This window comes from Kitasatospora sp. NPDC001547, from assembly GCF_042894165.1.
Taxonomy (GTDB): Bacteria; Actinomycetota; Actinomycetes; order Streptomycetales; family Streptomycetaceae; genus Kitasatospora.
In genome coordinates, this window is record NZ_JBIAVL010000028.1 from 25,842 (window position 1) to 82,904 (window position 57,063).

Sequence of the window (57,063 nt, forward strand, 5' to 3'; positions counted from 1 at the left end):
GTACCGCCCACCGGGCCCGCCCGCCCCGGGTGCCGGCGGGGGGCGCCCCCCGGCGCCCGCCCGGGGGGGGGGCGCCCCCCGGGGGGGGGGGGGGGGGGGCCCGCACCCCCCCCCCCCCCACCGCTCACGGGCTCCGGGTCAGGCCGGCGGGCGGCCCCCGGTGAGCGCCCAGCGGACGTCGACGAAGCCCGGCTGCTGCAGGGTCATCCGGCCGTTCTTGACCACCTGGTAGGTGACCCAGGTGTTCACCAGCCGCGGCGACCCGCTGCTGGGCAGCATGTTGGTGGTGCCCCAGTTCAGCGGCGGGGTGATCCCGACGTCGATGCCCTCGCCGCTGTCCAGCAGCGAGGAGACCGCCTTCGGGGTGACCGGCTTGCCGGCCTCCGCGAGCTTCTGCACCGCCGTCCGGAACACCTCGTACGCGACCCAGGTGGTCTGCACGCCCGGGTCGGAGACGTCGATCGGGTGCCCGCCGGTGGTGTCGGTGCGCACCACCGCCCGCAGCCCGTCCCAGATCTTCGCCGACTCCGGCGGGTACCAGCTGGTGACGTAGGCGCCGCCGAGCGGGCCGGTGTCGCCGCCGGTGGAGTCCACCACCGACTGCTGGACGCTGCCGATCACCGAGGCGATCCGGGTGTTCTTCGGGTTCAGCCGCCGGTAGGAGTCCAGCAGGTTGCCGGTCGGCTCGGCGGCCAGGGCGCTGGTGACGCAGTTGCCCGGCTCGTCCTTGCCGATCGCCTTGCGGACCACCGGGGTGTAGTCGGAGGACTGCTCGGGCGCCTTGACGTCCGTCAGCCTGATCCCGGCCGGCCGCAGCGCGGTGCCCAGGTAGCCGAGCAGGTTGTCGCCGGCCGGGGTGTCCGGGCGGACCAGGGCGACGGACTTGCAGCCGGCGTCCACCAGCTGGCGGCCGTTGCCCGAGATCAGGGCCGGCATGCCGCCGTCCACCGGGTAGGACAGCGGGCTGGTGAACTCCGGCTGGGAGAGTCCGTAGCCGCCGATCAGCGGGATGCCGGCGCGCTCCAGCACCGGCATGAACGCCTCGCCCCACTGGCTGTAGGAGCCGATCACGGCGACCACCTTGGCGTCCACCGCCTGCTGGGCGCAGGCGCGGGCACCGTCCGCGGTGTTGTGCTCGTTGCAGGTGATCACCCGCAGTCGGTGGCCGTTCAGGCCGCCCTTGGTGTTGACGTCCTGGCCGATGGCGGAGGCGAGCGCGGTCATGCCCGGGCGGTCGGCGGATCCCGTCCCGGCCGGGGCCCAGGTCATCACGGTCAGATCGTTGCCGCTGGTGGAGGCATCGGCCGGTCCGCCGCACGCGGAGGCCGAGAAGAGGGTGGGGAGCAGGGCCGCGGTGGTCACGGCGGCTGCGATCGGGCGTCGGCGGCGGCGTCGCACGATCTGGGGACGGGCCTGGAACGAGTCCCTTCGGCTGGTCATCGTTAATCCCTCTCTGGGCGCACTCCGGCGCACCGGGACCAGCCAAGCCCCGGCGCCACAAGCCGAGAGGGCCGAAATGCGAACGGACGGCAAACGGCCGCCGAAATCCGGGGCGGTACGCGTGTAGATCGCGAGTGGAGCACGAACAGACGGGGAACGTACGATCGTTCACCATGTCCGCCAGCACAGATTCTTCGCACCGGTACGCCCGAAACACTTCTCGTCCGGGCCACCGCTCCAGCACGATGGGCGGCATGCCGCTCAACGACCTGCCCTGGTGGCGCTGGCGAGCCCGACTGCGCTCGGCGCTGCACATGCTGTCCGACCCCGGTTTCCAGCAGGAGACCTGGCTGACCGGGAGAGAGGGGTACGGCGACGTGACCGACGCCGTCTACCGGCTGGTCGAGGACACCTGGCTGGACCGCTGGTCGGCCGAGAAGTACGTCGGGACGATCCTCCGCGACTCCGCCGAGGCCGCGCTGGTGGACGTCGCGGTGCTGCGGGCCGTGCAGATGCTGCACGAGGTCGGTGCGGACGCGCCGGCCTCCGCCTACCTCGGCCACCCCGGCTGGCCGGAGACCGTCCGGGCCGCCCGGGAGGCGCACGTCGCACTGGCCATGGGAGACGGGGACGACCCGGACGCGGCGCCGAAGTCGCTGGACGTGCTGCGCATCCTCACCCGGGTCTGACCCGCCGGGCACCCCCGTCCCGCAGTACGGGCAGCGGGGCGGCGGGTGTCCGGGATGTGACACGCTGGACCATCCACGCACGTCACGACCTCAGAACGGAACACCCCCAGTGGAACAGCAGCCGGCCAGCGCCCAGTACGTCCTCACGCTGTCCTGCCCCGACAAGCAGGGCATCGTCCACGCTGTCTCCAGCTACCTCTTCATGACCGGCTGCAACATCATCGACAGCCAGCAGTTCGGGGACGCCGACAGCGGGCTCTTCTTCATGCGGGTGCACTTCTCCGCCCCCGAGCCGGTCACCGCCGACAAGCTGCGGGCCAGCTTCGCGGCGATCGGCGCCTCCTTCGGGATGGACTGGCAGATCCACCCGACCGAGGAGCGGATGCGGATCGTCCTCATGGTCAGCAGGTTCGGGCACTGCCTGAACGACCTGCTCTACCGCACCCGGATCGGCGCCCTGCCGGTGGAGATCGCCGCGGTGGTCTCCAACCACACCGACCTGCGGGACCTGACCGAGAGCTACGGCGTCCCCTTCCACCACATCCCGGTCACCAAGGACACCAAGGCCGAGGCCGAGCGGCAGCTGCTCGACCTGGTCGCCAAGGAGAACGTCGAACTGGTCGTGCTGGCCCGCTACATGCAGGTGCTCTCCGACCAGCTGTGCACCGAGCTGTCCGGCCGCGTGATCAACATCCACCACTCCTTCCTGCCGAGCTTCAAGGGCGCCAAGCCGTACCACCAGGCGCACGCGCGCGGCGTGAAGCTGATCGGCGCCACCGCGCACTACGTCACCGCCGACCTGGACGAGGGCCCGATCATCGAGCAGGAGGTGGCCCGGGTCACCCACGACGTCAGCCCCGACCAGCTGGTCGCGCTCGGCCGGGACGTCGAGTGCCAGGCTCTGGCCCGCGCGGTGAAGTGGCACAGCGAGCACCGGGTGCTGCTGGACGGGACCCGTACGGTCGTCTTCGCCTAGTAGGCGCCGGCTACGGCCGGGAGAGCAGCGGGAGCGCGTGCAGCACCTCGCGGACCGCGGCGCGGTCGCCGTGCTCGCCGACCGGCAGCCGGTCCGGGTCGCGGTGGGCGGCGGCCAGCTGGCACAGCTCCAGGCCGTCCAGCACCATCGAGGCCACCGGCTCGCCGCCGCCGTTCCCTCCGGGTGAGCCGTCGGCGGCGCCGGGACGGTCGTCGCCGTCCAGGCTGACCAGCCATTCGCCGCCCGCCGGGCCGTCGACCATCAGTCGCACCCGCCGGGCCGTCCGGGTCCCGCCCTCCGGTGCGCCCGGCGCCCGGGCGTGCTCGGGCCGGGCGGCGCGCAGCCCGGCCAGCGCCCGGGGCAGCAGCCGGACCACCAGCTCCACCATCTGCCGCAGGTGCTGCGGCGCCGGCGGATCGTACGGGTAGGCGACCGCCCGGGCCACGTCCTCGCCGTGCACGAAGCACTCGAAGGCGCGGTCCACGAAGGCGTCGCGCAGCGGCAGCACCGCGAAGCCGTAGTCGACCGGGGTGTTGCCCTGCGGCGCGAGCGCGGCGCTGCGCACCAGGTCGTGGGCCTGCCGCCGCCAGCGGGAGCGCACCGACTGCGGGGCCAGGCCGTCCTGGTCGGCGATCAGCCGGGCGGTGCGCGCGCTGATCGCGGTGTACGGGCCGCCCTGCGGCGGGACCCGCGGCACGGCCGGTCCGGCCGCCGGCTCCTGCGGCGGCACCCGCCGCCCGGCCGGTGCGGCGGGCGGGCCGGGGGCGGCCGGCACCGGGTCGGGCAGGCCGAGCGCCATCGCCAGGAAGCCGTCCACCGCGGTCAGATGGCCCAGCACCTCGGCCGGGCGCAGCCGCTCGGTGCCGCCGTGCCACGGCAGTTCGGCCACCTCCTGCCACTCCTCCGGGCCGAGGTCGCGCAGCAGCGCGTCGAGCTTGGCGGTCTCCGCCGTGTACGGCACGCCCCAGGCGGGGACGGGCAGTTCGGCCGGGCGGCGGGCCAGGCACCAGTCGAGCACCTGCTGGCGCAGCGGGCCGGGCTGGTCCAGCGGCTCGTCCAGGGAGAGCCAGCCGGCCGCCTCGCGCAGCCGGGCCGCCTCCTCGGCGCACTCCCGGCAGCCGCGCAGGTGCTGCTCCAACTCGGCGGCCTCGCGGGCCGGACAGGCACCGAGGGCCCACGCGCCGAGCAGCGAGCGCAGGGCGTCGTGCCGCTCCTCAGTGCTGCTCACGTCTCCCCGTTCCCGTCCCCGGCCCGTGCCCGCCGGTTCCGTCCTGGCGGGCGCGTTCGTCGGCCAGTTCGGTGGCCAGCAGCTCCAGACCGAGCCGCATCCGCTGCTTGGCGGCCTGTTCGCTGATGCCGAGCAGCCGGGCCGTCTCGCGGTAGGTGCGGCCGTCGTAGTAGGTCACCGCGATGGTCTCACGCAGGGGTCGGGGCAGGGAGTCGACCACGTACTGCATCCGCGCGGCGGTGGCCACGGCGCGGATCTCGGCCTCCGCGCCGGGCGCGGGCTCGGCGGCCCGGCGCGCCCGCAGCCGTTCGACCGCGCGGTGGTGGGTCAGCGCGCCGAGCCAGGAGCGCAGGGTGCCGCGGGCGGGGTCGAAGTCCTCGGGGTGCTCCCAGACATGGGCGAAGATCTCCCGGGTGAGCTGGGTGGCGGCGGCCTGGTCGGCCAGTATCCGCCCGGCCAGGCCGTGCACCATCGGCGCGAGCTGGTCGTAGAGTTCGCCGAGCGCCGTCTCCTCGCCGCGGGCGAGGCGGCGTTGCAACTGCTCGTCCCAGCGCGGGGTCCGCTCCGGGGTGGCCATCGGGAACCACCCTCCTGACCGGGTTCGCTGGCGTACCCAACGGTATCTTGCGGCCGGGCGGCGCCGGGGGCGATTCCGGCAAGAACGGAACCGTTCCCCACGGTTCGCCGTCCTCGTGGACGTGCCGCCCGGCGCGGAGCTCCCGGCCCGCTCCGGCGGGCCCGGATCGGGCCGCCGTCCGTCGTCCGCCCTTGGTGTCCGCCGCCCACGGGGCCGCTGTTCGAGCGCCGATGGACATATGTCGCACGGGTGGTTCGCGAGTGGCGGCCGGGGTGGGCGGGGCGCGCGGCGGTAGGTTCCCGACTGCGGGACCGGCCGGGCGGCCCGGGCCGGACGATCACCGGTGCGAGGCTCGCGAGAGTGAGCGGGACAGTATGCACTGCCCTGTCGCCCGATCGCCGGAATATGCCCGAAGCGCTTGCTGCTGTCCGTCCCCCCGCCCATCCTGAGGCGTGTTCGTGTCGCGGCCGGTGACCGACCGACGAGCCGGCGCGGACGAGTGGGCGCGGGCGGGCGGGTCGGGCGGGCGCCCGGGTACGGCTCGGGCGGCGCCGGGCGACGGGCCGGGGCCCGCCGGCCGGACCGGCCCGATCGGGACTAAGGCCGAACTGCGAGTGCAGGTGGTGGAGCGGTGCAGGTTCTTCAGGTACAGCTGGCGGTGGAGGCCGACCCCGCCGAGGTCGGGCGGGCCCGCCGGTGGGTGCGCTCGCGGCTGCTGAACCACGGGGTGGACCCGGACGCGCCGATGGCCGAGACGGTGGTGCTGGTGGTCTCGGAGCTGGTGACCAACGCGGTGGTGCACACCGGCTGTCCGGCCGTGCTGCGGCTCTGCCTGCCGGTGGCCGGGGACCCGCCGCAGGACGGGCCGGCCGCCCCGCTGCGGGTGGAGGTGGCCGACGCGAGCCGGGTCGCCCCGGCCCCGCGGCACGCGGGCGCGGACGAGGACGCGACCAACGGGCGCGGCCTGGAGCTGGTCGAGCTGCTCTGCGAGCGCTGGGGCTGGTACCCGGACGGCTCGGGCAAGCGGGTCTGGTGCGAGATCGGCAGCGACGCCCGCCCGGCCGATCCGCTGGCGGACGTGGACTGGGCGGCTTTGGCGCAATAGCGGCTTTCGCGGCGGCCGTCGGACCGTGCAGATCTCCGGCGCCGATCACCGGCCGAAAGGTGACGCAACCATTCCGAATTTCGGACTACCCATTGACGTGACGTATCCGACTGATCACGCTTGGGTGCGGCGCTCCGTTGCGAGGGGACGCCGAGGGGACGTCCGTCCACCGCCGCGGTGCTGCTGTCCAGGGGATTTGTGCCAGCAGGGGGGATCGCGGACGGTCGGTCGCGGGCCGCTCCTTGGCGAGTGCGGAGGGTGTGGCGCGGGATCAGGGCTCGCGCGCCGCGATTGGATGGCGGCCTGCCGTGCCGTGCTCGGGGCGCGCGCGGCCTGCCGCCATCCAATGCGCCGCCCGGCAGCGGCGAGATCCGGCCACCGGCTGCCCGATGCCCGGGGCGCGCTCAGGAAGCGCGCCGGACACGGCTTTCGGGGAGCGCGCGGCCCTCGGGGAGCGTGCGGAAGGTGCGCCGGTAGGCGCTCGGCGCGACGTCGAGCCGGCCGCGCAGCTGCAGCCGCAGCGAGGCGGCGGTGCCGAAACCGGACTCCCGGGCGACCTGGTCGATCGTCAGGTCGGTCCGCTCCAGCAACTGGCGGGCCCGCTCGGTGCGCTGGGTGGTGATCCACTGGCCGGGGCTGGCGCCGGTCTCCTCGCGGAAGCGCCGGGTGAAGGTCCGTACGCTCATCCCCGCCCGGTCGGCGAGCTGCCGCAGCGCCAGCGGCCGGTCCAGGTGCTCCAGGGCCCAGGCGCGCACCGCGGCGGTGCCGCTGTCGTCGGCGTCCACCGGGCTCGGGGCCTCCACGTACTGCTTCTGGCCGCCCTCGCGCCACGGCGGCACCAGGCAGTTGCGGGCCACCGCGTTGGCCACCGCGCTGCCGTGGTCGCGGCGCACCACGTGCAGGCACAGGTCCACCCCGGCGGCCACGCCGCCGGAGGTGAGGACGTCGCCGTCGTCGGTGTAGAGGACGTCGGGGTCCAGCCGCACCCGGGGGAACAGCCGGGCGAAGCGCTCGGTGTAGCGCCAGTGGGTGGTGGCCGGGCGGCCGTCCAGCAGCCCGGCGGCGGCCAGGATGAAGGAGCCGGTGCAGATCGACATCAGCCGGGTGCCGGGCCGGATCCGGGCCAACGCGGCGGCCAGCTCCGGGGTGAAGCAGGCGTCGGCGACGGCCGGGCTGGAGTCGGAGGAGGCCGGGATCAGCACCGTGTCGGCCCGCTCCAGGAGTTCGGACCCGTGGTCGACCATGATCCGGAAGTCGGCGCTGGTGGTGACCGGCCGTCCGTCCAGGGTGCAGGTGGCCACCTCGTACAGCGGCTGCCCGGCCGGGTCCTTGGCGCCGCCGAAGATGCGGGCGGGGATGCCGAGTTCGAAGGCGATCACGCCCTCCAGGGCGAGTACCGCGACCAGGTGTGCCATGCCGTCCCTCGGGGTGCGGGTGGATTCGGGGGTGGGGTCGGGCCAGCGTACCGCCGCTCCTGGCCCGATTCTTGCGAAAGCTGTCATTCAGGCCACTCGTCCCGCTCCGGCCGGCCCGGAACACTCGTCCGCGTGACCGAACGCAGCGCCCTCGCCCCCACGTCCCGCTCCGCACCGCCCGCCCCGGCCAAGCGCCCCCGGGTGCACTACGCCTGGGTAGTGGCCGCCGTCTCCCTGCTCGTCCTGCTCGGCTCGGCCGGCTTCCGCTCCACCCCGAGCCTGATGATGGACGCCCTGCACAACGAGTTCGGCTGGTCGCTCGGGACGATCTCCAGCGCCACCTCCGTCAACCTGACGCTCTACGGCCTGACCGCCCCCTTCGCCGCCGCCCTGATGGACCGTTTCGGCGTGCGGCTGATGGTGGTCTGCGCGCTGCTGACCATCTCGGTCGGCGCCGGGCTGACCATGCTGATGCGCGAGCCCTGGCAACTGGTGCTCTGCTGGGGCGTGCTGGTCGGCCTCGGCAGCGGCTCGATGGCCGGCGCCTTCGCCACCACCATCACCGGCCGCTGGTTCCAGGCCCGCCAGGGTCTGGTCACCGGGGTGCTGACCGCCGCCGGAGCGGCGGGCAACCTGGTCTTCCTCCCGGTCGGCGCCTGGCTGGTCGAGCAGCACGGCTGGCGCTCGGCGGTGGTCGTGGTCTCGCTCGCGGCCAGCGCCGTCGCCGTCCCGGTCCTGCTGCTGATGCGCGAGCGGCCCGCCGACCTGGGCCTGCTCCCGTACGGCGCGACCGAGGCCCCGCCCGCGCCGGCCGCCAACGGCCGCGCCCTGGCACGCTCGCTGCGGGTGCTGCGGAACGCCGCCCGCAGCCGGGCGTTCTGGCTGCTGGCCGGCTCCTTCGCGATCTGCGGCGCCACCACCGCCGGCCTGGTCGGCACCCACTTCATCCCGGCCGCGCACGACCACGGCATGCCGGTCACCACCGCCGCGAGCCTGCTCGCCCTGATCGGCGTGTTCGACGTGCTCGGCACCGTCTTCAGCGGCTGGCTCACCGACCGGGTCGACTCCCGGCTGCTGCTGACCGTCTACTACGGGCTGCGCGGCCTGTCCCTGCTCCTGCTGCCGCAGCTGCTGGCCGGCTCGCTCCAGCCGCCGATCCTCGCCTTCGTGATCTTCTACGGGCTGGACTGGGTGGCCACCGTGCCGCCGACCGTCGCGCTCTGCCGCCGGCACTTCGGCGAGGACGCCCCGATCGTCTTCGGCTGGGTGCTCGCCGCCCACCAGATCGGCGCGGCCGTCGTCGCCGGACTGGCCGGCCTGGCCCGGGACGCGCTCGGCAACTACGACCTCACCTGGTACGGCGCCGGCGCGCTGTGCGCGGTCGCGGTCGGGCTCTGCCTGGCGCTGCGCACCGGGCGGCCCGACGGGGCGGTGCCGGCCCTGTCGTGAGGGTCGGCGCTCCGCAGGTGGGGGCGGTGGCGGGCCTTCCGGGCCTCCCGGTCCGCCCGGGCCCTCTGGGCCACCGAAGCCTTCCGGTAGGACCGTCGTACCGGAGGTCTAGGCTCCGCTCCATGGCGCTCACCTTCACCCTGGACCCCAAGCTCGACCCCGACCTGCGGACGGACATCGTCCGGCTGTGGGTCGACGTCACCAACGCCGGCGGGGCGGTCGGCTTCCTGGCGCCGGTCACCGAGGAGGAGGTCTGGGACACCGCCGACCACCAGTTCGCCGGGGTCGAGCCGGACGGTCCGGACCGGCTGCTGGTCGCGCACGAGAGCGCGACGGGCCGGCTGGTCGGGGTGCTGTTCTTCGAGTCGATGCGGTTCGGCCCGATGGAGCACTGGCGGATGCTCAAGCGGGTCATGGTGCACCCCGACTTCCAGGGCCGCGGCCACGGCGCCCGACTGCTGGCCGAGGCCGAGCGGGTGGCCCGGGGGTGGGGCCTGGAGTCGCTGCGGCTCACCGCGCGCGGCGGCCTGGGACTGGAGCGGTTCTACGCCCGCAGCGGCTACCGGGAGGTCGGCCGGGTGCCGGCCGCGATCCGGGTCGCCCCCGGGGACGACCGGGACGACATCACCATGTGGCTCGATCTGCGCTGACAGCCGCCCGGGCGGGTCGGTCGGGTCGGCCGGGCCGGATCGGGTGACCCGTGCCCCTCCCGGCCTGTCAGGCATGCTTGACTGGAGGACCCGCCCCAGCGCAAGAAGAAGGATGTGTCGAGTGACCAGCAACGGCCCGGAGAAGTCGCACGCCACGCTCCGCTACACCTCCATGCGGGTCAGCATCTTCCTCGGCTGCCTGCTGGTGGCCCTGCTGCTCGGGCACTTCCAGATCATCCCGGTCAGTGGTGAGGCCGGCATGATCTTCCTGTTCCTGCTGGCCGCGGTCGCCTCCGCGCCGCTCAGCTACGCGCTGCTGAGCAAGCAGCGCGACGCGATGTCCGCGCAGATCAGCGGCAAGGTCTCCGGGATGCGCAGCCGTACGGCGGAGCGGATCGCCGCGCAGAACGCCGAGGAGGACGCCGCCGACGACGCCGCCCGCGCGGCCACCGCCGGCCAGGGCTGATCCCGGCCCCGCCCACGAGCGCAGCCGCCGTGTCCGCCACCCGGGACTCCGTGCCGTCCGAGCCGTCGCCGGAGCCGTCGTCCGAGCAGCCGCCCGCCGAGCAGCCGCCCGCCGAGGTGGCGCCCGCCGAGGGGGCTTCCGGCACCTGGCCGGCCCCCGTCCGCCGGCCCACCGGGCGGGACGTGGCCCGGCTCGCCGGGGTCTCCCAGGCCACCGTCTCCCTGGTCTTCTCCGGCGCCGAGGCCGGCCGACGGGTCTCCGAGGCCACCCGCGGGAGGGTCCGGGAGGCCGCCCGCAGCCTCGGCTACCGCCCGCAGGCGGCCGGCCGGCAGCTGCGGCTCGGCCGCAGCGGGATGATCCTGCTGGCCGTGCCGAACCTCCAGGGGCCGTTCTTCGGCCGGGTGCTGGAGGGTGTCCACGAGGAGGCCGGCCGCAACGGCCTGGCCGTGGTGGTCAGTTCCGGCTGGGGCAGCGCCACCCTCGCCGAGGCCGCCACCGCCGGCCGCTTCGACGGCCTGCTGATCTGCTCCCCGGACGACAGCCAGCTCGGCGAACTGCCCGCCGACACCCCCGCCGTCTTCCTGGACGCCGACCCCGGCACCGACCGGTCGCGTCCGACCGTCGAGCTCGACGTGGCCGGCGGGATGCGCGCCGCGGTCGAGCACCTGGCCGCGCTCGGCCACCGCCGGATCGGTCGGCTGCGCTCCAGCCACGCCGCGTACACCTTCCGGGTCCGGCAGGCCGCCTTCGAGCAGGCGGTCCGCGAACTCGACCTGGACGTCGTGGAGCTGGGCGTGAGCCTGAACGACGGGCACCGGGCCGCCCGGACCGTGGCGGGCCGGCTGCTGGAGCGGGCGGACCGGCCGCGCGCGGTCGTCTGCGACGACGACGTGGTCGCCTCCGGGGTCTACCAGGCCGCCGCCGAGCTGGGGTTGCGGGTGCCGGAGGACCTGTCGGTGGTCGGCATGGACAACGTCGCGGTGGCCGCGCTGCTCGCCCCGCCGCTGACCACCGTCGACCTGCCCGGCGAGGAGCTGGGCCGGGCGGGCGCGGCCGCGCTGGCGGCCCTGCTGCGCGGGGAGCGGGTGGCGCCGGTCGCGCCGCTGGCCACCTCGCTGGTGCTGCGCTCCTCCACGGCTCCGGCCAGTACGGCTTCGGCCGCTACGACTTCGACGCGCTGACCACGGCGCGTCGGCTCCGGGTGCGCGGAACGGCTCCGCCCGCACCGCCCCCGACTCCACCGGCAGCCCGCTGCGGCGGGCCCGGCCCGCTGCCGGTCGTGCCCGGTGCCGTCGCCCCGGGCTTCGGCGTGCTGTTCGCGGTGGCCTCCCGGCGTCGTCGGGGCCGCCGCAGGTGAACACCCGCAGGCAGGTGGACGAGGGGACCGCGCCCGCCGGCCAGACCACCGGCGGGCGCGGTCGTTCACGGGGTGGGTCAGCCCACCGGGACGGGCTGCGCGGCCGGGGCGAGCGGCACCGGGTGGAACCAGCGCCGGGCGCCGAACAGCAGCAGCCCGCCGAGCGCGATCCCGCCCGCCGCGCACAGCGCCACCGGGCGCAGCGAGTCCTCGGCGAGCTTGCCGGAGACGGCGTAGCCGAGCGAGTTGCCGGTGGCGAACAGCGTCACCAGCCAGGCGAAGGCCTCGGTGACGGTGCCGGTCGGCGCCAGTTCGGCGACCAGCACGAACGCGGCCGCCAGCAGCGGGGCCAGCATGATCCCGGAGAGGAAGGCCAGCGCGGCCATCGGGTAGGGACCGGGCAGGGCGAGCAGCGGCAGGTAGGAGGCGGCCATCGCGAGGGCCATCATCCAGGTCCGGGTGGCCGTGGTCCGCCGCCACTTGACCGCGCCGTAGGCGAGGGCGCCGAGCAGGCCGCCGAGCGCCGCCAGCGCCAGCAGGGTGCCTCCGCCGCCGGGCAGGGAGCCGACGTGCTGCTCGGCGTAGGCGATGAACAGCACGTTCTGGGCGCCGACCGCCCAGCCGGCCCCGGCCAGTCCGACCAGGAGCAGCACCAGCCCGGGGGAGCGCAGCGGTCCGAGCAGTCCGGCGGACTGCTCCCGTGCCGGGGCGCGCCAGGCCCGGGCGGGCCCGGCGGTGGCCACGACCAGCGCGCCCACGAGTCCGAGCCCGGCGGCCACCCAGAGCGCGGCGACCGGGCTGAACAGCCCGGAGATGGCGGCGACGGCCAGCGGCCCGGCCACGTACAGGATCTGCTGGGACGCGGAGTCGAAGGCGTACGCGGTGTCGAGCTGCTCCTCCTCGACCACGTCCGGCCAGAGCGAGCGCAGGCAGGGCTCCAGCGGGGGCATGGCGAGACCGGCGATCGCGGCGCCGACCGGTGCGGCGATCGCGGAACCGGGGGCGAGGGCGAGCAGCGCGTACCCGCCGCCGGCCACCACGGCGGAGGCGAGCAGGACGCGGGGCTGTCCGGTGCGGTCCACGATCCGGCCGAGCACCGGGCCGCCGACGGCGGCGGCGATCGCGTAGGCGGAGGTGGCCAGGCCGACCCGGCCGTACGTCACCCCGGCGTCGCGCAGGGCGAGGGCGATGACGAGGGCGGTCATGCCGGCGGGCAGCCGGCCGAGCAGGGTGCCGAGCAGCAGACGGGTGACGTGCGGGGCACGGAGCAGGGCGAGGTAGCCCATCGGGATCCTCTCCGGGTGGGCAGGCGGGGGCGGGGACGCCGTCAAAGTTATACGTATAACCGCTCAGCGGTCAATCGGACCGCCCGGTTGGGCTGATGGGGCGTCAGCTTCGTTCGTGTCCGGAGTGCGGGTTCACGGCAGGCCCCGGATGGGGAGGGGCTCCCTGTGACCTCAAACAAGTACTTTGAACATCTCAAACCTTTGCTGCTAACGTATCGGCCATGACAGCCTCAGACACACTGCGGATGAACGGCCCGGGCCAGCTGCCCCGCGCCGCCCGCCCGTGTGCTCTGGCCGGTGCTGTGGACAGCCCGCGCCGTTGTCGCGCCGTGCGCCTTACTGCCCTGAGCTGTACCGCGGCGGCACGCCCCTGACCGGGGGCCCGACGTTTCCCGTCCGGCCCCGCGCCGTGCCGCCCGCCCCACCCCACACCTCACCGTCAGCAACGCCCTCCCCCGGAGACGCTCCCCCATGTCCACAGCGCCCGAGGCGACCTCGTCGCCGTCCGTGCTCGCCCGCATCCGCAAGACGCCCTTCTGGGTGCAGATCGTCGTCGGCCTCGTGCTCGGCGTCGGCCTCGGCTACCTGGCCCGCACCGCCGAGATCTCCTGGTTGGCCACCACCCTGGAGACCATCGGCAAGATCTTCGTCCAGCTGCTCAAGCTGGCCGTCCCGCCGCTGGTGTTCACCGCGATCGTGGTGAGCGTCGCCAACCTGCGCAACGTGACCAACGCGGCCCGCCTGGCCACCCGCACGCTGCTCTGGTTCATGATCACCTCGCTGATCGCGGTCGGCATCGGCCTGGGCCTGGGCCTGCTGACCAACCCGGGCGAGGGCACCGACCTGAAGACCGAGGGCCTCAAGGCGCTCGACTCCAAGGGCACCTGGATCGACTTCCTGACCGGGATCTTCCCGACCAACATCGTCGACTCCTTCGCCAAGGTGAACGTGCTCCAGATCGTCTTCCTGGCGGTCGTGGTCGGCGCGGCGATCATCAAGCTCGGCGCCAAGGCCGAGCCGGTCCTCAAGCTCAGCGAGTCCGTGCTGGAGCTGACCCAGACCGCGCTGTGGTGGGTCATCCGGCTCTCCCCGCTCGGCACCCTCGGCCTGATCGGCAAGTCCGTCGCCAAGTACGGCTGGGACCTGCTGAAGCCCTTCGCCACGCTGACCCTGGACATCTACCTCGGCTGCGCGCTGGTGCTGTTCGTCGTCTACTCGCTGGTGCTGCGCTTCGCCGCCGGGCTCAACCCGCTGCACTTCTTCAAGGGCGCCTGGCCCGCGATCCAGCTGGCCTTCGTCTCCCGCTCCTCGGTCGGCACCCTGCCGGTCACCCGCCGCGTCACCGAGCGCCTCGGCGTCCCGAGCGAGTACGCGTCCTTCTCGGTGCCGTTCGGCGCCACCACCAAGATGGACGGCTGCGCCGCGATCTACCCGGCCGTCGCCGCGATCTTCGTCGCCCAGGTCTACAACATCGAGCTGGGCATCAAGGACTACATCCTGATCGCCTTCGTCTCGGTGGTCGGTTCGGCCGCCACCGCGGGCCTCACCGGTGCGATCGTCATGCTGACGCTGACCCTGTCCACACTGGGCCTGCCGCTGGAGGGCGTCGGCCTGCTGCTCGCCATCGACCCGATCCTGGACATGATGCGCACCGCGACCAACGTCGCCGGCCAGGTCGTGGTCCCGATCGTGGTCGCCGCCCGGGAGAAGATCCTGGACGTCGCCGCGTACAACAACCCCTCCGCGGACCTGTACGACGAGGACGCGAAGCCGGCCGTCGGCGCCGGCCGGGCGACCCCGGCCGCGGTCTGAGGTCGTCGAACGTGCGATCGGACGTCAGAGGGGTCGTTCGATCGGCATGACGGAAAGGGCCCTCCCCCGGCGACGGGGGAGGGCCCTTTCCGCATTCCTCGATCCGTGCCCGAACTTCCGGCGGGCCGCGGGTTCGCGGATCGGGCTGCGGATCGGGCGGCGAGTCGGCCGCGGGTCGGGTCGCGGATCGGGCCGCGGATTCCGAAAAGGCAGGGGGCCCGCCGGATGGGCGGGCCCCCTTGGGTACTGCTCTTGTGCTCATGGTGGCGGCTGTCGGGAGCCGCCGGTGGACCCGTCGGGGTCCCGAGCGATCAGGTCATCAGAGGATCGTCAGACAGCGGTGACGTTCTCCGCCTGCGGGCCCTTCGGGCCCTGGGTGACGTCGAAGGTGACCGCCTGGTTCTCCTCCAGCGAACGGAAGCCGTTCGCATTGATGGCGGAGTAGTGAACGAAGACGTCCGGGCCGCCGCCCTCCTGGGCGATGAAGCCGAAGCCCTTCTCAGCGTTGAACCACTTGACGGTTCCCGTGGCCATGCCGTTCTCCTTGCGATGCGTGTCGGGGGCCACACCGTGTGGCGCCCGGTCCGCTGCGCTGATCGCCCTGCCTCCGGACGTGTCCGAAATTTTTCGATATTGCTGAAAAACTACAAAAAGCCTGCGGTTACATGCTCCGCAGGCTTCAAGTACTGCAAGGGGAATCAAACTGCAACTGAGGGCAACGCTAGCATGCGGCCGCTGTGACGACCAGAGGTCACTTACCGCGCGGAAGACGCGTGTCGTCAGGCCCGGAACGGGTGTTGGAAGGCGGCTCGGGGACGTGTGAGGGCGTGTCGGGTCCGGCCGGTGCGAGCCGCCGTGAACAGCGGGCATACGCTGCGTGGAGGCACGAACAGCAAGGGAGCGGCGCAGTGGCAGCACCGGAAGCACGAACACCGGACGCGCGGACGCGGGAGCCCCGGCAGGACACCCCGGTCAGGCCGCGGGTCGGCCACATCCAGTTCCTGAACTGCGTCCCCCTCTACTGGGGACTCGCCAGGACCGGCAACCTGCTCGACCTGGACCTCACCAAGGACACCCCCGAGAAGCTGAGCGACCAGCTCGTCGACGGCGCCCTGGACATCGGCCCCATCACCTGCGTGGAGTACCTGCGCAACGCGGACGACCTGCTGGTCCTGCCGGACATCGCGGTCGGCAGCGACGGCCCCGTGATGTCCTGCCTGATCGTGAGCAAGGTGCCGCTCGCCGACCTTGACGGCCGCCGGGTCGCCCTCGGCTCCACCAGCCGCACCTCCGTACGGCTCGCCCGGCTGCTCCTTGAGGAGCGCGAGGGCGTGCACCCGGACTACTTCAGCTGCCCGCCGGACCTCAGCGCGATGCTCGCCGAGGCCGACGCCGCCGTCCTGATCGGCGACCCGGCCCTGCGCGCCTACCTCGGGCAGGCCGCCGACCTCGGGCTGACCGTCCACGACCTCGGCGAGATGTGGAAGGAGTGGACCGGCCTGCCGTTCGTCTTCGCCGTCTGGGCGGTGCGGCGCGAGTTCGCCGAGCGCGCCCCCGAGCTGACCGCCGCGGTGCACCGCGCCTTCCTGGAGTCCCGCGACCTGTCGCTGGTGGAGGCCGCCAAGGTCGCCGAGCAGGCCGCCCGCTGGGAGGCCTTCGGGGCGGACGTGCTGGAGCGGTACTTCAGCGAGGCGCTCGACTTCTCGCTCGGCGAGCGGCAGCTGGCGGGCGTCACGGAGTTCGCCCGGCGGGTCGCGCACGACAGCGGGTTCGCCCCGGACGTCGCGGTGCGGCTGCTGGAGCCGGCGGAGTTGCCGCTGGGGGAGTTGCCGGCGGGCGCGTTGCCGCCGGGGGCGTAAGAGGGGTCCGCTCGGCCCGGTACGGTCTGCACCGAGGCGCGGCCGGTTGGCGGTTGGCGGTGGCTGGCCGGCGAACAGCGGTCGGCTGTCGGCGGTCGACGGCCGGTCGGGCGCGTCGGGCCAGCGGGCGAGGGAGCGTGCGGGAATGCGGGCACTGGAGTCGGACGATCCCCGCCAGGTGGGCGGCTACCGGCTGCTGCGCCGGCTGGGCTCGGGCGGGATGGGCCGGGTCTACCTCGGCCGGACGTCCGGCGGGCGCACCGTCGCCGTCAAGGTGGTGAGGTCGGAACTCGCGGACGACGCCGAGTTCCGCGCCCGGTTCCGGCAGGAGGTGGCCGCCGCCCGGCGGGTCGGCGGCGCCTGGACCGCGCCCGTACTGGATGCCGACACCGAGGGCGGGCAGCCCTGGGTCGCCACCGGCTACGTGGCCGGCCCCGCACTCGGCGACGCCGTCCGGACGTACGGGCCGCTGCCCGAACCGGCCGTGCGCGCGCTCGGCGTCGGGCTCACCGAGGCGCTCGCCCACGTCCACGGGCTCGGCCTGGTGCACCGGGACGTCAAGCCCTCCAACGTGCTGCTCACCCTGGACGGGCCGCGGCTGATCGACTTCGGCATCGCCCGCGCCCTGGACGCCGCCGGGGGCCTCACCCGTTCCGGTTACGTGGTCGGCTCGCCCGGCTTCATGTCACCCGAGCAGGCGAACGGGCAGCCGGTCGGGCCGGCCGGGGACGTCTTCTCGCTCGGCGCCGTCCTCGCCTTCTCGGCGACCGGCGTGCACCCCTTCGGTGAGGGGGTCAGCGCGGCCGTCCTGCTCTACCGGGTGCTGCACGAGGAACCGGACGTGGCCGGGCTGCCCGAGCCGCTGCGGAGGACCGTGCTCGACTGCCTGGCCAAGGACCCGGCCGCCCGGCCGACCCCGCGGCAGCTGCGCGACCGGCTTGATCCGGACGGCACGGCCGGCACCCGGCTGGCGCGGGGCGGCTGGCTGCCGGCGGAGCTGGCGGCCGGGGTGGGGCGCAGTGCGGTGGAGCTGCTGGACCTGGACGGCGAGCCGGGGACGGCGGAGGCGGCGGGGGAGAGGGCTCCGGGCGGGGTAGCCGGGGTTGGGGCCGGGATCGTGGCCGGAGTCGGAGTCGGAGTCGGGGCCGGGGCCGGCGAGGCGGTGCGGACTCCGACCTACGTGTCCGGGAGCGAATCCGAGGGGGAGGGGGGCCATCAGCCGCTGTGCGCGGGCGTCTGGGACGAACCCGCGAAGGCGCGGCCGCGGCGGGTCCGGACCGCGGTGGCGGCCGTGGTGGCGCTCGCGGTGCTCGGGGGCGGCGGGTACGGGCTGTACGGGTGGCTGCACCGGGCCGAACCGGCGGTGCCGGGGCCGTCGGCCGGGCCGCTGCCGGAGGTGTCCGTCGATCCGGGCCCGGCGGCCCTGCCGAGCGGGACCTTCGCCTCCGGGGTGGCCCCGGCCTCCGGAGCCCCGGCAAGCGCGACGGCGTCCGTCCCGGGTGCGGTGCCACCCGGGACGGACGGGCCGAACGCGGTGCCCGCGGCCTTCCTCGGCACCTGGAGCGGGGACATGGTCACCGACAAGGGACTGCCCGCCGGGGCCACCACGCTCACCATCCGTCCGGCGGCGATCGGCCAGGAGGGCGTCACCAGCCGCAACGCCGTCTCGGGGCTGATCTCGATCAGCTGCGAGGGCGTCTGGACGCTCAGGTCGGCCTCCGCCACCAAGCTGGTGTTCCAGTCCCGGCTGGTCCGCTCCTCGATCCCCGGCGCCTGCACCGGCGGCTCCAACACGGAGACGCTCACCCTCCAGCCCGACGGGACGATCCGCTTCGTCTCCGTCGACCCGCCGGCCGGGAACCCGACCGGCACGATGCGTCGGGTGGACGGGGCGCCGGGCTGAGGGGTGCCCGGCCCGGGGCCCGTGCGCGGTTCACCCGGGACCGCGCGCGGTTCAGCGGGCTGACGCGGGCGGCGGAATGTGCTGGCGTAGGCTGGTTCGGCCGTACCCGAGTAGCACTTGTGAGAGAGAGAAGGCCGCCAGGTGACCGAGCTCGCAGCGACCACCCTCGATGCGTCCAGCACCGACCTGAAGGCCGTGCTCGACCGGGCCGCCGCCGGTGGCCGGATCACCCCGGAGGAGGCGCTGGAGCTCTACCGCTCGGCGCCGCTGCACGCGCTCGGCTCCGCCGCCGACGCGGTGCGCCGCCGTCGCTACGCGGGTACCGAGCACATCGCGACGTACATCATCGAGCGCAACATCAACTACACCAACGTCTGCGTGACGGCGTGCAAGTTCTGCGCCTTCTACGTGCCGCCGAAGAGCGACAAGGGCTGGTCCCGCGAGCTCGACGAGATCCTGCGCCGCTGCGCGGAGACGGTCGAGCTGGGCGGCACCCAGATCATGTTCCAGGGCGGCCACCACCCGGACTACGGCGTGGAGTACTACGAGCGCGCGTTCTCGGCGATCAAGGCCGAGTTCCCGCAGCTGGTGATCCACTCGCTGGGCGCCTCCGAGGTCGAGCACATGGCGCGGATCTCGGGCGTCTCCGTCGAGGAGGCCATCACCCGGATCCACAAGGCGGGCCTGGACTCCTTCGCCGGCGCCGGCGCCGAGCTGCTCCCGGAGCGGCCGCGCAAGGCGATCGCCCCGCTGAAGGAGTCCGGCGAGCGCTGGCTGGAGATCATGGAGATCGCCCACGGCCTCGGCGTGGAGTCCACCTCCACCATGCTGATGGGCACCGGCGAGACCAACGCCGAGCGGATCGAGCACCTGCGGATGATCCGCGACGTGCAGGACCGCACCGGCGGCTTCCGGGCCTTCATCCCGTACACCTACCAGCCGCAGAACAACCACCTCAAGGGCTCGACCCAGGCCACCGTCTTCGAGTACCTGCGGATGATCGCGATCGCCCGGCTGTTCCTCGACAACGTCGCCCACATCCAGGGTTCCTGGCTCACCACCGGCAAGGAGGCCGGCCAGCTGTCGCTGCACTACGGTGCGGACGACCTCGGGTCCGTGATGCTGGAGGAGAACGTCGTCTCGGCGGCGGGCGCCAAGCACCGCTCCAACCTCACCGAGCTGATCCACCTCATCCGGTCCGCCGACCGCGTCCCGGCGCAGCGCTCGACCACCTACCAGCACCTGCGGGTGCTGGACGACCCGGCCAACGACCCGGTCGACCCCCGGGTCGCCTCGCACATCGCCTCCACGGCGATCGAGGGCGGCACCGCGCACCCCGAGCTGAAGATCCTGGACAACTGAGTCCTCTGCTCGTCCTGCCGCTGCTCGTGCCGCTGCTCGTGCCGTTCCTCGTGCCGCTTTTTCGTGTCCGTGCCGGTATCGGTGTGGCCGGTGTCGTTGCCCCCGGTGAGCCGGTGCCGACGGTACTGGTGATGCCGTCGAAGTCGAAGGCGTTGACGTGCTGACTCTGCACCGGGCGGCGTTCGTGCTGCCCGACCCGGCCGATCCCACCGCCCCGTCCATCGCCGACGGGGCGGTGGTGGTGCGCGGCGAGCTGGTGGAGGCGGTCGGGCCGTACGCGGAGCTGGCGGCCGCGCACCCGGGCGCGCGGGTGCGGGACTGGGGCGCGGCCGTGCTCGCCCCGGGGCTGCGCAATCCGTACGGGCACTGGCTGCTGGAACGCGCGTACCACCCGGATCCGCGGGAGGAGGTCGGCCTCGAACCCGTGGCGGACGGGCTGGCCGGGTCCGCGGACGAGGCGCGGTGCGGGGCCAGTGCGCGGCGCGGCCTGCAACGGATGCTCGGGTACGGGGTGACGGCGGTGGCCGGGCCCTTCGAGCGGGCCTCGGTGCGGACGGCGGTGGCGCGGTCGGGGATCGTCGGCCTGCCCGGGCGTTCCGCTCCGACCGGTGAGTCGGACGGCGGGGGTGCGGGGCCGCTGGACCCGCTGGCCGTCCTGCCGTTCGCGGAGGCCGTGTACGGGCGGGTGTCGCCCGGGAGCCGGGCGGACTTCGCGGTGTTCGCGCTCGCGGCCGCGGCGGGGGTCGCGGGCGCGGTCGTGGGGGAAGGGCGTGACGGGTCGGCGGCCGCGGGCGGCGGGCGCGCCGAACCGGCGGCCGGCGGGTGCCTGGCCACGGTGCTGGGCGGGCGGTTGGTGTACCGCCGACGGTGAGACGGTCGTCACGGCGGGTGTGACGTACTCGTCAGTAGTCGGATTTCCTTGTGGCGCACGGGACTTCCTTCGTGTGCAGCCGAACTCCGGTGCCGGTCCCGGAGTGTGATTGTCCCTTCGTCGTGACCTGAGGGCCCGCCAGCGGATACGATCCCGGACAGCTCACTCCGTACCCTCACCACACCACTGCCCGCGCCCGCGGGCGGCGGGGCCGTGTCCCCGGCCCCGAAGGCAAGCCAGGACAGGAACCATGCGAACCGCGACCGTTCCCCCGCCGCGCACCCCGCGGTTGGGCCGTGGTTGGTACCTCGCCGCCGTGCTCAGCGCCGTGCTGGCCGTCGGGATGTGCCTGCTCGGTTGGCGCCAGGCCGACCAGGCCGACCGGATCGAGGCGCACCCGGTGAGAGTCGAGGGGGTCGTCACCCAGCTCCCGACCGGCGGCGGTACCTACAGTGCCGTCAGCTACCGGGCCGGCGGCGAGCCGCACACCGCGGCCGCGCTGCCGCTCTCGGACGGCGCCCGACTCGGCGACAGGATCTGCCTGGAGCACGCCGCCGACGACCCGGGCGCGGTGCGGATCTGCGGCGACACCTACCCGCAGCCGGTCGGCGTGGGCCTGGCCTGGTTCAGCGTGCCGGTGGCCGTCGTGCTCTTCCTGATCTGCGTGCTGCGGATCCGGCGGCATCACAAGGCCCTCGCGGTCCGCGGCGGGCAGGGGAAGCTGGCCGCCAACCTCGCACTGGCGACGGGAGCGCTGGCGGACGGGATGCCCGCGATAACCCACGGCAAGCGGTCCCGTCGGCGGCGCCGCGCGGGCGGGCGGCGCGCCCAGCACTGACGGGGCGCGGGGCGCTCGGCGGGGCAGGCCCGGCCTGCCGGCCTGTCGGCCGGCGGGCCGGCTCGGGGGCGTGGTCCGGGGTGCGGCCGGGTGCGGTTCGGGGGTACGGCCCGGGGTGCGGTCCGGAGGGCCGGTTCGGGGCGCGTGGTCCTGGGTGCGGCCGGGGTCGGCGTGCCCCGTTGGTCGGGGTGTCCGTACGAGGGTGAACAATGGGGGCGTGACCCGAGCCTCTCTGGACAAGCAGCCGCACGAAGTCGCCGCCATGTTCGACGACGTCGCGGCCAAGTACGACCGCACCAACGACGTGCTCTCCCTCGGCCAGGCCCGCGCCTGGCGCCGGGCGGTGGCCGAGGCGGTGGACGCCGGACCGGGGGACCTCGTGCTCGACCTCGGGGCCGGCACCGGTACCTCCTCGCTGCCCTTCGTCGAGGCCGGGGCGAAGGTCGTCCCGTGCGACTTCTCGGTCGGCATGCTCACCGAGGGCAAGCGCCGCCACCCCGAGCTGGCGCTCACCGCCGGCGACGCCACCCGGCTGCCGTTCGCGGACGACACCTTCGACTCGGTGACGATCTCCTTCGCGCTGCGCAACGTCCAGGACACCGACGCGGCGCTGAGCGAGATGCTGCGGGTCACCAAGCCCGGCGGCAAGCTGGTGATCTGCGAGTTCTCCACGCCGACCTGGACGCCGTTCCGGACGGTCTACACCGAGTACCTGATGCGCGCGCTGCCGCCGGTGGCCACCGCCGTCAGCAGCAACCCGGAGGCGTACGTCTACCTCGCCGAGTCCATCCGGGCCTGGCCGGACCAGCCGGGGCTGGCCGCCAAGCTCCAGGACAACGGCTGGTCGAAGGTCGCCTGGCGGAACCTGACCGGCGGGATCGTCGCGCTGCACCGGGCCTACAAGATCGCGTAGTGGGTTCGGGTTCGGTCGAGGGGGGTTGGGCTGGGCTCGGGCGGTCCGGGTTCGGTCGGGTCGGGTCCGGGCGGTTCGGGGGCGGCCGGTTTCGCGGGCGACGGTTGCGGGTGCCACGGCGTTGGTGCCGGAGGTCGGGGCGGGGGCGCATCCGGTGGCGTGAGCGGAACTAGACTGCCGGAGACAAAGCCGCCGTCCCCCAGCCGCAGTTCCAGGAGTGTGTCCACGTGTCCGAGACCGCAGCCGATCTGACGAAGCCGGACAGCCCCGTGGAGAGCACGGCCGACGTCATCGTGGTCGGTGCGGGACCGGCCGGCTCCGCCACCGCGTACTACCTGGCCCAGGCCGGACTGGACGTCCTGCTGCTGGAGAAGACCGCCTTCCCGCGCGAGAAGGTCTGCGGCGACGGCCTGACCCCTCGTGCCACCAAGCAGCTGGTGGACATGGGCATCGACGTCTCCACCGAGAACGGCTGGCTGCACAACAAGGGCCTGCGCATCATCGGCGGCGGCGTCCGGCTGGAGCTGGACTGGCCGGAGCTGTCCTCCTTCCCCGACTACGGCCTGGTGCGCAAGCGCGCCGACTTCGACGAGCTGCTGGCCCGTCAGGCAGAGAAGGCCGGCGCGCGGCTCTACGAGCGCTGCAACGTCAGCGGGCCGGTCCTGGACGAGCGCACCGGCCGGATCGTCGGCGTCACCGCCAAGCTGGGCGACGAGAAGCGGCCTGTCACCTTCCGGGCCCCGCTGGTGGTCGCCGCCGACGGCAACTCCACCCGCCTCTCGCTCGCCATGGGCCTGCACCGGCGCGAGGACCGTCCGATGGGCGTCGCCTACCGCACCTACTTCACCTCCCCGCGCCACGACGACGACTACCTGGAGTCGTGGCTGGAGCTGTGGGACACCCGCGGCGGCGAGCGCAAGCTGCTGCCCGGGTACGGCTGGGTCTTCGGCATGGGCGACGGCACCTCCAACGTCGGCCTCGGCATCCTCAACTCCTCGCCCGCGTTCGGCGAGCTGGACTGGCGCGAGGTGCTCAAGGCCTGGTGCGCCGGGATGCCGGAGGAGTGGGGCTACACCCCCGAGAACATGACCGAGCCGATCCGCGGCGCCGCGCTGCCGATGGCCTTCAACCGGCAGCCGCACTACACCCGCGGCCTGCTGCTCGTCGGCGACGCGGGCGGCATGGTCAACCCGTTCAATGGCGAGGGCATCGCCTACGCGATGGAATCCGGCCAGATCGCCGCCGGGGTCATCGTGCAGGCCCTCGCCCGGGTCACCGATGGCGGCCGCGAGCGCGCCCTCCAGGCCTACCCGCGCATCCTCAAGGACGTGTACGGCGGCTACTACACGCTGGGCCGCGCCTTCGTGAAGCTCATCGGCAACCCCAAGGTGATGCAGATCGCCACCCAGCGCGGACTCACCCACCCGATGCTGATGCGTTTCACCCTCAAGCTGCTCGCCAACCTCACCGACCCGCAGGGCGGCGACGCGATGGACCGCGTGATCAACGGCCTCGCCAGGGTCGCGCCGAACGCCTGACGGCGGCCGGGCGGGGTGCCGCGCGGTCCTGCGGCCCGGCCCGCGGTACGGGCGGGGCCGCCGCCTACACCTCGTCGGCCGTCCGGGGGGCCTCCGTCGGCCGGCGGGACGCGGCCGAGCGTTCCTCGACGTAGGCGAGGCGCTCGGCGAAGACCCGCGCCGCGTCGGGGGTGAGGGTCCGCAGGGCGACGAGGGCGGCGAAGACGACGTCGCAGAGCTCGTGCTGGACGTCCTCCCAGGAGTGGGTGACGCCCTTGCGCGGGTTCTGACCGGTGGCGCCGATCACCGCCGCGCCGACCTCGCCGACCTCCTCGGAGAGCTTGAGGATCCGCAGCAGTCGCTCCTCCTGGGGCGACAGCGTGGTCCGCTCGTCCAGCCATGCGACCAGGTGGTCGACGCTCTCCCAGATCCGGCTGTCCATGCGGCGCTGCTCCTGCTCCCATGCGGTGTCGTTGGTGCTGCCACCGTACGGGAGCGGGGGCGGGCGGACGGATGGCGGGCCGAGGCTGTCCGGCCGGGTTGTCCGGCCAGGGCCGAGGAGCAGGGGAGGCCGGTCGGGTCGGCCGGTCGGGGCTGGCCGGCCGGCGGGGTCAGCGGCTGCTGATCTTCACGTTGCGGATGTTCACCGGGAGGGTGGGGAAGCCGTCGCCCGGGTTGTTCTGGTCGTCCTCGCCCCCGGCGGCGATCTTCTGGAGGACGTCCAGGCCGGCGGTGATCCGGCCGAACGGGGTGTAGGCGGGGGAGAGCTTGGTGTCCTTCCAGACGAAGAAGAACTGGCTGCCGTTGGTGTTCGGCCCGGCGTTGGCCATGGCCACGGTGCCGGCCGGGTAGGTGGCGCCGGTCAGGTTCTCGTCCGGGAACGAGTAGCCCGGGCCGCCGCTGCCCGTGCCGGTCGGGTCGCCGCATTGGAGGACGTAGATCCGCTGGGTGGTGAGGCGGTGGCAGTGGCTGCGGTCGAAGTAGTCGTGTTCGGCGAGGAACCGGAACGAGAAGGTGGTGCAGGGCGCCTTGTCGGTCAGTGCCTCGAAGGTGATCTGGCCCTGGCTGGTCCGCAGTGTCGCGTGGTAGGGCTTCGCCGCCTTCTTGGCGTCGAACACCGGGATGCCCTTGAAGTTGTCGGCCGGGACGGCCGGCGTGTAGGTGCAGCCGGCGGTGGGAGTGGCTGCCGCGGGGGTGTCCGCGATGGCGGTGCCGGTGCTCGCCACGAGAGGGAGGACGGTGGCGGCGGCGACCAGCGCCCAGTGCTTGCGCTTCACGTGACGGGCCTTCCGGGGCGTGGTGGACGGCAGAGTTGTCATGGGTGCATCATCCACGGCCGGGTGGGGATGCGGTAGGGGTTGGGACGGCCGTGGCTCCCGGGGCGGTAGCGGCGTGATGGTCCGTCAGATCTGCTCCGGGGTGGTCGCGGTGGGCGTGAAGAGCCCGGCACGGGCGGCCAGGGCCGCGGCGTCGGCCGCCCGCTCGGCGGTGCGGTCGTCCAGTGGCTCGCCGGAGACGAACAGGCGGTAGTAGAGCGGAGCGGTGGCGGCCCGGACCACCTCGGCGCCGTCCGTGCCGGCGGGCAGCTCGCCCCGGGCGACGGCCCGATCGGCCACCTCGGCGGCCTGGCGGTGCCGGGCCGTGAAGAAGGCGCGCAGGGCGGTCGCGCCGGCGTCCGAGCGCTGGGCGGCGGAGATCAGCGCGGTGGGTGTGGGGCCGAGCTCCGGATCGGTGAAGACGCTGAACACCTCCTGGGTGATCCGGCGGAGGTCCTGTTGGAGGTCTCCGGTGTCGGGCAGGGGCCAGGGCTGGTCGGCCGAGGCGGTCAGGGCGTCGGCGACCAGGCCGTCCACCCCGCCCCAGCGCCGGTAGAGGGTCGCCTTGTGGACGCCGGAACGGGTGGCGACCGCCTCGACGCTGAGGCCGTCGTACCCCTTCTCGGTCACCTCGGCGAGCGTGGCGGCGACCACCTCCGCCCGGACCCGGGCGCTGCGGCCGCCCGGGCGCGGGGTGGGAGTGCGGGCCTCGGGGGTGGGCTCCGGGATGGACCTCGGGACGGACTCCGGGGTGGGGTGGTCCGCGGGGCGGGTGGCTCCAGTCAAAGTCGACTCCAGTCGCGTTAAGGCTTGCCGCGGGGTGGCGGTCGTGCCATGCTCATCGTAATGCGACTCAAGTCGCATTACGAGAGGAGCCCGCATTTGTCCGCCACCGTCATCCCCGACCCCACCACCGTCCACCCGCTGGCCAGCCACGACCGGGTCGTCCTGCTGCGCCCGCTCGTCACCGATGCGCGGATCGAGGTCGGCGAGTACACCTACTTCGACGACCCCGACGGAGCCACCCGCTTCGAGGAGCGCAACGTCCTCTACGCGTACGGCCCCGAGCGGCTGGTGATCGGCCGGTACTGCGCGATCGCCACCGGCACCCGGTTCCTGATGGCCGGGGCCGCTCATCCGACCATCGGCGTCTCCACCTTCCCCTTCACGATGTTCGGCGGCAGTTGGACCGAGCGGACCCTCGACATCGTCACGGGCCTGCCCAGCCGGGGTGACACGGTGGTCGGCAACGACGTCTGGTTCGGGCACGGGGCCACCGTCCTGCCCGGCGTCCGGATCGGTGACGGCGCGATCATCGCGGCCGGAGCGATGGTCACCTCCGACGTCGAGCCGTACACCGTCGTCGGCGGCAACCCCGGCCGCCCGATCCGCCGACGCTTCGACGACGCCGACATCGAGCGCCTGCTCCGCGCGGCCTGGTGGGACTGGCCGGCCGAGCTGGTCACCGAGCACGTCCGCGCCGTCATGTCCGGGACGCCGGCCGACGTCGAGGCGATCGCCGCGGCGAACGGTCTGCTCGCCGCCTGACCCAACCGTGCCCGGTCAAGGCATTGATCATCGGCAGCCCGGTGCGCGAAGATGGCGCCCCCTTGCTCCGCGCTCCACCCCATCCACCACCGGGCCTCGCGCCCGGCCCCTGGGTCCGTCCGACGCCGTACGGTACTCGAACCTGCCGGTTCCGTCCGCTCGGAGGGATCTTCCGCATGCCAGCCTCCTCGTCCGACCCGTCCGAGGTCTCGCCCTCGTCGGTCCTTCGTGATCTTCCGGTCCTGCTCGTGGCGGTGGTGTGGGGGTCGAGCTTCCTCGCCGTCCAGCGGGTGGCCGAACCCGGGACGGTCGTGGCGATGCTCGTGCTGCGGTTCGGGCTGGTGCTGCCGCTGCTGGGGGTCGTCGCCTGGCGCGCCCTGCGGAGGCTGAGCCGCGCCGAGTGGCTCGGCGGCGCCGCACTGGGGCTGGTGCTCAGCGGGATCTTCCTGCTGGAGACCTACGGAGCCGTGCACACCTCCGCGACGAACGCCGGGCTGATCATCAGCCTCGCGATGGTGCTCACCCCGCTCGGTGAGAGCGCCCTCGGCCGGACCGCACCGCCGAAGGCCTTCCTCGCGGCCGCCGGGCTGGCCGTCCTCGGCGTCGCCCTGCTCACCGGCGACGGCGGACTGCGTCCTCCGGCGCTCGGTGATCTGCTGGTGCTGGGCGCCGCCCTCGTCCGCACGGCGTACGTCCTCGCGATGGCCCGCACCCGGGCCATCCGCGATACCGACATGCTCGCCGTCACCTGGGTCCAACTCGCGGTGGCCACCGCCGTGTTCGCTGTCGTCGCGCTGGCCGTCGGGCCCGCTCCCTGGACGCTCGCGCGTTCGTACGGCGCCGCCCAGTGGGCCTGGCTGCTGCATCTGTCCTTGTTCTGCACCCTGTTCGCCTTCTTCGTCCAGATGTGGGCCGTGCGGGCCACCTCGCCGTCGCGGGTGAGCCTGCTGCTCGGCACGGAACCGCTGTGGGCCGCCGTCTTCGGGATCACGGTGGCCGGGAACCGGATGGGCCCGCTCGCCCTGCTCGGCGGAGCCCTGGTGCTGGTCGCGACCGAGTGGGGCCGGCGCACCGCCCCCGCGCCGCGCCCGGCCGGTGGCGAGGCCGAACCTGCCGCGGTGGGGACGAACCTGGAGCCGGCCCGGGTGTGATCAGCCGCCCCCGGCGCCGGAGGCCTCGTCACCGGCGTTGCCGCAGCGTCCGGCGGGCGTAGTCGAGGGTGACCGCGCCGAGCAGCGGGCCCCAGGCGACCAGGGGCAGGTAGGCGAGCGTCATCACCCAGGCGGCGAAGCCGTGCGGCGAATCCGGCTCGGCCAGGTTGGCGGCCCAGCGGCCGAACAGCCCCTCCATGCCGACGAACGTGAGGATCGCCGAGCCCAGCAGCGCCGGGACGATCGCGGCGAGCGGCCGGACCCGTCGGCCGCCTATCAGCGGGATCCACCCGGGCGCCACCAGCCCCCAGGGCCGGACCAGGCCCACGGTCAGGAAGGCCAGCGCCTCGGCCAGGGCGCTGAGCGCGACGCAGTAGACCGTGCCCCAGCCCGGCTGGTGCTCGGCGTACGCCGCGGCCGTCGCGCCGCTGAACCCGACCGGTACGCCGAAGCCGAAGACGATCCGCCAGAGCCCCGACGGGATGGTGGTGAGGACGGCGGCGCCGGCGGCGAGCCGGGCCCAGCGCGGGGCGGCCGGGACGTCCGGGGCGGCCGCTCCGGCCCGGTGGGCGGTGCCGCGGGCGTTGATCGCGAGCTTCGACACGGTGTGGACTCCCTTCGGCTCCGGCCTCCGTGGCCGGTGCGATGACTCAAGACTGGAGGCCCACCGGGGGCTCGCGGCAGATGCCGATCGGGCTGTTCCTCCTGCTCAACCGGCCTTTGAAATGTGCCGATCGGCACAGGCGCCGAGCCTGGGCGGCGTCGTAGTGTGACGGCAGTCGAGGAGCCGGGGAGAGGTGATGACGATGCATCAGATCCTGTCGGGGGTCGTCCTGGTCGTGGCGTTTCCGGCCTGGGTGGCGCGGCGGCGGTACGGGGCGGCGGCCGTGACGATGGCACTCGGGGCGGCGTCGGTCGTGGTCACGGCCGCCGTCTGGCTCCTCGGCCGCTGGACGGAAGGGCAGCGCTGGGCCGGGCTGGTGGGCCTGGCCGAGCTGGCGGTGCTGCTGCTGTCGGTGGTGATCGGCCTGCGCACCGAGGACGGCCCGTGGTGTGTGGCGGGTGCCTGGACGGCATGCGGAGCGGTCGCCCTCTGGCCGTCCCGGTTCACGGTCTTCGAGGGCCCCGTGGCCGCGCTCACGCTCTTCGGCTTCGGATCGATGCTCTCCCTGCCGGCCGTTCTGACCGGGCTCTACCTGCGGGGCCTGGACGCGGGGCGCAGGAAGGCGGTGGCCGAGGCCCGGCGGGCACAGCGCCTGGAGCTTGCCCACGACCTCCACGACTTCGTGGCGCACGATGTCAGCGGCATGGTCGCCCAGGCCCAGGCGGGGGCCTACCTGGCCGGGATCGACCCAGCCCGGGCGGCCGAGATGTTCCAGCGAATAGAGCAGGCCGGGCAGCGGGCGCTGGCCTCGCTGGACCGGACGGTACAGCTGCTGCGCAGCGAGGAGAACGGCGGCCGCGGTCCGCAGCCGGGGCTCGCCGAACTCGCCGAGGTGGCCGAGCGGTTCACCGCGACGGGCGGCACCGAAGTCCGCTTGGAGCTGCCGGAGGAGCCGGTGCCGCGCGAGGTGGAGGGCACCGTCCACCGGATCGTGGTCGAGTCCCTGACCAACGTCCGGCGCCACGCCCCGGGCGCGCGGGAGGTGGAGATCCGGGCCCGCCGCAGCGGTGGACGGCTGGAGCTGACCGTGACCAACGACGGCCGGGCGCCTGGTCCGGCGGGGCGGCCGCGCCGGGGCGGCGGCAGCGGACTGCCCGGGCTGGCGGCCCGGGTGGAGGCCCTCGGCGGTTCGCTGGAAGCCGGCCCGCACGAGCGGGAGGCCTGGCGGGTGACGGCGGTGCTGCCGCTGGAGGAGGTCGGCGCAAGGCCGGCGGAATCGTAGAGCCGACACGGGTCGGTGACGGGGAGGTGCGGAGATGGGCAGCGGCACGGGGCCGGTTCGGATCCTGATCGCGGACGACCAGCCGGACGTTCGCAGTGCGTTCCGGATGATCCTGGACGTCCAGCCGGACATGGCGGTGGTGGCGGAGGCGGCGGACGGCGCCGCGGCGGTGCAGGAGGCGAGGAGGCTGCGGCCGGACGTGGTGCTCGCGGACATCCGGATGCCGAAGCTCGACGGGCTGGAGGTCACGCGGCAGTTGGCCGACCAGTGCAAGGTGATCGTGGTGACCACCTTCGACCTGGATGAGTACGTGCACGCGGCACTGCGGCACGGGGCGGCTGGGTTCCTCCTGAAGCGCTCGGGGCCGGTGCTGCTGATCGAGGCGGTGCGGGCGGCGATGGCCGGGGACGCGTTGATCAGCCCGCAGATCACCGTCCGGCTCCTGCGGCTCATGGCACTGCCGGGTGGGGAGCCGAAGCCGGGGCCGGGTGCCAGGGCGGTTGTGGCGGCGGCGCAGTCGGTGGCCGGGCTGACGGAGGAACTGACCACGAGGGAAAGGGAGATCGCCGAGCTGGTGGCGGACGGCGCGACCAATGCCGAGATCGGGGCGGGTCTGTTCATCTCACCGGGGACGGTGAAGAACCACCTCGCCAACATCCAGCGCAAGGTCGGAGCCCGCAACCGGGTGGGCATCGCGGCCTGGATCTGGGAGCAGGCGACCGCCGGTCGGTGACCCGGCGCGGGTAGCGGCTGGTGGGAGGGCCGACGGGTGGCCGGCAGTGGCCGGCGGACCGCGGTCGGCAGGCGGCGCGCGGCCAGAGCGGTCGGGCCGGAGGCAGAGCGGTCGGGCCGGCAACAGCGCAGGGCGGCGGCTCGGGCAGGGAAAGGGCAGGGACAACGGACCCCCACCGGCGCCCCCAAGGACAAGCTCGCGCGCTTGTGAACGAAGGGTCAAGCGAGCGTTCGGCCCCCCGCCACCCCTGCGAGTGAGCCGCTATAACACGTCAACATGACGCCTGGAAATTTGCCCCGGTCGACGCATAGTTGATATAGGAACACGCCCCTGACCAGCCGCTTCACAGGTAAATGCGACTGCTTGTGATCATTTGACTGCTTTGCGTCGACAAAACTGGGCATGTTCGCATTCGACCCCATTCGAAGGGTGTCGTAGATCACAAAGAAGACGATGAACTGCGTGTCGCAGATCACAAGCCGACGGGCATAGGATGCGCTCGTTCCAGGCTTTGTGAACTGCCTCACATGAGGCGGATCTCGGGAACTGGAACGCGGGTTCACCTCAGCGTGACCTGCTGGTTCCGATCTGCAGTCAAGGACGACTGGACGGAGGGAGCGGGGGCTATGAATGCCTACGCGCCGATCCTCGTACTCGGTGCCATCGCGGCGGCGTTCGCGGTCGGCTCCGTCGTGATGGCCTCACTCACCGGCCCCAAGCGCTACAACCGGGCCAAGTTGGAGGCGTACGAGTGCGGCATCGAGCCGACCCCGCAGCCCGTGGGCGGCGGTCGGTTCCCGATCAAGTACTACCTGACGGCGATGCTCTTCATCGTCTTCGACATCGAGATCGTCTTCCTCTACCCGTGGGCGGTGACCTTCGACGCCCTGGGGATCTTCGGGCTGGTCGAGATGCTCCTGTTCATCGCCACCGTCTTCGTCGCCTACGCCTACGTGTGGCGGCGCGGCGGTCTGGAGTGGGACTGAGCGCGGGGTGGTCTGAGCGCGGGGTGGTGTCCCCACCCGTCCGCCGGCTGCGCGCCCGCTTGTGAACGAGCGGACAAGCCAGAACCGGCCCACGTATCAGAGGACTTGAGGGCATTGAGAGGGATCTGATGGGAATCGAGGAGAAGCTGCCGAGCGGCTTTCTGCTCACGACCGTGGAGACGGCCGCCGGCTGGGTGCGCAAGGCGTCACTCTTCCCGGCCACCTTCGGTCTGGCCTGCTGCGCGATCGAGATGATGACCACCGGCGCGGGCCGCTACGACCTGGCCCGGTTCGGCATGGAGGTCTTCCGGGGCTCCCCCCGACAGGCCGATCTGATGATCGTGGCGGGCCGCGTGAGCCAGAAGATGGCCCCGGTGCTGCGCCAGGTGTACGACCAGATGCCCAACCCCAAGTGGGTCATCTCGATGGGCGTCTGCGCCTCGTCCGGCGGGATGTTCAACAACTACGCGATCGTCCAGGGCGTCGACCACATCGTCCCGGTGGACATCTACCTGCCCGGCTGTCCGCCCCGTCCGGAGATGCTGATGGACGCCATCCTGAAGCTGCACGACAAGATCCAGCACGAGCCGCTGGGCGTGAACAGGCGCCGGGCCGAGGAGCTCGGCGAGGCGCTCGCCCTCAAGGCCACCCCGATCAGCGAGATGCGGGGGCAGCTGCGATGAACGACCAGGTACCCGAGACCCGCCGCGAGCAGCCGGTCCGCGAGATCCCGGTCGAGGTGGTCGGCCGCCGCCAGGGCATGTTCGGCACCCAGGACAGCGGCGACACCTCCGGCTTCGGCGGCCTGGCCGCCCCGGTCGTGCTGCCCGGTCCGAGCGAACGCCCCTACGGCGGCTGGTTCGACGAGGTCGCCGACGAGCTGGAGGGCGCCCTGGAGGAGCAGGGCCTGGACCCGGCCGAGGTGATCGGGAAGACGGTGGTCGACCGCGACGAGCTCACCTTCCACATCGAGCGCGACCACCTGCTGAGCACCGCCCGGATCCTGCGCGACGACCCGGCGCTGCGCTTCGAGCTCTGCCTGGGCGTGAGCGGCGTGCACTACCCCGGCGACAAGGGCCGCGAACTGCACGCGGTCTACCACCTGCGCTCGATCACCCACGGCCGGCTGATCCGGCTGGAGGTCACCGCGCCCGACGCCGATCCGCGCATTCCCTCCGTGGTGAGCGTCTACCCGACCAACGACTGGCACGAGCGCGAGGCCTACGACTTCTTCGGCCTGGTCTTCGAGGGCCACCCGGCGCTCACCCGGATCATGATGCCGGACGACTGGCTGGGCCACCCGCAGCGCAAGGACTACCCGCTCGGCGGCATCCCCGTCGAGTACAAGGGCGCCCAGATCCCGGCTCCCGACCAGCGGAGGTCGTACAGCTGATGAACACCCAGCACTATGGAGAGACCGAGGAAGCGGACGCCCGGGAGACCACCGAGGGCCGGGTCTTCACCGTCACCGGCGGCGACTGGGGCGAGGTGGTCGAGGCGGTCGGACGGGCCGACGACGAGCGCATCATCGTCAACATGGGCCCCCAGCACCCGTCCACCCACGGCGTGCTGCGGCTGATCCTGGAGATCGACGGCGAGACGGTGAAGGAGGCCCGCTGCGGCATCGGCTACCTCCACACCGGCATCGAGAAGAACATGGAGTTCCGCAGCTGGGTCCAGGGCACCACCTTCGTGACCCGCATGGACTACCTGACCCCGCTGTTCAACGAGACCGCCTACTGCCTGGCGGTCGAGAAGCTGCTCGGCATCACCGGCGACGTCCCGGACCGCGCCAACGTCATCCGGGTGATGATGATGGAGCTCAACCGGATCGCCTCGCACCTGGTCTGCCTGGCCACCGGCGGCATGGAGATCGGCTCCACCACCCTGATGATCTACGGCTTCCGGGACCGCGAGCTGATCCTGGACGTCTTCGAGCTGGTCACCGGCCTGCGCATGAACCACGCGTACGTGCGCCCCGGCGGCCTCGCCCAGGACCTCCCGCCCGGCGCCGTCGACCAGATCCGCGAGGCGGTCAAGGTCTTCCGCTCCCGGATGCACGAGTACGACAAACTCGCCACCGGGAACCCGGTGTTCAAGGCCCGCCTGGTCGACGTCGGCTTCCTGGACCTGCCCGGCTGCCTGGCCCTCGGCGCCACCGGCCCGATCCTGCGCGCCACCGGCCTGCCGCACGACCTGCGCAAGACCGATCCCTACTGCGGCTACCAGGACTACGACTTCGAGGTCGCGATCGCCGACAGCGCCGACTCCTACGGCCGCTTCCTGATCCGGCTGGAGGAGATGAAGCAGTCGCTGCGGATCGTCGAGCAGTGCCTGGACCGGCTGCGCCCGGGCCCGGTCATGGTGGCCGACAAGAAGATCGCCTGGCCCGCCCAACTGGCCGTCGGCCCGGACGGGATGGGCAACTCCCTCGACCACATCCGCAAGATCATGGGCACCTCCATGGAGGCCCTGATCCACCACTTCAAGCTGGTCACCGAGGGCTTCCGGGTCCCGGTCGGCCAGGCGTACGCGGCGGTCGAGTCGCCCAAGGGCGAGCTGGGCGTGCACGTGGTCAGCGACGGCGGGACGCGCCCGTACCGGGTCCACTTCCGGGACCCGTCGTTCACCAATCTGCAGACGATGGCGGCGATGTGCGAGGGCGGCCAGGTGGCCGACGTGATCGTCGCGGTGGCCGGGATCGACCCGGTGATGGGAGGCGTGGACCGGTGACCAACGTCGAACTCGGACTGCCGGCACTGCCGGCCGCACCGTACCCCGAGGAGGTGCACGCCCGGCTGGCCGCCGACGCCGCCGAGCTGATCGCCCGCTACCCGCAGCCCCGTTCGGCGCTGCTGCCACTGCTGCACCTGGTGCAGGCCGAGGAGGGCTTCGTCAGCCCGACCGGGATCCGCTTCTGCGCCGAGCGGCTGGACCTCACCACCGCCGAGGTCACCGCGGTCGCGACCTTCTACACCATGTACCGGCGCCGCCCGGCAGGGAAGTACCACGTCGGGGTCTGCACCAACACCCTGTGCGCGGTGCTCGGCGGCGACCAGATCTTCACCGAGCTCCAGGAGCACCTGGGCGTGCGCAACAACGAGACCACCGAGGACGGCGAGGTCTCGATCGAGCACATCGAGTGCAACGCGGCCTGCGACTACGCGCCCGTGGTGATGGTCAACTGGGAATTCTTCGACAACCAGACCCCGGAGAGCGCCCGGCAGCTGGTCGACGACCTGCGCGCCGGCCGCGAGGTCCGGCCCACCCGCGGCGCCCGGCTCTGCGGCTTCAAGGAGACCTCGCGGATCCTGGCCGGCTTCCCGGACGAGCGCCCGGGCGCCAACGACGAGTCCGGCGCCGGCGGCGCGCCCTCCCTGGCCGGCCTGCGGCTGTCCCGCGGCGAGGCGCTGCCCGGCACCTCCGGCACCAAGGTGGTCTCCCCCCGCCCCGAATCCCCCCGCCCCGAATCCCCCCGCCAGGCCGGCGACGGCCACGCCGGCAACGGCCAGGCCCACAACGGCCACGCGGGCAACGGCCAGGAAGGGAGCGAAGCGTGATGACCGCCGCAGAGCCGGCCGAGAAGCTGCTCACCCCGGTCCTGTCCGACTCCTGGGACGACAGTCGCCCCTGGACGCTCGACACCTACCGCCGCCACCACGGCTACGAGGGCCTCAAGGCGGCCCTCGCCATGCCGCCGGACGACGTGATCGCCCTGGTCAAGGACGCCGGGCTGCGCGGCCGCGGCGGCGCCGGCTTCCCCACCGGGATGAAGTGGCAGTTCATCCCGCAGAACGACGGCAAGCCGCACTACCTGGTGGTCAACGCGGACGAGTCCGAGCCGGGCACCTGCAAGGACATCCCGCTGCTGTTCGCCAACCCGCACGCGCTGATCGAGGGCATGATCATCGCCTCCTACGCGATCCGCTGCGACCACGCCTTCGTCTACCTGCGCGGCGAGGTCGTCCCGGTGCTGCGCCGGCTGCACGCGGCCGTCGCCGAGGCGTACGCGGCCGGGCTGCTCGGCCGGAACATCCTCGGCTCGGGCGTCGACCTCGACATCACCGTGCACGCCGGCGCCGGCGCCTACATCTGCGGCGAGGAGACGGCGCTGCTGGACTCGCTGGAGGGCCGCCGCGGCCAGCCGAGGCTGCGCCCCCCGTTCCCGGCGATCGCCGGCCTGTACGCCTGCCCGACGGTGGTCAACAACGTCGAGTCGATCGCCTCGGTGCCGCCGATCCTGGCCCGCGGCAAGGAGTGGTTCAAGGCCCTGGGCACCGAGAAGTCCCCCGGCTTCACGCTCTACTCCCTCTCCGGCCACGTCACCAACCCCGGCCAGTACGAGGCCCCGCTCGGCATCACGCTGCGCCAGCTGCTCGACCTCAGCGGCGGCGTCCGCCCCGGGCACCGGCTGAAGTTCTGGACCCCGGGCGGCTCCTCCACCCCGATGTTCACCGACCAGCACCTCGACGTCCCGCTGGACTACGAGGGCGTCGGGGCGGCCGGCTCGATGCTCGGCACCAAGGCGCTCCAGGTGTTCGACGAGACCACCTGCGTGGTGCGGGCGGTCACCCGCTGGACGGAGTTCTACGCCCACGAGTCCTGCGGCAAGTGCACCCCCTGCCGCGAGGGCACCTACTGGCTGGTCCAGCTGCTCAAGCGGATCGAGGCGGGCGAGGGCGTCGACGGGGACCTGGAGAAGCTCCTCGACATCGCCGACAACATCAACGGCAAGTCCTTCTGCGCGCTGGGCGACGGCGCGGCCAGCCCGATCGTCTCCTCGCTCCAGCACTTCCGGGCCGAGTACGAGCAGCACCTGGCCGAGCGCCGCTGCCCGTTCGACCCGGCCGCCTCCACCGTCTGGGCCGACGGCCCCCGCCCCGGCCACCAGTCCGCGACCGAAAGGGAGGTGCACGCGTGACGATCACAGAGCCAACCGCCTCCGAGACCGCGGTCGAACTGGTCACGCTCACCATCGACGGCGTCGAAGTGCGGGTCCCCAAGGGGACGTTGGTGATCCGGGCCGCCGAGACCATCGGCACCCAGATCCCGCGCTTCTGCGACCACCCGCTGCTCGACCCGGCCGGCGCCTGCCGCCAGTGCATCGTCGAGGTCGAGGGCCAGCGCAAGCCGGTCGCCTCCTGCACCATCCCGGTGGCCGAGGGCATGGTGGTGCGCACCCAGCTCAGCTCGCCGGTGGCCGAGAAGGCCCAGCGCGGCGTGATGGAACTGCTGCTGATCAACCACCCGCTGGACTGCCCGGTCTGCGACAAGGGCGGCGAGTGCCCGCTGCAGAACCAGGCGATGAGCAACGGCGCCGCCGACTCCCGCTTCGACGGCATGAAGCGCACCTACGAGAAGCCGGTGCCGATCAGCAGCCAGGTGCTGCTGGACCGCGAGCGCTGCGTGCTGTGCGCGCGCTGCACCCGCTTCTCGCAGCAGATCGCCGGGGACCCGTTCATCGACCTGGTGGAGCGCGGGGCGCTGCAGCAGGTCGGCACCGGCGAGGGCGACGACTTCGAGTCGTACTTCTCCGGGAACACCATCCAGATCTGCCCGGTGGGCGCGCTGACCTCGGCGGCGTACCGGTTCCGCTCGCGACCCTTCGACCTGGTCTCCTCGCCGAGCGTGTGCGAGCACTGCGCCTCGGGCTGCGCGCAGCGCACCGACCACCGGCGCGGCAAGGTGCTGCGCCGGCTGGCGGGCGAGGACCCGGCGGTGAACGAGGAGTGGAACTGCGACAAGGGCCGCTTCGCCTTCCGCTACGCCCAGCAGCGCGACCGGCTGACCACCCCGCTGGTGCGGGTGGACGGCGAGCTGGTGCCGGCCTCCTGGCCGGAGGCGCTGGCCCGGGCGGCAGAGGGCCTGCGCGGGGTCCGGGCCGGGGTGCTGGCCGGCGGCCGGGTGACGGTGGAGGACGCCTACGCGTACGGGAAGTTCGCGCGGGTGGTGCTCGGCACCAACGACGTGGACTTCCGGGCCCGCCCGCACAGCGGCGAGGAGGCGGACTTCCTGGCCGCGGCGGTGGCCGGGCGGGGCGTCGACGTGGACGGCACCGGCGTGGCGTACGAGGACCTCGACCGGGCACCGGCGGTGCTGCTGGCGGGCTTCGAGCCGGAGGAGGAGTCGCCGATCGTCTTCCTGCGGCTGCGCAAGGCGACCCGGGCGACGGGCCTGAAGGTGTTCTCGGTGGCCGCGTTCGGCTCCCGGGGCCTGGCGAAGCTGCGCGGCGCGCTGCTGCCGGCCGCCCCCGGCACCGAGCCGGAGTGGTTCGCGGCGCTGGCGGCGGACGAGCCGCTGGACGACGACGCGGGCCGGGCGGCCGAACTGCTGCGCACCCCGGGCGCGGTGATCCTGGCCGGCGAGCGGCTGGCCACCGTCCCGGGCGCGCTGACGGCGCTGCTGCGGCTGGCGCACGCGACGGGCGCGAAGCTCGCCTGGGTGCCGCGCCGGGCCGGTGAGCGCGGGGCCGTGGAGGCGGGCGTGCTGCCGGGCCTGCTGCCCGGCGGCCGGCCGGTGGACGTCCCGGCGGCCCGGGCGGAGGCGGCCGCGGTGTGGGGCGGTGCCGAGCCGCCGTCCCGGCCGGGCCGGGACACCGACGGGATCCTGGCGGCCGCCGCCGCGGGCGAGTTGGAGGCGCTGCTGGTCGGCGGGGTGGACCCGGACGACCTGCCCGACCCGGCGCTCGCCGACGAGGCGCTGGCGACGGTGCCCTTCCTGGTGTCGCTGGAGCTGCGGCCCTCGGCGGTGACGGCGCGCGCCGACGTGGTGCTGCCGGTGGCGGCGGTGGCCGAGAAGGCCGGCACCTTCCTGGACTGGGAGGGCCGGGTGCGGATGTTCGAGTCCGCGCTCAAGCCGGACCAGCAGATGGGCCGTCACCTCCAGACCGACCTGCGGGTGCTGAACATGCTGGCCGACGCGCTGGGCCGGCGGCTGGGCCTGCCGGACGTCCGGGCGGCCCGGCTGGAGCTGGACGGGTTCGCGCCCTGGGAGGGCGACCGGACGGCCGACCCGGCGGCCCACCCCGCCGTGCTGCCCCGGCCGGCCGCCGGCCAGGCGGTACTGGCGGGCTGGCGGCTGCTGCTGGACAACGGCGTGCTGCAGCAGGGGGACCCGCACCTGGCGGGCACCCGGCACCGGGCGGTGGCCCGGATCTCGGCGGAGACGGCCAAGGAGATCGGCGCCGAGGCGGCCGGGGCGCTGCGGCTGACCGGCCCGGCCGGTTCGCTGACCCTGCCGCTGGAGGTCACCGACTCGATCCCGGACCGCACGGTCTGGGTCCCGCTCGACTCCACACCGGGCGGCGCCCACCGCGCGCTCGGCACCACCGTCGGCCACCTGGTCACGATCGCCGTGGCCGAGCCCGAGCCCGAGCCCGAGTCGGAGCCCGCCGCCGGATCCGGGCCGGCCGCCGTAACGGACGCCGGGTCCGCAGCCGGGCCCGAGCCGACCGCCGTGACGGACACCGGACCCGCCGACGCACCGCAGACCGCGACACAGGCCGGCCCCGCGGCCGGGGCCGAACCGGCGCCGCAGGACCAGACCGGGGCGACCGCGGACGACACCGCGGGCGAAGGGGAGGACCGATGACTTCGCAGCCGTACGAGACGCTCCACTTCTTCGGGCAGGACCCGTGGTGGCTGGTGCTGCTGAAGGCGGTGTTCTGCTTCGCCTTCCTGGTCCTGACGGTGCTGATCGCGATCGTCTGGGAGCGCAAGGTGGTGGCCTGGATGCAGCTGCGCATCGGGCCCAACCGGCACGGCCCGTGGGGCCTGCTGCAGTCGCTGGCGGACGGCGTGAAGCTGGCGCTGAAGGAAGACCTGGTGGTCAAGGGCTCGGACAAGGTGGTCTACATCCTGGCCCCGATCGTCTGCGCCATCCCCGCGTTCATGGCCTTCGCGGTGATCCCGTTCGGCCCGGCCGGCAACGAGGTGTCGGTCTTCGGCACCCGCACCCCGCTCCAGCTGACGGACTTCCCGGTCGCGCTGCTGTACGTCCTGGCGACGGCCTCGGTGGGCATCTACGGCATCGTGCTGGCGGGCTGGTCCTCGGGTTCGACGTACCCGCTGCTGGGCGGGCTGCGCTCGTCCGCGCAGATGATCAGCTACGAGATCGCGATGGGCCTGTCCTTCGCGGCGGTGTTCATCTACTCGGGCTCGATGTCCACCTCGGAGATCGTGGCGCACCAGCAGCCGACCTGGTTCGCGGCGCTGCTGCCGGTGTCGTTCATCGTCTACATCATCGCGATGGTCGGCGAGACCAACCGGGCGCCGTTCGACCTGCCGGAGGCCGAGGGCGAGCTGGTCGGCGGCTTCAACACCGAGTACTCCTCGCTGAAGTTCGCGATGTTCATGCTGGCCGAGTACGTGAACATGGTGACGGTCTCGGCGGTGGCCTCGACCCTCTTCCTGGGCGGCTGGCGGGCCCCGTGGCCGGTGTCGACGTTCTGGGAGGGCGCCAACCACGGCTGGTGGCCGATGCTGTGGATCACGCTGAAGATCCAGCTGCTGCTGTTCCTCTTCATCTGGCTGCGCGGCACGCTGCCCCGGTTCCGCTACGACCAGTTCATGAAGCTGGGCTGGAAGGTCCTGATCCCGGTCTCGCTGGTGTGGCTGGTGCTGATCGCGAGCGTGCGGGCGCTGCGCAACGAGGGCTACGGCTTCGGCCAGGTGGTGCTGTACGTGGGCGCCCCGGTCGGGGTGGTGCTGCTGCTGGCGCTGCTGCGGGACTTCCTGAAGAAGCAGCCGGAACCCGAGCCCGCCCCGCCCGAGGCCGGGTTCGACCCGATGGCGGGCGGCTACCCGGTCCCGCCGCTGCCCGGTCAGGTGCTCCCGCCGGTGCCGCGCCGGCGCAGCCGCGCCCCGAAGCAACTCCAGGACGCCCTCAACGGGGCCGACCATTCCGAAGGGAGCTGAACCGAGATGTCCGACCAGTCCGATCGCGCGGAGCGGCCCGAGCGGGCCGACCGTCCGTCGATCCTCGGCCCGGCCGCCGGCTTCGGCGTGACCTTCAAGGCCATGTTCAAGAAGCGGCTCACCGAGCAGTACCCGGAGCAGAAGAAGCCCACCGCTCCGCGCTTCCACGGCCGCCACCAGCTGAACCGGCACCCGGACGGCCTGGAGAAGTGCGTCGGCTGCGAGCTGTGCGCGTGGGCCTGCCCGGCCGACGCGATCTACGTGGAGGGCGCGGACAACCGGGACGAGGAGCGCTACTCCCCGGGTGAGCGCTACGGCGCGGTGTACCAGATCAACTACGCCCGCTGCATCCTGTGCGGGCTGTGCATCGAGGCCTGCCCGACCCGGGCGCTGACCATGACCAACGAGTACGAGCTGGCCGACTCCTCCCGGCGGGACCTGATCTTCACCAAGGAGCAGCTGCTGGTGGGCCTGTCCGAGGGCATGGTCGACACCCCGCACGCAATCTTCCCGGGCACCGACGAGGGCGCGTACTACCGGGGCGAGGTCACCGCGGCGGCGCCGGGGACGGTCCAGCAGGAGCGCACCGACCGGGAGAAGGAGGTGCGGCAGTGATCGCGCGGCTGGCGGAAGCGACCGGGACGACCTCGACGGGTGAGGCCGTCCAGTTCTGGGTGCTCGCGGTGATCGCGGTCGGCGGCGCCCTCGGCATGGTGCTGATGCGCAAGGCCGTGCACAGCGCGCTCTGCCTGGCGGCCACCATGCTGGCGCTGGCGGTCTGCTACATGGCCCAGGGCGCGGTGTTCCTGGGCGTGGTGCAGATCGTCGTCTACACCGGCGCGATCATGATGCTGTTCCTGTTCGTGGTGATGCTGGTCGGTGTCACCAGCGAGGACTCCCTGAAGGAGCAGCTGAAGGGCCAGCGGTTCGCCGCGGCGCTGTGCGGGCTGGGCTTCGGCGTGCTGCTGATCGCCGGGATCGCCAACGCGAAGCTGAACCACTTCACCGGGCTGTCCGAGGCGAACGCCGAGGGCAACGTGCCGGGCCTGGCCCGGCTGATCTTCACCCGCTACGTGTGGGCCTTCGAGGTCACCGGCGCGCTGCTGATCACCGCGGCGATCGGCGCGATGGTGCTGACCCACCGGGAGCACGTGAAGGCGCCGAAGACGCAGCGCGAGCTGGCGGCGCAGCGGGTCAGGGACAACATCCAGGTGCCGCCGATGCCGGCACCGGGCGTGTACGCGCGGCACAACGCGGTGGACGTCCCGGCGCTGCTGCCGGACGGCACGGTCGCCGAGGACTCGGTGATGGCGACGCTGCGCGAGCGCGGCCAGGTCCGGGACGTCAGCCAGGCGATGCTGCGGCGGATGGCGGAGCTGGAGAACACCACGGCGGACTGGCTGGGCCGTCCGTCCTCGGAGCGCCCGGCGGTGGCGGCCCCGCGCAAGTCGCTGGAGCCGGTGCCGGCGAACGGCGAACCGGTGGCGGCGAACGGCGAGCCGGCGCCGGTGAACGGCGAACCGGTGGCGGCGAACGGCGTGAAGCACCCGACCGGCGAGGAGGGCGCGGAGTGAACCCGGTCAACTACCTCTACCTGGCGGCCCTGTTGTTCACCATCGGCGCGGCCGGGGTGCTGATCCGGCGCAACGCGATCGTGTTGTTCATGTGCGTGGAGCTGATGCTGAACGCCTCGAACCTCGCGCTGGTGACCTTCTCCCGGCTGCACGGCACCCTGGACGGCCAGATCATCGCGTTCTTCACGATGGTGGTCGCGGCGGCCGAGGTCGTGGTCGGCCTCGCCATCATCGTCTCCATCTTCCGGACCAGGCACTCCGCTTCGGTCGACGACAGCAATCTGATGAAGCTGTAGGCGGAGGGCCTTCGGTGAACTCTCTCATTCCGCTGCTGGTGGCGGCCCCGCTGGCCGGCGCCGCCCTGCTGCTGCTCGGCGGCCGGGCGCTGGACCGGTACGGCCACTGGCTGGCCACCGCGCTCGCGGCGCTCTCGTTCGGCTTCGGCCTGGCCCTGTTCTCAGACATGCTCGGCCGTGACGCCGAGCACCGGGCGGTCACCCGGCACCTGTTCAGCTGGATCCCGGTGAACGGCTTCCAGGCCGACGTCTCCTTCCGGCTCGACCAGCTGTCGATGACCTTCGTCCTGCTGATCACCGGCGTGGGCACGCTGATCCACCTCTACTCGGTCGGCTACATGGCGCACGACGAGCGCCGGCGCCGCTTCTTCGCGTACCTGAACCTGTTCCTGGCCGCCATGCTGCTGCTGGTGGTCGCGGACAACTACCTGCTGCTGTACTTCGGCTGGGAGGGCGTCGGCCTGGCCTCGTACCTCCTGATCGGCTTCTGGCAGCACAAGCCGAGCGCGGCGACGGCGGCGAAGAAGGCCTTCATCGTCAACCGCGTCGGGGACGTCGGCCTGTCCGTCGCGATCATGCTGATGTTCGCGGAGTTCGGCTCCTTCGCCTTCGACCCGGTCTTCGGCGCCGCGCACCAGGCGAGCGAGGGCAAGCTGACGGCGATCGGCCTGATGCTGCTGCTGGCGGCCTGCGGCAAGTCGGCGCAGGTGCCGCTGCAGTCCTGGCTCGGGGACGCGATGGAGGGCCCGACCCCGGTGTCGGCGCTGATCCACGCGGCCACCATGGTGACCGCGGGCGTCTACCTGATCACCCGCTCCTCGACGGTCTTCGACCTGGCGCCGGACGCGCAGACCGCCGTGGTGGTGGTCGGCGCGGTCACGCTGCTGTTCGGTGCGATCGTCGGTTGCGCCAAGGACGACATCAAGAAGGCACTGGCCGGCTCGACCATGTCGCAGATCGGCTACATGGTGCTGGCGGCCGGGCTCGGCCCGATCGGCTACGCCTTCGCGATCATGCACCTGGTGACCCACGGCTTCTTCAAGGCCGGGCTGTTCCTCGGCGCCGGGTCGGTCATGCACGGCATGAACGACGAGGTGAACATGCGTCACTACGGCGGCCTGCGGAAGTACATGCCGGTCACCTTCGTCACCTTCGGCCTCGGCTACCTGGCGATCATCGGATTCCCGGGCCTGTCCGGCTTCTTCTCCAAGGACAAGATCATCGAGGCGGCCTTCGCCAAGGGCGGCACCGAGGGCTGGATCCTCGGGCTGTGCGCGCTGGTCGGCGCGGCGGTCACCGCGTTCTACATGACCCGGGTGATGGTGCTGACCTTCTTCGGCGAGAAGCGCTGGCAGGCGGACGCGGACGGCAACGCCCCGCACCCGCACGAGTCGCCCCGGACGATGACGATCCCGATGGTCCTGCTGGCCGTCGGCTCGGTCTTCGCGGGCGGGCTGTTCGCCTTCGACGACTCCTTCCTGAAGTGGCTGGAGCCGGTCACCGGGCACGAGGAGGGCGCCTCCCCGCTCGCCCCGCTGACCGTCACCCTGCTGACCACGGCCTGCATGCTGGCCGGCGTCGGCCTCGCGTACCTGATGTACGGGCGCTCGCCGGTCCCGGTGGTGCCGCCGGTCGGCTCACCGCTCACCCGGGCCGCCCGCCGCGACCTGCTGCAGGACGACTTCAACCACGCCGTGCTGGTGCGGCCGGGCTCGGCGCTCGCCGCGGCGCTGGTCTTCTTCGACAGCCGCGGCCTGGACGGCGTGGTGAACGGTCTGGCCGCCGCGATCGGCGGGCTCTCCGGCCGGCTGCGGCGGGTCCAGAACGGCTTCGTCCGCTCGTACGCGCTCTCCATGTTCGGCGGCACGCTGGTGCTGGTCGCCACGACTCTCCTGATGAGGTCCACGTGATGACTCGTCCTGATATCCGTTGGGAGGAGGGGGCATGAGCGTCCTTCTGACCGCCACCTGCGCCGTCCCGGCGGCCGGCGCGGTGCTGACCGCCGCGCTGCCCGCCGGGTCCTCCGAGAGCCGGCGCAGGACCACCAAGGCCGTCGCGCTGGGCGTCTCCGCCGTCACCCTGGTGCTGGCCGCCGTGGTGGCGACGCGCTACGACCCGCACGGCGCCCGCTTCCAGCTGAACGAGTCGTACAGCTGGATCCGCTCCTTCGGCATCACCTTCTCGCTCGGCGTGGACGGCATCGGCGCCGTGCTCGCCCTGCTCACCGCCGTCCTCGTGCCGCTGGTGATCCTCGCCTCCTGGCACGACGCCGACCCGGAGCCGACCGGGCCCGACGGCGCCTCCGGCCCCGGCACCTCCGACCCCGCCACCTTCGAGCGGCGGCGCCGCACCCAGGGCTTCTTCGCCCTGATCCTGGCGGTGGAGGCGATGGTGGTCGTCTCCTTCTACGCCACCGACGTCTTCGTGTTCTACGTGTTCTTCGAAGCCATGCTGATCCCGATGTACTTCCTGATCGGCGGCTTCGGGGACCGGGCGGGCGGCCCCGAGTCGGCGCGTCAGCGCTCCTACGCGGCCGTGAAGTTCCTGCTCTACAACCTGCTCGGCGGCCTGGTGATGCTGGCCGCCGTGGTCGGCCTGTACGTCACCGCGCAGGACCAGGGCTTCGGCACCTTCGACCTGCCGACGCTGACCTCGGCGATCGCCGACGGCCGGATCCAGCTGACCGGTGCCACCGAGAAGGCGCTGTTCCTGGGCTTCTTCTTCGCCTTCGCGGTGAAGGCCCCGCTGTGGCCGCTGCACACCTGGCTGCCGAACGCGATGGGCGAGTCCACCGCCGGGACCGCGGTGCTGATCACCGCGGTGGTGGACAAGGTCGGCACCTTCGCGATGCTGCGCTTCTGCCTGGGGCTGTTCCCGAACGCCTCGAAGACCTTCGCCCCGGCGATCCTGGTCCTCGCCCTGATCGGGATCGTCTACGGCGCGCTGCTGGCGGTCGGCCAGAAGGACATCAAGCGCCTGGTGGCCTACGCCTCGATCTCGCACTTCGGCTTCATCATCATGGGCGTCTTCGCCCTGACCAGCCAGGGGCAGAGCGGCGCCACCCTCTACATGGTCAACCACGGCCTGTCCACCGCGGCGTGGATGCTGGTGGCCGGCTTCCTGATCTCCCGTCGCGGCTCGCGGCTGATCGCCGACTACGGCGGCGTGCAGAAGGTCGCCCCGGTGCTCGCCGGGACGTTCCTGATCGGCAGCCTGGCCACCCTGTCGCTGCCCGGGCTCGCCCCGTTCGTCAGCGAGTTCCTGGTCCTGGTGGGCACCTTCACCCGCTACCCGGCGATCGGCGTCGTGGCCACCTTCGGCATCGTGCTGGCCGCGCTGTACGCCCTGCTGCTCTACCAGCGCACCATGACCGGCCCGGTGAAGGACGGGGTGCGCTCGATGCCCGACCTCAAGGCCCGCGAACTCGCCGTGGTCGGCCCGCTGGTGGCGCTGACCATCCTGCTCGGCGTCTACCCCAAGCCGCTCACCGACCTGGTCGACCCCGCGGTGAACGCGACGCTCTCGCAGGTCCACCAGACCGATCCGGCGCCGGCCCACCCGGTCGCCGCCACCTCAGGAGGTGAGCGGAAGTGAGCGCCACCGCCATGCTCACCGCCGCCGGCGGCAACACCGCCAGCATCCCGGCACCGCACATCGAGTACGGCCGACTCTCCCCGATGCTCGTGGTGTTCGCCGTCGCCGTGGCCGGCGTCCTGGTGGAGGCCTTCGTGCCCCGCCGGTACCGGCACTGGACCCAGGTGACGCTCGCCCTGGCCGGGCTGGTCGGCGCCTTCGTCGCCGTGGTGGTGCTGGCCGCGCAGAGCCACGGCTTCACCCGGATCGACCTGCTGGCCATGGAGACGGTCGCGATGGACGGCCCGGCGCTGTTCCTCCAGGGCGTGATCCTGCTGGCCTCGGTGGTCGCGGTGCTCACCTACGCCGAGCGCAGGCTGGAGCCCAAGGCCGGCGGCCTGCCCGCCGACGCCTTCGCCGCCCAGGCCGCCGCCACCCCCGGCGGCGAGCAGGAGCGGGCCGCGGTCCGGGCCGGCTTCGCCACCAGCGAGGTCTTCCCGCTCACCATGTTCGCGGTCGGCGGCATGCTGCTGTTCCCCGCCGCCAACGACCTGCTGACCATGTTCGTGGCGCTGGAGGTCTTCTCGCTGCCGCTGTACCTGCTGTGCGCGCTGGCCCGGCGCCGCCGGCTGCTCTCCCAGGAGGCGGCGGTCAAGTACTTCCTGCTCGGAGCCTTCGCCTCGGCGTTCTTCCTGTTCGGCACCGCGCTGCTGTACGGCTACGCGGGCAGCGTGCGGCTCGGCGACATCGGGGACGTCATCTCCGGCAAGGCGATGACCACCCCCGCGCAGCTGAGCACCACCCAGAGCGACGCGCTGGTGCTCACCGGCCTGGCGATGCTGGCGGTCGGCCTGCTGTTCAAGGTCGCCGCGGTGCCCTTCCACTCCTGGACCCCGGACGTCTACCAGGGCGCGCCGACCCCGGTGACCGGCTTCATGGCGGCGGCCACCAAGGTCGCGGCCTTCGGGGCCTTCCTGCGGCTGTTCTACGTGGCCTTCCCGGGCCTGCGGCTGGACTGGCGGCCGGTGATGTGGGGGGTGGCGATCCTCACCATGGTGGTGGGCGCGGTGCTCGCGGTGACCCAGCAGGACGTCAAGCGGCTGCTGGCGTACTCCTCGATCGCGCACGCCGGGTTCATCCTGACCGGCGTGATCGCCGTCAACAAGCAGGGCATCTCCTCGGTGCTGTTCTACCTGCTGGCGTACTCCTTCGTGACGCTGGGCGCGTTCGCCGTGGTCACCCTGGTGCGCGACTCCAAGGGCGAGGCGACCCACCTGTCCAGCTGGGCCGGGCTCGGGCGGCGCTCGCCACTGGTGGCGGCGGTGTTCGCGCTGTTCCTGCTGGCCTTCGCCGGGATCCCGCTGACCTCCGGTTTCACCGGGAAGTTCGCGGTCTTCCAGGCCGCGGCCAGCGGCGGGGCGACGCCGCTGGTGGTGGTGGGCGTGCTGAGCTCGGCGGTGGCCGCGTTCTTCTACATCCGGGTCATCGTGCTGATGTTCTTCTCGGACCCGCAGCCGGGCGGCCCCACGGTGGCGATCCCGAGCGCCTTCACGGCGACCGCGATCGGGGTGGGAGTGCTGGTCACGCTGGGTCTCGGGCTGCTCCCGCAGTACTTCCTCGACCTCGCGTCCAAGGCCTCGCTGTTCGTGCGCTGACCTTCCCGCCCACCGCTCCCGACCAGGGCCCCGTCCGGGCCGCGCCCAGCCGGCGCGGCCCGGACGGGTCTTTCTCCGGGGCCGGGGCCGGGGGAGTTCCGGGGCTCTCCCACCTTTATTTCCAGCCGAATTCGCCCCCACCGCCATCCGGCCCGCACAGCCGCCCTGACCAGGGCATCAGGCCCGATCATGACAGGATCCGCACGCCCGTGCAGTGATCCACTCGCGACCGGATACCCTGCCTGTATGGCCAGCGGCGGCACTCAGGGACCAGGCCGCTAGATCGACCAGGGACAGAGGAGTGGTCTTCGTGACCGTCGTGGAACCCTTCGGGCTCAGCGTGCAGGACCGCGACCTGACCCGGGACATCCAGGCCGGACTGGAGGCCGTGGAGGCGGCGCTCGGCGAGGCCGTCAAGAGCGACGTCCCCTTCATCACCGTCACCGCCAGTCACCTCCTCGAGGCCGGCGGCAAGCGCTTCCGTCCGCTGCTCCTGCTGCTGGCCGCCCAGTTCGGTGACCCGGGGGCGCCCGGCGTGGTGCCCGCCGCCGTGGTCGTCGAGCTGACCCACCTGGCCACGCTCTACCACGACGACGTCATGGACGAGGCGCCGGTGCGCCGCGGCGCACCGAGCGCCAACTCCCGCTGGGACAACTCGGTCGCCATCCTCACCGGCGACTTCCTGTTCTCCCGCGCCTCCCAGGCGCTCGCCGACCTCGGCCCGGAGGCCGTGCGGATGCAGGCCGAGGCGTTCGAGCGGCTGGTCACCGGCCAGATCCTGGAGACCCGCGGCCCCGGCCAGGACATGGACCCGCTGCTGCACTACCTGGACGTCCTGGAGGGCAAGACCGGCTCGCTGATCGCCGTCGCCTGCCGGATAGGAGCGCTGATGGCCGGCGCCGAGCGCGAGCTGGTGGAGACCCTCGGCGAGTTCGGCGAGCGGATCGGCATCGCCTTCCAGCTGGCCGACGACGTGCTCGACATCGCCAGCGACGGCCACGAGTCCGGCAAGACCCCCGGCACCGACCTGCGCGAGGGCGTGCCGACCCTGCCGACCCTGCTGCTGCGGCAGATGCCCGCCGACCCGGCCGACCCGGACGACACCCGGCTGCGCGAACTGCTCGACCAGGACCTCTCCGACGACGACCTGCACGCCGAGGCGCTGCGCCTGCTGCGCGCCCACCCGGCGCTGGAACGCGCCCGCGCCGAGACCCTGCGCCGGGCCGAGGAGGCCCGGGCGCTGCTCGCCCCGCTGCCGGCCTGCGCGGCGAAGGCCGCCCTGGAGGGCCTCTGCGACGCGGTGGCGATCCGCACCATGTGAGTCCGGCCGGGGCCGTTCGGGCCCGGCCGCGGTGCGTCCCGGCCCGGGTCCCGTCCCGGGCCCTCGGCGCGCCCCGGGATGGGGGAGACTGACTCCCGTCAGCACACCCCTGCCGGGAAGGTCGTTATGCGCCGCGTCGTCATCGCCGAGGACTCCGTACTGCTGAGGGAGGGACTGACCCGGCTGCTCACCGACCGCGGCCTGGAGGTCGTGGCCGGGGTCGGGGACGGCGTCGCCCTGGTGAAGACCATCCACGAGCTGGCGGCGGCCGACGCCCTGCCCGACGTCGTGGTCTCCGACGTGCGGATGCCCCCCACCCACACCGACGAGGGCCTGCGCGCCTGCGTGGAGCTGCGCGGCCGCTACCCGCAGCTGGGCGTGCTGGTGCTCTCGCAGTTCGTGGAGGAGCGCTACGCCTCCGAGCTGCTGGCGGGCTCCACCCGGGGCGTCGGCTACCTGCTCAAGGACCGGGTCGCCGAGGTGCGGGAGTTCGCCGACGCGGTGGTCCGGGTCGCCGAGGGCGGCACCGCGCTGGACCCGGAGGTGGTGCAGCAGCTCCTCAGCCGCAGCCGCAAGGGCGACGTTCTGGCCAATCTCACGCCGCGCGAGCGCGAGGTGCTCGGTCTGATGGCGGAGGGCCGCACCAACGCCGCGGTGGCCAAGCAGCTGGTCGTCTCCGACGGCGCGGTGGAGAAGCACGTCAGCAACATCTTCCTCAAGCTGGGCCTGGCGCAGAGTTCGGAGGACCACCGCCGGGTGCTGGCCGTGCTCACCTACCTCAACTCCTGAGGCCCGCCTCCCCGGCTCCTGAGGCGCGCCCGCCCCGGCTCCGGAGACCCGCCCGCCCCGGCTCCCGAGGCGCGCCGCCGCGGTTCCGCCGCCCCGGCGCGCCGGGGAGCGCATCTCGGCCAAGCGCCCGCCGGGTGCTCGCGCCCGCCCGCCCGAGCCGGAATGATCTCCGGGGGGCGGGCGTTTACGCTCATGTGCGGTACAGCCGCGGGCCGGTGAAATAACTGCCGTGGTTCCGACCGCCGTCGTGTCGGCCCGCATAGTATGCGAGAGGTGCACCAGGCGGACGGGGCACGGGGCCGCGCCCGCGGTGGTGCGCCCACGAGGAGGTCCGCGGCAGTGACCAGTCAGGTCGATCAGTCAGAGGCAGTGGACGGCCCGGACGGCGGCGAGGCCCGTGCGGGCAGCGGCGACGCGCGCCCGGATTCGGCCGCGCCCGCCGGACCGCCCGCCCCCGGCGGCCCTCCGGTGAAGCCGGGCAAGCCCATCCGCAGACTCGATCGGGTGATCATTCGCTTCGCCGGCGACTCCGGTGACGGCATGCAGCTGACCGGTGACCGGTTCACCTCGGAGACGGCGTCCTTCGGCAACGACCTGTCCACGCTGCCGAACTTCCCGGCGGAGATCCGGGCGCCCGCCGGCACCCTGCCGGGCGTCTCGTCCTTCCAGCTGCACTTCGCCGACCACGACATCCTGACCCCGGGCGACGCCCCGAACGTGCTGGTCGCGATGAACCCGGCCGCACTGAAGGCGAACGTGCCGGACCTGCCGCGCGGCGCCGAGATCATCGTCAACACCGACGAGTTCACCAAGCGCGCGCTGGCCAAGGTCGGCTACCCGGCGGACCCGCTGACCGACGGTTCGCTGGACGGATTCCACCTGCACAAGGTGCCGCTGACCACGCTGACCCTGGAGGCGCTCAAGGACAGCGGTCTGGCCCGCAAGGACGCGGAGCGGGCCAAGAACATGTTCGCCCTGGGCCTGCTGTCCTGGATGTACCACCGGCCCACGCACGGAACGGAGTCGTTCCTGCGCACCAAGTTCGCGAAGAAGCCGCAGATCGCCGAGGCCAACATCAGCGCCTTCCGGGCGGGCTGGAACTTCGGCGAGACCACGGAGTCCTTCGCGGTCTCCTACGAGGTGCCGCCGGCCAGGCTCCCGGCCGGGCGCTACCGCAACATCTCCGGCAACCTCGCGCTGTCCTACGGGCTGATCGCCGCCGCGGAGCGCTCCGGACTGCCGCTGTACCTGGGCTCGTACCCGATCACCCCGGCCTCGGACATCCTGCACGAGCTGAGCCGGCACAAGAACTTCGGGGTGCGCACCTTCCAGGCGGAGGACGAGATCGCCGGGGTCGGCGCCGCGCTCGGTGCCGCCTTCGGCGGGGCGCTCGGCGTGACGACCACCTCCGGGCCGGGCGTCGCGCTGAAGTCCGAGACGATCGGCCTGGCCGTCTCGCTCGAACTGCCGCTGCTGGTCGTGGACATCCAGCGCGGCGGCCCGTCCACCGGTCTGCCGACCAAGACCGAGCAGGCGGACCTGCTGCAGGCGATGTTCGGCCGCAACGGCGAGGCGCCGGTGCCGATCGTCGCCCCGGCCACGCCCGCGGAGTGCTTCGACGCGGCGCTGGAGGCGGCCCGGATCGCGGTCACCTACCGGACCCCGGTGTTCCTGCTCTCGGACGGCTACCTGGCCAACGGCTCGGAGCCCTGGCGGATCCCCGAGACGGACGAACTGCCGGAGATCGACCCCGGTTTCGCCACCGGGCCGAACCGCGAGGACGGCGCCTTCTGGCCGTACCTGCGCGATCCGCGGACGCTGGCCAGGCCCTGGGCGCTGCCCGGCACGCCCGGCCTGGAGCACCGGATCGGCGGCATCGAGAAGCAGGACGGCACCGGCAACATCTCCTACGACCCGGCCAACCACGACTTCATGGTCCGCACCCGGCAGGCCAAGGTCGACGGCATCACGGTGAAGCCGGTCGAGGTGGACGACCCGACCGGCGACGCCCGGGTGCTGGTGCTCGGCTGGGGCTCGACCTACGGGCCGATCACCGCCGCGGTGCGCCGGGTGCGCGCGGACGGCGGCGAGGTGGCCCAGGCGCACCTGCGCAACCTCAACCCGTTCCCGGCCAACCTGGGCTCGGTGCTGCGGAGTTACGAGAAGATCATCGTGCCCGAGATGAACCTGGGGCAGCTGGCCCTGCTGCTGCGGGCGAAGTACCTGGTGGACGCCGAGTCCTACAACCAGGTGCGCGGACTGCCGTTCAAGGCGGCGCAGTTGGCGGACGTGCTGTGGGCCGCGATCGGCACCCTGGACGAGGAGGACCACCGATGAACGAGCACGCCTTCCCGTCCTTGCGACTGGTGCCCAAGGCCGAGGGCCCGCAGAGCGCCCGGGACTTCAAGACCGACCAGGAGGTGCGCTGGTGCCCCGGCTGCGGGGACTACGCGATCCTGGCGGCGGTGCAGTCCTTCATGCCGGAGCTGGGCATCAAGCGCGAGAACACGGTGTTCGTCTCGGGCATCGGCTGCTCCTCGCGCTTCCCGTACTACATGAACACCTACGGGGTGCACTCGATCCACGGTCGGGCGCCGGCGATCGCGACCGGGCTGGCCACCGCGCGCCAGGACCTGAGCGTCTGGGTGGTGACCGGGGACGGCGACGCGCTGTCGATCGGCGGCAACCACCTGATCCACGCCCTGCGGCGGAACGTCGATCTGAAGATCCTGCTGTTCAACAACCGTATCTACGGCCTCACCAAGGGCCAGTACTCGCCCACCAGTGAGATGGGCAAGATCACCAAGTCCACCCCGATGGGCTCGCTGGACGCGCCGTTCAACCCGCTGTCGCTGGCGATCGGTGCCGAGGCCACCTTCGTCGCCCGCACCATCGACTCGGACCGCCAGCACCTCCAGTCGGTGCTGCGGGCGGCCGCCCGGCACGAGGGCACGGCGCTGGTGGAGATCTACCAGAACTGCAACATCTTCAACGACGGCGCCTTCGAGGTGCTGAAGGAGCCCGGCAGCCGGGACGAGGCGCTGATCCGGCTGGAGCACGGGCAGCCCGTCCGGTTCGGCGCGGACCTGGCGAACGGCGTCTTCCGGGGCCCGGACGGCGAGCTGTCCACCGCCCCGGTCACGGCGGACAACGAGGCGGACGTACTGGTCCACGACGCGCACGCGGCCAGCCCCGCCACCGCCTTCGCGCTCTCCCGGATCGCCGACGCGGACACCCTGCACCACACGCCGATCGGCGTGCTGCGCAGCGTCGAACGGCCGGTCTACGACGAGCTGATGGCGGACCAGCTGGCCGCCGCCACCGCCCGGCGCGGACCGGGCGATCTGGCCGCGCTGCTCGCCGGCAACGACACCTGGACGGTGGACTGACCGTCCGCCGACGCGCAGCGGCGCCCCCGTCCCGGCCGGGACGGGGGCGCCGTCGTCGTTCCGGCTGCCCTCCTGCTCGGTCTGCCGCCTGCCCTACTGCGCGACCCACTCGACCAGTTCGATCACCACCCCGTTCGGGTCGGCGACCTGGAAGAGCTTCTCGCCCCACGGCTCCTCGCGCAGCGGCAGGGTGATCACGACCCCCTCCTCGCGCAGCCGGCTCTCCTCGGCGGCGATGTCCTCGACGACGAACGCCAGGATCACGCCGTCGGCGAGCCGGTGGCGCTGCTCCTCCGGCAGGACTTCGAGGCCGCGGCGCAGGTAGACGACGTTGACCCCGCCGCCGGGGTGGGCGAGCGAGACGAAGCCGTCGGCCGACATCTCCTCGGTGTAGCCGAAGTGCCGCTGGAGGAAGGCGGCGGAGGCGGTGACGTCCTCGACGGTCAGGGAGACGGCGGTCCTGGTGATCTGCAAGGCGGATGGCCCTTTCGTCGGCGCTCGTGCGGTTATCCCGTACGCAGTACACTATACATAGTACGGAGAATTGCGCCAGATCCTTTCCGAACGGGATCCCTCCGGGGCCGGAACGACGGAGGGAGGCTCCCCGGGCGGGGAGCCTCCCTCGGAAGGCGGGTGCGGAGGGCGTCAGTAGACGCAGGGGATGCCGCCGTCGGACTGGGCGTCCACGGCGGGGCCCTGCATGGGCAGGTTGGCGGCCGGGTCGGTCGGGGCGGCGCCGGCGGGCGGGGCGGGCGGGTCGGCCTCGACGCCGGTGAAGGCGGTGCCGAGGGTGACGACGACGTGGTCGGCGGCGGTGGCGGCGGACTCGGCGGCGGTCACCCCGTAGCGGGCCGCGATCTGTTCGGCGGCCTCCTTGGCGCCCTTGCCGTAGCTGACGGTGGTGGTCTTCGGCCGGGTGCCGGCCGAGCCGGTGCGGCCCTCCCTGAAGCCCATGGCGACCAGGGCCCTGGCCTCGCCGGCGGAGGTGACCCCGGCGGCGGAGGACGCGTTGAAGACGTCCACGGTGACCGGCCTGGCGGCGGCCGGGGGCGTGGTCGCGGCCGGCGGGGCGGTGGTGGCCGGGGCGGAGGCGGCGGCCGGGCCGCCGGGGGTGCCCGTCGGGTCGGCCGGGGCCGGGGCGGCGTCGGCGTAGCCGAAGAGCTGCTTGACCACCTTCTGGACCTTCGCCGGAGTCACCAGGTTGACGTCCTGGCCGTTCCTGGTGCCGAAGCCGTCGAAGGTCAGGGTGTTGAACTCGACGTTGCCGCCGGTGAGGTTGGGGGCCTGCTGGGCGAAGTCGAGCACGTTCCACTCGTTGTCGATCACCAGGTCCTTCTGCACCACCCCCATCAGCTCCTGCATCTTGGCGAGGTCGCCGAGGACGCCCTTCTGCTTGAGGTTGTGCACCACCGAGGAGATGAAGGCCTGCTGGCGGTGGGTGCGGGCGAAGTCGCCGGTGTTTCCGTCCGGGCCGTCCAGGTTGTGGCGCTGGCGGACGAAGGAGAGCGCCTGCGAGGCGTTCAGGTGGTTGACGCCCTTGTGGAAGTCGGCGCCGGAGCCCTGGCCCTCCATGGCCGGGTCCCTGGTGTCGTGGGTGAGGCAGACGTCGATCGGCTGGAGGGCCTTGGCGATGTCGTAGAAGCCCATCAGGTTGACCTCGGCGATGTGGTCGACGGGCTGGTCGAGGAACTTCTGCACGGTGCGGATGGTGGCCGCGCGGCCGATGTCCCGGCCGGCCTTCTCCAGGTCGGCGCCCTTGAGGCCCTTGGCGCGCAGGCCGGCGTCGGCCTTCTCCTTGGCCGCGCCGTAGGCCTCCTTGATCTTGGCCATGCCCAGCTGGGAGCCGTCGGCGCCGTAGGTCATCACGTAGTCGTCGCGCGGTATCGAGACGGCCTGCACCTTGCCGCCGTTGGCCGGTATGTGCAACAGGATCAGGGAGTTGGTGTTGTAGCCGCCGATGTCGGAGCTGTGGCCGGCGTGCAGCTCGTCCTGGACGAACTCGGGCGGGAGGTCCGTGCCGTCCATGTTCTTGCGGCTGTCCAGCCCGATCAGCAGCAGGTTGACCGAGTTGTCGAGGTGCTTGGGCGCGTCCTTCTTGGTCTCGGCGATGACGCCGGAGGTGGTCATCCCGTCGGTGAGCTGCTTGTACTCGTACCAGACCACCCCGCTGGCGGCGAACACCGCGAACCCGACGGTGCAGGCCAGCACCCGGCCCGCGACCAGCGCGGGGGAGGCGCGGCGGGCCCCGGCGCCCGTACCGTCCCCGGTGTCGTCAGCCATGCCGCCTCCTCCTCGCCCGGACCAGCCGGACCGTGATCACGACGACGGCCGCGGCCGCGGTCCCGGCCATCACGGGAAAGCCGTGCACCACCCACTTGGCGGCGCCGGTGGCCAGGCCCTTGCCCTGGTACCGGTCGCCGTGGGCGGTCAGCTCGGCGGCGGCCGTCACGCCCAGGACGACCAGCGGCGAGCCGGCGAGCACCCACCACCAGCCGTTGCGGCCGCTCAGCGCGGCCGCCAGGCCGGTGCCGAGCACCGCGGCCACGGCGAGGGCCGGGCCGGTGCCGCGGCCGGAGAGCTCGTCGACCGCGGCGCCGGCCAGCGGCAGCCCGAGCGCGAGGGCCACCGGCAGCGCGGGGCCGCCGGGCAGGGGGCGTATGGGCCCGGCGGGCCCGTCCGCCGCTCGTCGGCGCGCCCGCCGGCCGCCCGGCCGTCCTCGTTGCCCCGTCACGCCCTCACCCCGGTGTTCCCGTGTCCCGCGCGCCACGGTGGCGCCCGCGCCACATGCCGTCCGTCGGTCCCGGAAGTCTGTTCGTGGCGCTGCCAGTTCCGGACGCCGCTTTCCGGCCGGCCGGTTCCCGTGCGGGCCCGACCGCCCGGGGGCGGAGGCGCTTCCCATGCTTCTACACAGGTGTAGAAGTCGTACGCAGCATAGAGCACGCCTGTTCGGTGGCGCGCCCCGGTTCGCGGCGATACGGATAAACTACACCGGCTAGTTTTTGCGACGGTCGGCCGAGGGGCCGGCGGAGGAGGAGAGCGCCGTGGCGGCGACGGGCGGAGCGGGGCGACCGGAGAAGCGCAGGGCGATCACCCGGGCCGCGACCGCGGTGTTCGGGCGCGAGGGGTACGCCCGGGCCAGCATGGACGCGATCGCGGCCGAGGCCGGGGTGTCCAAGCGGACGGTCTACAACCACTTCGCCGACAAGGAGACCCTCTTCCTGTCGGTGGCCCTGCAGAACTCGGCGGAACTGACCGAGCGGATCGCGGAGCTGATGGCGAAGTACCTCGACCGGGTGGTGGAACCGCGCCAGGACCTGATCGACTTCGCCGTCGAGCGGGCCCGCGCCGTGCTGTCCGCCGCCGAGCACGGCGCGCTCGGCCGGGCGATCCGGGCCGAGGTGGCCAACATCCCGGCGGACGTCCTGGCGGCCTGGCTGGAGGCCGGGCCGGTCGCCTCCCAGCGCGAACTCGCGGCGCGCTTCGAGGCGCTCGCCGGGCGCGGGCTGCTCGCGGTCGAGGACGCCGGCCTGGCCGCGGAGCAGTTCACCCTGCTGACCTTCCACGGCATCGCCGAGCGCTCGTTCTGGGGCGCGCTCCCGATCGCGGACGAGGAGGTCGAGCGGGTCGCGACGGTCGGTGTGGACGCCTTCCTGCGGATCCACGGCCCGTCGGCGCCGTCACCGCGGGCGCGGGGCTGAGAACGCCCCGGGCGGGGACGGCCGTGCGCCGCCCCCGCCCGGACCACCCGTCGGTCACTTCCAGTTGAGGCCCTTGCCGAGGGTGTACGGGTCGCCCCAGTACTCGGCGCCCGCGATCCGGGAGGCCTCCGGGGACATCGCCACCGCGCAGGAGGTGGCGGACTGGCCGTTGGTGAAGCCCTTGGGCAGCGACTCGCTCTTGCACTTGGGGAAGGAGCCGATGACCATCAGCTCCTGCGCCTCGGTGCCGTCCGCCAGCAGGCCCTTCATGTGGTTGACGCTGGTGTACGCCAGGTCGGTGCTGCCGGCGTTGGTCACCTTGTAGTGGATGTAGTACGGCACCAGGCCCTTGGCCTTGTCGCCCAGGTTGAGCGGGGCGAGGTCGGCCGGGTCGCCCTTCTCGATCGAGGTGACGGCGAGCGCGATGGTGCCCTTGGTGCTGCCCGAGCTGAACGGGATGGTGGCGGACTCGCCGAGCTTCAGCGTGGTCCCGGCCGCCGGGGCGCTGCCGGCCGGCGCG

General features: G+C 73.0%; 51 protein-coding genes and 1 pseudogene (1 of these 52 cut by a window edge). 38 read left to right on the plus strand and 14 right to left on the minus strand.

What is annotated here, in order from left to right; translation table 11 throughout:
- Nucleotides 1-138: 138 nt before the first annotated feature.
- Entirely contained in the window at nt 139-1,440 is a 1,302-nt protein-coding gene (locus tag ACFY0X_RS32450; protein ID WP_387759965.1) for an ABC transporter substrate-binding protein, read from the minus strand.
- A 173-nt stretch (nt 1,441-1,613) separates the two neighbouring features.
- Here ACFY0X_RS32450 and ACFY0X_RS32455 point away from each other — a divergent pair, with 173 nt between their 5' ends.
- Nucleotides 1,614-2,129 carry a hypothetical protein gene (locus tag ACFY0X_RS32455; RefSeq protein WP_387759966.1) on the plus strand — a complete coding sequence of 172 codons (516 nt, stop codon included), beginning with the start codon at nt 1,614-1,616 and terminating at the stop codon, nt 2,127-2,129.
- A gap of 109 nt (nt 2,130-2,238) precedes the next feature.
- On the plus strand, nt 2,239-3,105 hold the full coding sequence (gene purU, locus ACFY0X_RS32460; protein WP_387759968.1) for a formyltetrahydrofolate deformylase: 867 nt from the start codon (nt 2,239-2,241) through the stop codon (nt 3,103-3,105).
- 10 nt (nt 3,106-3,115) lie between these two features.
- Here the strand turns inward: purU and ACFY0X_RS32465 are convergent, their stop codons facing one another.
- Both ACFY0X_RS32465 and ACFY0X_RS32470 read right to left on the minus strand, forming a co-directional pair.
- A complete protein-coding gene (locus tag ACFY0X_RS32465; protein ID WP_387759970.1) occupies nt 3,116-4,333 on the minus strand; it encodes a zf-HC2 domain-containing protein in 1,218 nt (405 codons plus the stop codon).
- On the minus strand, nt 4,320-4,910 hold the full coding sequence (locus ACFY0X_RS32470) for a sigma-70 family RNA polymerase sigma factor (RefSeq protein ID WP_387759972.1): 591 nt from the start codon (nt 4,908-4,910) through the stop codon (nt 4,320-4,322). The genes ACFY0X_RS32465 and ACFY0X_RS32470 overlap by 14 nt, the downstream gene beginning before the upstream one ends.
- A 631-nt stretch (nt 4,911-5,541) precedes the next feature.
- Here ACFY0X_RS32470 and ACFY0X_RS32475 point away from each other — a divergent pair.
- Nucleotides 5,542-6,015 (plus strand): ATP-binding protein, encoded by a 474-nt coding sequence (locus ACFY0X_RS32475; protein WP_387759973.1) that lies wholly within the window; start codon nt 5,542-5,544, stop codon nt 6,013-6,015.
- A gap of 404 nt (nt 6,016-6,419) precedes the next feature.
- Here ACFY0X_RS32475 and ACFY0X_RS32480 read toward each other — a convergent pair whose 3' ends face one another.
- Nucleotides 6,420-7,430, minus strand: coding sequence for a GlxA family transcriptional regulator (locus ACFY0X_RS32480; protein ID WP_387759974.1), 1,011 nt, complete (start codon nt 7,428-7,430; stop codon nt 6,420-6,422).
- A 132-nt stretch (nt 7,431-7,562) separates the two neighbouring features.
- On the opposite strand from ACFY0X_RS32480, the gene ACFY0X_RS32485 reads away from it, so the two are divergent.
- The 4 genes from ACFY0X_RS32485 to ACFY0X_RS32500 all read left to right on the plus strand — a co-directional run bounded on the left by ACFY0X_RS32485 (nt 7,563) and on the right by ACFY0X_RS32500 (nt 11,176).
- A complete protein-coding gene (locus ACFY0X_RS32485) occupies nt 7,563-8,879 on the plus strand; it encodes an MFS transporter (RefSeq protein WP_387759975.1) in 1,317 nt (438 codons plus the stop codon).
- Nucleotides 8,880-9,001: 122 nt separating this feature from the next.
- Nucleotides 9,002-9,529: a GNAT family N-acetyltransferase gene (locus tag ACFY0X_RS32490; protein WP_387759977.1), complete on the plus strand. Its 528-nt coding sequence runs from the start codon at nt 9,002-9,004 to the stop codon at nt 9,527-9,529.
- Between the two features lie 121 nt (nt 9,530-9,650).
- Entirely contained in the window at nt 9,651-9,995 is a 345-nt protein-coding gene (locus ACFY0X_RS32495; protein WP_387759979.1) for a DUF4229 domain-containing protein, read from the plus strand.
- A 50-nt stretch (nt 9,996-10,045) separates the two neighbouring features.
- Complete coding sequence (locus ACFY0X_RS32500) at nt 10,046-11,176, plus strand: LacI family DNA-binding transcriptional regulator (protein WP_387759980.1); 1,131 nt, start codon at nt 10,046-10,048, stop codon at nt 11,174-11,176.
- A 253-nt stretch (nt 11,177-11,429) separates the two neighbouring features.
- Here the strand turns inward: ACFY0X_RS32500 and ACFY0X_RS32505 are convergent, their stop codons facing one another.
- On the minus strand, nt 11,430-12,638 hold the full coding sequence (locus tag ACFY0X_RS32505; RefSeq protein WP_387759981.1) for an MFS transporter: 1,209 nt from the start codon (nt 12,636-12,638) through the stop codon (nt 11,430-11,432).
- Nucleotides 12,639-13,109: 471 nt separating this feature from the next.
- On the opposite strand from ACFY0X_RS32505, the gene ACFY0X_RS32510 reads away from it, so the two are divergent.
- Nucleotides 13,110-14,450 carry a dicarboxylate/amino acid:cation symporter gene (locus ACFY0X_RS32510; RefSeq protein ID WP_387759982.1) on the plus strand — a complete coding sequence of 447 codons (1,341 nt, stop codon included), beginning with the start codon at nt 13,110-13,112 and terminating at the stop codon, nt 14,448-14,450.
- Between the two features lie 330 nt (nt 14,451-14,780).
- Here ACFY0X_RS32510 and ACFY0X_RS32515 read toward each other — a convergent pair whose 3' ends face one another.
- Nucleotides 14,781-14,984: a cold-shock protein gene (locus tag ACFY0X_RS32515; protein ID WP_045692393.1), complete on the minus strand. Its 204-nt coding sequence runs from the start codon at nt 14,982-14,984 to the stop codon at nt 14,781-14,783.
- A gap of 458 nt (nt 14,985-15,442) precedes the next feature.
- Between ACFY0X_RS32515 and ACFY0X_RS32520 the strand changes: the two genes are divergently transcribed.
- From ACFY0X_RS32520 to ACFY0X_RS32550, 7 genes are all read left to right on the plus strand, one after another.
- Nucleotides 15,443-16,309 (plus strand): menaquinone biosynthetic enzyme MqnA/MqnD family protein, encoded by an 867-nt coding sequence (locus ACFY0X_RS32520; RefSeq protein WP_387760044.1) that lies wholly within the window; start codon nt 15,443-15,445, stop codon nt 16,307-16,309.
- A gap of 145 nt (nt 16,310-16,454) precedes the next feature.
- Complete coding sequence (locus tag ACFY0X_RS32525; protein ID WP_387759984.1) at nt 16,455-18,212, plus strand: serine/threonine-protein kinase; 1,758 nt, start codon at nt 16,455-16,457, stop codon at nt 18,210-18,212.
- 141 nt (nt 18,213-18,353) lie between these two features.
- Nucleotides 18,354-19,574: a cyclic dehypoxanthinyl futalosine synthase gene (mqnC, locus tag ACFY0X_RS32530; protein WP_387759985.1), complete on the plus strand. Its 1,221-nt coding sequence runs from the start codon at nt 18,354-18,356 to the stop codon at nt 19,572-19,574.
- A 157-nt stretch (nt 19,575-19,731) separates the two neighbouring features.
- Nucleotides 19,732-20,445, plus strand: coding sequence for a hypothetical protein (locus tag ACFY0X_RS32535; RefSeq protein ID WP_387759987.1), 714 nt, complete (start codon nt 19,732-19,734; stop codon nt 20,443-20,445).
- 250 nt (nt 20,446-20,695) lie between these two features.
- Nucleotides 20,696-21,283 carry a hypothetical protein gene (locus ACFY0X_RS32540; protein ID WP_387759988.1) on the plus strand — a complete coding sequence of 196 codons (588 nt, stop codon included), beginning with the start codon at nt 20,696-20,698 and terminating at the stop codon, nt 21,281-21,283.
- 217 nt (nt 21,284-21,500) lie between these two features.
- A complete protein-coding gene (locus ACFY0X_RS32545) occupies nt 21,501-22,196 on the plus strand; it encodes a demethylmenaquinone methyltransferase (RefSeq protein WP_387759989.1) in 696 nt (231 codons plus the stop codon).
- Between the two features lie 227 nt (nt 22,197-22,423).
- Nucleotides 22,424-23,734 carry a geranylgeranyl reductase family protein gene (locus ACFY0X_RS32550; RefSeq protein WP_387759990.1) on the plus strand — a complete coding sequence of 437 codons (1,311 nt, stop codon included), beginning with the start codon at nt 22,424-22,426 and terminating at the stop codon, nt 23,732-23,734.
- A gap of 64 nt (nt 23,735-23,798) precedes the next feature.
- Here the strand turns inward: ACFY0X_RS32550 and ACFY0X_RS32555 are convergent, their stop codons facing one another.
- The 3 genes from ACFY0X_RS32555 to ACFY0X_RS32565 form a co-directional block, all read right to left on the minus strand.
- Entirely contained in the window at nt 23,799-24,155 is a 357-nt protein-coding gene (locus tag ACFY0X_RS32555; RefSeq protein ID WP_387759992.1) for a MazG-like family protein, read from the minus strand.
- Nucleotides 24,156-24,324: 169 nt separating this feature from the next.
- Complete coding sequence (locus tag ACFY0X_RS32560; RefSeq protein WP_387759994.1) at nt 24,325-25,032, minus strand: peptidylprolyl isomerase; 708 nt, start codon at nt 25,030-25,032, stop codon at nt 24,325-24,327.
- 84 nt (nt 25,033-25,116) lie between these two features.
- Nucleotides 25,117-25,815 carry a TetR/AcrR family transcriptional regulator gene (locus tag ACFY0X_RS32565; protein ID WP_387759996.1) on the minus strand — a complete coding sequence of 233 codons (699 nt, stop codon included), beginning with the start codon at nt 25,813-25,815 and terminating at the stop codon, nt 25,117-25,119.
- Between the two features lie 96 nt (nt 25,816-25,911).
- Here ACFY0X_RS32565 and ACFY0X_RS32570 point away from each other — a divergent pair, with 96 nt between their 5' ends.
- Nucleotides 25,912-26,577: a CatB-related O-acetyltransferase gene (locus ACFY0X_RS32570; protein ID WP_387759998.1), complete on the plus strand. Its 666-nt coding sequence runs from the start codon at nt 25,912-25,914 to the stop codon at nt 26,575-26,577.
- Between the two features lie 176 nt (nt 26,578-26,753).
- A complete protein-coding gene (locus ACFY0X_RS32575; protein ID WP_387760000.1) occupies nt 26,754-27,728 on the plus strand; it encodes a DMT family transporter in 975 nt (324 codons plus the stop codon).
- A 28-nt stretch (nt 27,729-27,756) separates the two neighbouring features.
- Here ACFY0X_RS32575 and ACFY0X_RS32580 read toward each other — a convergent pair whose 3' ends face one another.
- Nucleotides 27,757-28,332 (minus strand): hypothetical protein, encoded by a 576-nt coding sequence (locus tag ACFY0X_RS32580; RefSeq protein WP_387760001.1) that lies wholly within the window; start codon nt 28,330-28,332, stop codon nt 27,757-27,759.
- Between the two features lie 196 nt (nt 28,333-28,528).
- Between ACFY0X_RS32580 and ACFY0X_RS32585 the strand changes: the two genes are divergently transcribed.
- The 20 genes and pseudogenes from ACFY0X_RS32585 (at nt 28,529) to ACFY0X_RS32680 (ending at nt 52,845) form a co-directional block, all read left to right on the plus strand.
- A complete protein-coding gene (locus ACFY0X_RS32585; protein ID WP_387760002.1) occupies nt 28,529-29,614 on the plus strand; it encodes a sensor histidine kinase in 1,086 nt (361 codons plus the stop codon).
- Nucleotides 29,615-29,648: 34 nt separating this feature from the next.
- Nucleotides 29,649-30,347, plus strand: a complete 699-nt coding sequence (locus ACFY0X_RS32590) for a response regulator (RefSeq protein WP_387760004.1) — start codon at nt 29,649-29,651, stop codon at nt 30,345-30,347.
- Nucleotides 30,348-30,973: 626 nt separating this feature from the next.
- Nucleotides 30,974-31,333 (plus strand): NADH-quinone oxidoreductase subunit A, encoded by a 360-nt coding sequence (locus tag ACFY0X_RS32595; RefSeq protein WP_030060100.1) that lies wholly within the window; start codon nt 30,974-30,976, stop codon nt 31,331-31,333.
- 128 nt (nt 31,334-31,461) lie between these two features.
- Nucleotides 31,462-32,016 (plus strand): NADH-quinone oxidoreductase subunit B family protein, encoded by a 555-nt coding sequence (locus ACFY0X_RS32600; RefSeq protein ID WP_074005520.1) that lies wholly within the window; start codon nt 31,462-31,464, stop codon nt 32,014-32,016.
- Complete coding sequence (locus ACFY0X_RS32605) at nt 32,013-32,726, plus strand: NADH-quinone oxidoreductase subunit C (protein ID WP_387760005.1); 714 nt, start codon at nt 32,013-32,015, stop codon at nt 32,724-32,726. The genes ACFY0X_RS32600 and ACFY0X_RS32605 overlap by 4 nt, the downstream gene beginning before the upstream one ends.
- The gene (locus tag ACFY0X_RS32610) at nt 32,726-34,066 is read left to right on the plus strand and encodes an NADH-quinone oxidoreductase subunit D (RefSeq protein ID WP_387760007.1); all 1,341 of its coding nucleotides are present in this window, start codon (nt 32,726-32,728) and stop codon (nt 34,064-34,066) included. The genes ACFY0X_RS32605 and ACFY0X_RS32610 overlap by 1 nt, the downstream gene beginning before the upstream one ends.
- 17 nt (nt 34,067-34,083) lie before the next feature.
- Nucleotides 34,084-34,893, plus strand: a complete 810-nt coding sequence (gene nuoE / locus ACFY0X_RS32615) for an NADH-quinone oxidoreductase subunit NuoE (RefSeq protein ID WP_387760045.1) — start codon at nt 34,084-34,086, stop codon at nt 34,891-34,893.
- Nucleotides 34,893-36,254 carry an NADH-quinone oxidoreductase subunit NuoF gene (gene nuoF / locus ACFY0X_RS32620; protein ID WP_387760009.1) on the plus strand — a complete coding sequence of 454 codons (1,362 nt, stop codon included), beginning with the start codon at nt 34,893-34,895 and terminating at the stop codon, nt 36,252-36,254. Before nuoE ends, nuoF begins: the two co-directional genes overlap by 1 nt.
- Nucleotides 36,251-38,692, plus strand: a pseudogene (locus ACFY0X_RS32625) (NADH-quinone oxidoreductase subunit G); the annotation flags it as partial. The gene nuoF and the pseudogene ACFY0X_RS32625, both read left to right, overlap by 4 nt.
- A gap of 227 nt (nt 38,693-38,919) precedes the next feature.
- Nucleotides 38,920-40,248 (plus strand): NADH-quinone oxidoreductase subunit NuoH, encoded by a 1,329-nt coding sequence (gene nuoH, locus ACFY0X_RS32630; RefSeq protein WP_387760011.1) that lies wholly within the window; start codon nt 38,920-38,922, stop codon nt 40,246-40,248.
- Between the two features lie 6 nt (nt 40,249-40,254).
- The gene (gene nuoI / locus ACFY0X_RS32635; protein ID WP_387760013.1) at nt 40,255-40,863 is read left to right on the plus strand and encodes an NADH-quinone oxidoreductase subunit NuoI; all 609 of its coding nucleotides are present in this window, start codon (nt 40,255-40,257) and stop codon (nt 40,861-40,863) included.
- Complete coding sequence (locus ACFY0X_RS32640; RefSeq protein WP_387760014.1) at nt 40,860-41,822, plus strand: NADH-quinone oxidoreductase subunit J; 963 nt, start codon at nt 40,860-40,862, stop codon at nt 41,820-41,822. The genes nuoI and ACFY0X_RS32640 overlap by 4 nt, the downstream gene beginning before the upstream one ends.
- Nucleotides 41,819-42,118 carry an NADH-quinone oxidoreductase subunit NuoK gene (nuoK, locus tag ACFY0X_RS32645; RefSeq protein WP_030060110.1) on the plus strand — a complete coding sequence of 100 codons (300 nt, stop codon included), beginning with the start codon at nt 41,819-41,821 and terminating at the stop codon, nt 42,116-42,118. Before ACFY0X_RS32640 ends, nuoK begins: the two co-directional genes overlap by 4 nt.
- 14 nt (nt 42,119-42,132) lie before the next feature.
- Nucleotides 42,133-44,028 (plus strand): NADH-quinone oxidoreductase subunit L, encoded by a 1,896-nt coding sequence (nuoL, locus tag ACFY0X_RS32650; protein ID WP_387760016.1) that lies wholly within the window; start codon nt 42,133-42,135, stop codon nt 44,026-44,028.
- Nucleotides 44,029-44,062: 34 nt separating this feature from the next.
- On the plus strand, nt 44,063-45,712 hold the full coding sequence (locus tag ACFY0X_RS32655; RefSeq protein WP_387760018.1) for an NADH-quinone oxidoreductase subunit M: 1,650 nt from the start codon (nt 44,063-44,065) through the stop codon (nt 45,710-45,712).
- 11 nt (nt 45,713-45,723) lie between these two features.
- Nucleotides 45,724-47,346 (plus strand): NADH-quinone oxidoreductase subunit NuoN, encoded by a 1,623-nt coding sequence (gene nuoN / locus ACFY0X_RS32660; protein WP_387760047.1) that lies wholly within the window; start codon nt 45,724-45,726, stop codon nt 47,344-47,346.
- 310 nt (nt 47,347-47,656) lie between these two features.
- Complete coding sequence (locus ACFY0X_RS32665) at nt 47,657-48,667, plus strand: polyprenyl synthetase family protein (RefSeq protein WP_387760020.1); 1,011 nt, start codon at nt 47,657-47,659, stop codon at nt 48,665-48,667.
- Nucleotides 48,668-48,793: 126 nt separating this feature from the next.
- Nucleotides 48,794-49,456: a response regulator gene (locus ACFY0X_RS32670; RefSeq protein WP_387760021.1), complete on the plus strand. Its 663-nt coding sequence runs from the start codon at nt 48,794-48,796 to the stop codon at nt 49,454-49,456.
- Nucleotides 49,457-49,795: 339 nt separating this feature from the next.
- Nucleotides 49,796-51,793, plus strand: coding sequence for a 2-oxoacid:acceptor oxidoreductase subunit alpha (locus tag ACFY0X_RS32675; protein ID WP_387760023.1), 1,998 nt, complete (start codon nt 49,796-49,798; stop codon nt 51,791-51,793).
- Nucleotides 51,790-52,845: a 2-oxoacid:ferredoxin oxidoreductase subunit beta gene (locus ACFY0X_RS32680; RefSeq protein WP_387760024.1), complete on the plus strand. Its 1,056-nt coding sequence runs from the start codon at nt 51,790-51,792 to the stop codon at nt 52,843-52,845. The genes ACFY0X_RS32675 and ACFY0X_RS32680 overlap by 4 nt, the downstream gene beginning before the upstream one ends.
- A 93-nt stretch (nt 52,846-52,938) precedes the next feature.
- On the opposite strand, the gene ACFY0X_RS32685 is transcribed toward ACFY0X_RS32680, so the two are convergent.
- The 3 genes from ACFY0X_RS32685 to ACFY0X_RS32695 all read right to left on the minus strand — a co-directional run bounded on the left by ACFY0X_RS32685 (nt 52,939) and on the right by ACFY0X_RS32695 (nt 55,576).
- Complete coding sequence (locus ACFY0X_RS32685; protein WP_387760026.1) at nt 52,939-53,319, minus strand: VOC family protein; 381 nt, start codon at nt 53,317-53,319, stop codon at nt 52,939-52,941.
- 171 nt (nt 53,320-53,490) lie between these two features.
- A complete protein-coding gene (locus tag ACFY0X_RS32690) occupies nt 53,491-55,125 on the minus strand; it encodes an LCP family protein (RefSeq protein ID WP_387760028.1) in 1,635 nt (544 codons plus the stop codon).
- A complete protein-coding gene (locus ACFY0X_RS32695; protein WP_387760029.1) occupies nt 55,118-55,576 on the minus strand; it encodes a DUF6542 domain-containing protein in 459 nt (152 codons plus the stop codon). The genes ACFY0X_RS32690 and ACFY0X_RS32695 overlap by 8 nt, the downstream gene beginning before the upstream one ends.
- 310 nt (nt 55,577-55,886) lie before the next feature.
- Between ACFY0X_RS32695 and ACFY0X_RS32700 the strand changes: the two genes are divergently transcribed.
- A complete protein-coding gene (locus tag ACFY0X_RS32700; protein ID WP_387760031.1) occupies nt 55,887-56,543 on the plus strand; it encodes a TetR/AcrR family transcriptional regulator in 657 nt (218 codons plus the stop codon).
- Between the two features lie 54 nt (nt 56,544-56,597).
- Here ACFY0X_RS32700 and ACFY0X_RS32705 read toward each other — a convergent pair whose 3' ends face one another.
- On the minus strand, nt 56,598-57,063 hold the 3' portion of the coding sequence (locus tag ACFY0X_RS32705; protein WP_387760032.1) for a hypothetical protein. Its footprint extends 206 nt past the window's final position; the window shows 466 of its 672 coding nt (coding positions 207-672); the start codon falls outside the window, past its right edge; it ends in the stop codon at nt 56,598-56,600.

Excerpts from the sequence above, each read along its gene's own strand:
- ACFY0X_RS32525 (WP_387759984.1), top strand. The coding sequence starts at position 16,455 with ATGCGGGCACTGGAGTCGGACGATCCCCGCCAGGTGGGCGGCTACCGG.
- ACFY0X_RS32560 (WP_387759994.1), bottom strand. The coding sequence starts at position 25,032 with ATGACAACTCTGCCGTCCACCACGCCCCGGAAGGCCCGTCACGTGAAG.
- ACFY0X_RS32600 (WP_074005520.1), top strand. The coding sequence starts at position 31,462 with ATGGGAATCGAGGAGAAGCTGCCGAGCGGCTTTCTGCTCACGACCGTG.
- ACFY0X_RS32575 (WP_387760000.1), top strand. The coding sequence starts at position 26,754 with ATGCCAGCCTCCTCGTCCGACCCGTCCGAGGTCTCGCCCTCGTCGGTC.
- nuoN (WP_387760047.1), top strand. The coding sequence starts at position 45,724 with ATGCTCACCGCCGCCGGCGGCAACACCGCCAGCATCCCGGCACCGCAC.
- ACFY0X_RS32670 (WP_387760021.1), top strand. The coding sequence starts at position 48,794 with ATGCGCCGCGTCGTCATCGCCGAGGACTCCGTACTGCTGAGGGAGGGA.
- ACFY0X_RS32490 (WP_387759977.1), top strand. The coding sequence starts at position 9,002 with ATGGCGCTCACCTTCACCCTGGACCCCAAGCTCGACCCCGACCTGCGG.
- ACFY0X_RS32595 (WP_030060100.1), top strand. The coding sequence starts at position 30,974 with ATGAATGCCTACGCGCCGATCCTCGTACTCGGTGCCATCGCGGCGGCG.
- ACFY0X_RS32470 (WP_387759972.1), bottom strand. The coding sequence starts at position 4,910 with ATGGCCACCCCGGAGCGGACCCCGCGCTGGGACGAGCAGTTGCAACGC.
- ACFY0X_RS32450 (WP_387759965.1), bottom strand. The coding sequence starts at position 1,440 with ATGACCAGCCGAAGGGACTCGTTCCAGGCCCGTCCCCAGATCGTGCGA.
- nuoH (WP_387760011.1), top strand. The coding sequence starts at position 38,920 with ATGACTTCGCAGCCGTACGAGACGCTCCACTTCTTCGGGCAGGACCCG.
- ACFY0X_RS32610 (WP_387760007.1), top strand. The coding sequence starts at position 32,726 with ATGAACACCCAGCACTATGGAGAGACCGAGGAAGCGGACGCCCGGGAG.
- ACFY0X_RS32510 (WP_387759982.1), top strand. The coding sequence starts at position 13,110 with ATGTCCACAGCGCCCGAGGCGACCTCGTCGCCGTCCGTGCTCGCCCGC.
- ACFY0X_RS32555 (WP_387759992.1), bottom strand. The coding sequence starts at position 24,155 with ATGGACAGCCGGATCTGGGAGAGCGTCGACCACCTGGTCGCATGGCTG.
- ACFY0X_RS32455 (WP_387759966.1), top strand. The coding sequence starts at position 1,614 with ATGTCCGCCAGCACAGATTCTTCGCACCGGTACGCCCGAAACACTTCT.
- nuoI (WP_387760013.1), top strand. The coding sequence starts at position 40,255 with ATGTCCGACCAGTCCGATCGCGCGGAGCGGCCCGAGCGGGCCGACCGT.
- ACFY0X_RS32680 (WP_387760024.1), top strand. The coding sequence starts at position 51,790 with ATGAACGAGCACGCCTTCCCGTCCTTGCGACTGGTGCCCAAGGCCGAG.
- ACFY0X_RS32515 (WP_045692393.1), bottom strand. The coding sequence starts at position 14,984 with ATGGCCACGGGAACCGTCAAGTGGTTCAACGCTGAGAAGGGCTTCGGC.
- nuoF (WP_387760009.1), top strand. The coding sequence starts at position 34,893 with ATGACCGCCGCAGAGCCGGCCGAGAAGCTGCTCACCCCGGTCCTGTCC.
- ACFY0X_RS32505 (WP_387759981.1), bottom strand. The coding sequence starts at position 12,638 with ATGGGCTACCTCGCCCTGCTCCGTGCCCCGCACGTCACCCGTCTGCTG.
- ACFY0X_RS32540 (WP_387759988.1), top strand. The coding sequence starts at position 20,696 with ATGCGAACCGCGACCGTTCCCCCGCCGCGCACCCCGCGGTTGGGCCGT.
- ACFY0X_RS32655 (WP_387760018.1), top strand. The coding sequence starts at position 44,063 with ATGAGCGTCCTTCTGACCGCCACCTGCGCCGTCCCGGCGGCCGGCGCG.
- ACFY0X_RS32585 (WP_387760002.1), top strand. The coding sequence starts at position 28,529 with ATGACGATGCATCAGATCCTGTCGGGGGTCGTCCTGGTCGTGGCGTTT.
- ACFY0X_RS32480 (WP_387759974.1), bottom strand. The coding sequence starts at position 7,430 with ATGGCACACCTGGTCGCGGTACTCGCCCTGGAGGGCGTGATCGCCTTC.
- ACFY0X_RS32605 (WP_387760005.1), top strand. The coding sequence starts at position 32,013 with ATGAACGACCAGGTACCCGAGACCCGCCGCGAGCAGCCGGTCCGCGAG.
- ACFY0X_RS32690 (WP_387760028.1), bottom strand. The coding sequence starts at position 55,125 with ATGGCTGACGACACCGGGGACGGTACGGGCGCCGGGGCCCGCCGCGCC.
- ACFY0X_RS32590 (WP_387760004.1), top strand. The coding sequence starts at position 29,649 with ATGGGCAGCGGCACGGGGCCGGTTCGGATCCTGATCGCGGACGACCAG.